Origin of the sequence: Kribbella sp. NPDC056861, assembly GCF_040687575.1 — a bacterium.
In the GTDB taxonomy this organism is placed as follows: domain Bacteria; phylum Actinomycetota; class Actinomycetes; order Propionibacteriales; family Kribbellaceae; genus Kribbella.
In genome coordinates, this window is sequence record NZ_JBFBNQ010000011.1 from 115,344 (window position 1) to 159,937 (window position 44,594).

At 66.9% G+C, this 44,594-nt stretch carries 38 protein-coding genes (1 of these 38 only partly in view); 17 read left to right on the forward strand and 21 right to left on the reverse strand.

The window, feature by feature from the left end; all coding sequences use genetic code 11:
• The 3 genes in view from AB0P21_RS40095 to AB0P21_RS40105 are tightly spaced (each overlapping or abutting the next) and all read right to left on the reverse strand, a layout consistent with a single transcriptional unit that may run on beyond the window.
• On the reverse strand, positions 1–139 hold the start of the coding sequence (locus AB0P21_RS40095) for an ABC transporter permease subunit (protein WP_363704588.1). Its footprint begins 674 nt before the window's first position; only the first 139 of its 813 coding nucleotides appear in the window; its start codon is at positions 137–139; the stop codon falls past the left edge of the window.
• Positions 136–1,104 (reverse strand): ABC transporter permease, encoded by a 969-nt coding sequence (locus AB0P21_RS40100; RefSeq protein ID WP_363704590.1) that lies wholly within the window; start codon positions 1,102–1,104, stop codon positions 136–138. Before AB0P21_RS40100 ends, AB0P21_RS40095 begins: the two co-directional genes overlap by 4 nt.
• Positions 1,101–2,483 carry an ABC transporter substrate-binding protein gene (locus AB0P21_RS40105; RefSeq protein WP_363704592.1) on the reverse strand — a complete coding sequence of 461 codons (1,383 nt, stop codon included), beginning with the start codon at positions 2,481–2,483 and terminating at the stop codon, positions 1,101–1,103. The genes AB0P21_RS40100 and AB0P21_RS40105 overlap by 4 nt, the downstream gene beginning before the upstream one ends.
• Before the next feature lie 322 nt (positions 2,484–2,805).
• Here AB0P21_RS40105 and AB0P21_RS40110 point away from each other — a divergent pair, with 322 nt between their 5' ends.
• Genes AB0P21_RS40110 through AB0P21_RS40125 form a run of 4 tightly spaced genes read left to right on the forward strand, consistent with a single transcriptional unit; the run spans position 2,806 to position 6,710 of the window.
• Positions 2,806–3,564 carry an alpha/beta fold hydrolase gene (locus AB0P21_RS40110; protein WP_363704594.1) on the forward strand — a complete coding sequence of 253 codons (759 nt, stop codon included), beginning with the start codon at positions 2,806–2,808 and terminating at the stop codon, positions 3,562–3,564.
• The gene (locus AB0P21_RS40115; protein ID WP_363704596.1) at positions 3,561–4,868 is read left to right on the forward strand and encodes a salicylate synthase; all 1,308 of its coding nucleotides are present in this window, start codon (positions 3,561–3,563) and stop codon (positions 4,866–4,868) included. The genes AB0P21_RS40110 and AB0P21_RS40115 overlap by 4 nt, the downstream gene beginning before the upstream one ends.
• Positions 4,865–5,935: a Gfo/Idh/MocA family oxidoreductase gene (locus AB0P21_RS40120; RefSeq protein WP_363704598.1), complete on the forward strand. Its 1,071-nt coding sequence runs from the start codon at positions 4,865–4,867 to the stop codon at positions 5,933–5,935. The genes AB0P21_RS40115 and AB0P21_RS40120 overlap by 4 nt, the downstream gene beginning before the upstream one ends.
• Before the next feature lie 4 nt (positions 5,936–5,939).
• Positions 5,940–6,710 (forward strand): VOC family protein, encoded by a 771-nt coding sequence (locus AB0P21_RS40125; protein ID WP_363704600.1) that lies wholly within the window; start codon positions 5,940–5,942, stop codon positions 6,708–6,710.
• Here AB0P21_RS40125 and AB0P21_RS40130 read toward each other — a convergent pair.
• The gene (locus AB0P21_RS40130) at positions 6,650–7,453 is read right to left on the reverse strand and encodes a TIGR03084 family metal-binding protein (RefSeq protein ID WP_363704602.1); all 804 of its coding nucleotides are present in this window, start codon (positions 7,451–7,453) and stop codon (positions 6,650–6,652) included. The two genes, AB0P21_RS40125 and AB0P21_RS40130, sit on opposite strands and share 61 nt — an antisense overlap.
• Before the next feature lie 280 nt (positions 7,454–7,733).
• Here AB0P21_RS40130 and AB0P21_RS40135 point away from each other — a divergent pair, with 280 nt between their 5' ends.
• Positions 7,734–8,675, forward strand: a complete 942-nt coding sequence (locus AB0P21_RS40135) for a zinc metalloprotease (protein WP_363704604.1) — start codon at positions 7,734–7,736, stop codon at positions 8,673–8,675.
• A gap of 65 nt (positions 8,676–8,740) precedes the next feature.
• Here AB0P21_RS40135 and AB0P21_RS40140 read toward each other — a convergent pair whose 3' ends face one another.
• From AB0P21_RS40140 to AB0P21_RS40150, 3 genes are all read right to left on the reverse strand, one after another.
• Complete coding sequence (locus AB0P21_RS40140) at positions 8,741–11,827, reverse strand: KR domain-containing protein (RefSeq protein ID WP_363704606.1); 3,087 nt, start codon at positions 11,825–11,827, stop codon at positions 8,741–8,743.
• Positions 11,828–11,982: 155 nt separating this feature from the next.
• Entirely contained in the window at positions 11,983–15,639 is a 3,657-nt protein-coding gene (locus AB0P21_RS40145; protein ID WP_363704608.1) for a beta-ketoacyl synthase N-terminal-like domain-containing protein, read from the reverse strand.
• The gene (locus AB0P21_RS40150; RefSeq protein WP_363704610.1) at positions 15,636–17,189 is read right to left on the reverse strand and encodes a PfaD family polyunsaturated fatty acid/polyketide biosynthesis protein; all 1,554 of its coding nucleotides are present in this window, start codon (positions 17,187–17,189) and stop codon (positions 15,636–15,638) included. The genes AB0P21_RS40145 and AB0P21_RS40150 overlap by 4 nt, the downstream gene beginning before the upstream one ends.
• A 140-nt stretch (positions 17,190–17,329) precedes the next feature.
• Between AB0P21_RS40150 and AB0P21_RS40155 the strand changes: the two genes are divergently transcribed.
• The 4 genes from AB0P21_RS40155 to AB0P21_RS40170 are packed head-to-tail and all read left to right on the forward strand — an operon-like array spanning position 17,330 to position 21,112.
• A complete protein-coding gene (locus tag AB0P21_RS40155) occupies positions 17,330–18,424 on the forward strand; it encodes an extracellular solute-binding protein (protein WP_363704612.1) in 1,095 nt (364 codons plus the stop codon).
• Positions 18,424–19,242 (forward strand): ABC transporter permease, encoded by an 819-nt coding sequence (locus AB0P21_RS40160; RefSeq protein ID WP_363704614.1) that lies wholly within the window; start codon positions 18,424–18,426, stop codon positions 19,240–19,242. The genes AB0P21_RS40155 and AB0P21_RS40160 overlap by 1 nt, the downstream gene beginning before the upstream one ends.
• Complete coding sequence (locus AB0P21_RS40165; RefSeq protein WP_363704616.1) at positions 19,239–20,036, forward strand: ABC transporter permease; 798 nt, start codon at positions 19,239–19,241, stop codon at positions 20,034–20,036. Before AB0P21_RS40160 ends, AB0P21_RS40165 begins: the two co-directional genes overlap by 4 nt.
• Complete coding sequence (locus tag AB0P21_RS40170) at positions 20,033–21,112, forward strand: ABC transporter ATP-binding protein (protein ID WP_363704618.1); 1,080 nt, start codon at positions 20,033–20,035, stop codon at positions 21,110–21,112. Before AB0P21_RS40165 ends, AB0P21_RS40170 begins: the two co-directional genes overlap by 4 nt.
• Here AB0P21_RS40170 and AB0P21_RS40175 read toward each other — a convergent pair.
• A complete protein-coding gene (locus tag AB0P21_RS40175; protein ID WP_363704620.1) occupies positions 21,087–22,187 on the reverse strand; it encodes an NAD(P)/FAD-dependent oxidoreductase in 1,101 nt (366 codons plus the stop codon). The two genes, AB0P21_RS40170 and AB0P21_RS40175, sit on opposite strands and share 26 nt — an antisense overlap.
• Positions 22,188–22,285: 98 nt before the next feature.
• Here AB0P21_RS40175 and AB0P21_RS40180 point away from each other — a divergent pair, with 98 nt between their 5' ends.
• The gene (locus AB0P21_RS40180) at positions 22,286–22,633 is read left to right on the forward strand and encodes a hypothetical protein (protein ID WP_363704621.1); all 348 of its coding nucleotides are present in this window, start codon (positions 22,286–22,288) and stop codon (positions 22,631–22,633) included.
• Positions 22,634–22,955: 322 nt separating this feature from the next.
• On the opposite strand, the gene AB0P21_RS40185 is transcribed toward AB0P21_RS40180, so the two are convergent.
• From AB0P21_RS40185 to AB0P21_RS40200, 4 genes are all read right to left on the reverse strand, one after another.
• Positions 22,956–23,714, reverse strand: coding sequence for a GntR family transcriptional regulator (locus AB0P21_RS40185; RefSeq protein WP_363704623.1), 759 nt, complete (start codon positions 23,712–23,714; stop codon positions 22,956–22,958).
• 122 nt (positions 23,715–23,836) lie between these two features.
• Complete coding sequence (locus tag AB0P21_RS40190) at positions 23,837–24,352, reverse strand: hypothetical protein (protein ID WP_363704625.1); 516 nt, start codon at positions 24,350–24,352, stop codon at positions 23,837–23,839.
• Positions 24,353–24,588: 236 nt separating this feature from the next.
• Positions 24,589–25,476 (reverse strand): hypothetical protein, encoded by an 888-nt coding sequence (locus AB0P21_RS40195; protein ID WP_363704627.1) that lies wholly within the window; start codon positions 25,474–25,476, stop codon positions 24,589–24,591.
• A gap of 209 nt (positions 25,477–25,685) precedes the next feature.
• Complete coding sequence (locus tag AB0P21_RS40200; protein WP_363704628.1) at positions 25,686–27,764, reverse strand: helix-turn-helix transcriptional regulator; 2,079 nt, start codon at positions 27,762–27,764, stop codon at positions 25,686–25,688.
• Positions 27,765–28,212: 448 nt separating this feature from the next.
• Between AB0P21_RS40200 and AB0P21_RS40205 the strand changes: the two genes are divergently transcribed.
• From AB0P21_RS40205 to AB0P21_RS40225, 5 genes are all read left to right on the forward strand, one after another.
• Entirely contained in the window at positions 28,213–29,022 is an 810-nt protein-coding gene (locus AB0P21_RS40205) for an MBL fold metallo-hydrolase (RefSeq protein WP_363704630.1), read from the forward strand.
• Positions 29,019–29,222 (forward strand): hypothetical protein, encoded by a 204-nt coding sequence (locus AB0P21_RS40210; protein WP_363704632.1) that lies wholly within the window; start codon positions 29,019–29,021, stop codon positions 29,220–29,222. The genes AB0P21_RS40205 and AB0P21_RS40210 overlap by 4 nt, the downstream gene beginning before the upstream one ends.
• A 453-nt stretch (positions 29,223–29,675) precedes the next feature.
• Positions 29,676–30,653 (forward strand): hypothetical protein, encoded by a 978-nt coding sequence (locus AB0P21_RS40215; protein ID WP_363704634.1) that lies wholly within the window; start codon positions 29,676–29,678, stop codon positions 30,651–30,653.
• Between the two features lie 115 nt (positions 30,654–30,768).
• Positions 30,769–32,094, forward strand: a complete 1,326-nt coding sequence (locus tag AB0P21_RS40220) for an ABC transporter ATP-binding protein (protein WP_363704636.1) — start codon at positions 30,769–30,771, stop codon at positions 32,092–32,094.
• A gap of 100 nt (positions 32,095–32,194) precedes the next feature.
• Positions 32,195–33,259 (forward strand): lytic polysaccharide monooxygenase, encoded by a 1,065-nt coding sequence (locus AB0P21_RS40225; RefSeq protein ID WP_363704638.1) that lies wholly within the window; start codon positions 32,195–32,197, stop codon positions 33,257–33,259.
• Positions 33,260–33,314: 55 nt separating this feature from the next.
• Here the strand turns inward: AB0P21_RS40225 and AB0P21_RS40230 are convergent, their stop codons facing one another.
• The 7 genes from AB0P21_RS40230 to AB0P21_RS40260 all read right to left on the reverse strand — a co-directional run bounded on the left by AB0P21_RS40230 (position 33,315) and on the right by AB0P21_RS40260 (position 39,733).
• On the reverse strand, positions 33,315–33,596 hold the full coding sequence (locus AB0P21_RS40230) for a hypothetical protein (protein ID WP_363704640.1): 282 nt from the start codon (positions 33,594–33,596) through the stop codon (positions 33,315–33,317).
• 98 nt (positions 33,597–33,694) lie between these two features.
• A complete protein-coding gene (locus AB0P21_RS40235; protein WP_363704642.1) occupies positions 33,695–33,952 on the reverse strand; it encodes a hypothetical protein in 258 nt (85 codons plus the stop codon).
• A 36-nt stretch (positions 33,953–33,988) separates the two neighbouring features.
• The gene (locus AB0P21_RS40240) at positions 33,989–35,296 is read right to left on the reverse strand and encodes an enoyl-CoA hydratase/isomerase family protein (protein ID WP_363704644.1); all 1,308 of its coding nucleotides are present in this window, start codon (positions 35,294–35,296) and stop codon (positions 33,989–33,991) included.
• A 105-nt stretch (positions 35,297–35,401) separates the two neighbouring features.
• Positions 35,402–36,673 carry a 6-phospho-beta-glucosidase gene (locus tag AB0P21_RS40245; RefSeq protein WP_363704646.1) on the reverse strand — a complete coding sequence of 424 codons (1,272 nt, stop codon included), beginning with the start codon at positions 36,671–36,673 and terminating at the stop codon, positions 35,402–35,404.
• Positions 36,670–37,497 carry a carbohydrate ABC transporter permease gene (locus AB0P21_RS40250; protein WP_363704648.1) on the reverse strand — a complete coding sequence of 276 codons (828 nt, stop codon included), beginning with the start codon at positions 37,495–37,497 and terminating at the stop codon, positions 36,670–36,672. Before AB0P21_RS40250 ends, AB0P21_RS40245 begins: the two co-directional genes overlap by 4 nt.
• Positions 37,494–38,408: a sugar ABC transporter permease gene (locus AB0P21_RS40255; protein WP_363704649.1), complete on the reverse strand. Its 915-nt coding sequence runs from the start codon at positions 38,406–38,408 to the stop codon at positions 37,494–37,496. Before AB0P21_RS40255 ends, AB0P21_RS40250 begins: the two co-directional genes overlap by 4 nt.
• Entirely contained in the window at positions 38,408–39,733 is a 1,326-nt protein-coding gene (locus tag AB0P21_RS40260; protein ID WP_363704651.1) for an ABC transporter substrate-binding protein, read from the reverse strand. Before AB0P21_RS40260 ends, AB0P21_RS40255 begins: the two co-directional genes overlap by 1 nt.
• 181 nt (positions 39,734–39,914) lie before the next feature.
• Here AB0P21_RS40260 and AB0P21_RS40265 point away from each other — a divergent pair, with 181 nt between their 5' ends.
• On the forward strand, positions 39,915–40,790 hold the full coding sequence (locus tag AB0P21_RS40265; protein WP_363704653.1) for a glycoside hydrolase family 16 protein: 876 nt from the start codon (positions 39,915–39,917) through the stop codon (positions 40,788–40,790).
• A gap of 15 nt (positions 40,791–40,805) precedes the next feature.
• On the forward strand, positions 40,806–41,552 hold the full coding sequence (locus AB0P21_RS40270) for a GntR family transcriptional regulator (protein WP_363704655.1): 747 nt from the start codon (positions 40,806–40,808) through the stop codon (positions 41,550–41,552).
• Positions 41,553–41,577: 25 nt separating this feature from the next.
• Here the strand turns inward: AB0P21_RS40270 and AB0P21_RS40275 are convergent, their stop codons facing one another.
• A complete protein-coding gene (locus AB0P21_RS40275) occupies positions 41,578–42,483 on the reverse strand; it encodes a hypothetical protein (RefSeq protein WP_363704656.1) in 906 nt (301 codons plus the stop codon).
• 104 nt (positions 42,484–42,587) lie between these two features.
• Complete coding sequence (locus AB0P21_RS40280; protein WP_363704658.1) at positions 42,588–44,246, reverse strand: VWA domain-containing protein; 1,659 nt, start codon at positions 44,244–44,246, stop codon at positions 42,588–42,590.
• Positions 44,247–44,594: the final 348 nt, after the last annotated feature.

Genomic DNA, 44,594 nt, shown 5'->3' on the forward strand with positions numbered 1-44,594 from the left:
CGCCGGCGTACGGCGTACCGATCGGCGCCGTCGGCGAGTGGGGTGCGAGCCAGGGCCCGGCGAGGACCAACCCGGCAAGCACAGTCGCAAGGATCCAGCCGGCCAAGTGCCGGCGATCTGCTCGTCGGATCGACGTCATACCCGTACCTCCGCGGCACCGGATCGCCACAAGCACTTCACCATCAGGTCAGTCACCAGCAGCGCCACCAGGGTCACGACACCGATCATCAGCACGATCGCCTGCACCACGGGGAGATCTCCGGTCTGCGTCGAGGTGACCAGCAGCTCGCCGACACCGGGATACCCGAAGACTCGCTCCACCAGTACCGTGCCGCCGGCCAGCCCGACAGCGGCGATCGTCCACACCTGGACAGCGACCGGTAGCACCGCGGGCAGCACCGTGGTTCTCGCGACGGCCATCCGGGTCCAGCCGCTCAACAGCAGGAACTCGACCCAGGGCGCACGTAGTGCTGTGATCGTTGCTGCTCTGATCATCCTGACGGCGTAGGCGAGGGACCCCAGCAGCAGGCTGATCGCCGGTAGAACCAAGGTCGCCGGCGACGACAGTGGGCTCTCCCCGGCCGGCACGGACGAGACGGCAGGCAACCAACGCAACCCGACAGCCACGATCAGCACCAGGACGGCGGCGGTCACGAACTCGGGAACGGACACCACACCCAGAGCGACCGTGGAGATCACCCGGTCGGTCGGCCTTCCCTTCCGTGAGCCTGCCAGCAGGCCCAGACCGAGCGACAGCGGAACCAGCGCGGTCAGCACCACCAGCACCAGGAACAACGAGTTGCCGAGTCGCGGGGAGATCAACTCGGCGACCGGGCGACCGATCGCGGACTGCCCGAAATCTCCCTGCACCGCGTCAAGGCACCATCGTCCGTAGCGAAGAAGGACAGGCCGATCCAGACCGAGTGCCGTCCGCAGCTCGGCGATCCGTTCCGGCGTCGCGGTACCGCCGAGTCGGACCGCCACCGGGTCACCCGGCAGCAGGTCCACTCCCACGAAGGTGATCAAGCTGAGCAGGCCCAGTACCCCGAAGCCGGACAGCACCCGCGCTGCGACGTACCGCGGTAGTGAATCCGGTCGGCTCATGCGAGGCCGGCCTGGCTGAGACAGGGGTATTTCGGCTGCCCGTTGCGGATCTGCACCCCAGCGACGTTTCGCCGGGTCAGGGCCAGAGTGTCCGCCAGTCCCCAGACCACCGTGTTCCCACGATCGGTCATGATCTGCTGAACGGTTCGCCACTGCCGCTCGCGCTCGGAGGTGCTGGTCGCGGCCATCGCCGTACCGACCGCGGCACCGAGCGCAGGGTCCGGCAGCCCGAGCGTCGGGTAGGCGGCAAGCCTCGTGTAGATGATCGACAGGGACATCGCGCCGATGGAGAACACCAGTGCATCGGTCCGGGTCAGCGCTTTGACGTCGAAGAACTCTGGTACCCCGACCGTGTCGACGCGCACCGGCAGGCCGATCTCCTTGAGTTGCTCGGCCACCAGCTGGGTCGACGCGTTGTAGCCCGACTCGTACTCTGCGGTGCGGAACACCACCGCAGTACCGTCGAGTCCAGCGGCCCGGATCAGTCGCCGGGCTTCGTCGACGTCACGTCGCAGCGGCTCCACACCATCGTGGTACTGGGCTCCGGCGCCGAACAGGTCGTTACCCGGTTTGCCGTAACCCAGCAGTACTGCGGCTACCAGCGCCTCCCGGTCGATGCCCAACCGAACCGCCTTACGGGCGCGCGGATCGCGAAAGGGGCCGGAGGCGGCGTTCAGCACGAAGCCGTACCCGAGTTGCCCGGCCGCGCCACCACTCCGGATCTCCAGATCTCCACCGCCGGCACCGACCTTCGCCGCGCTGAACGGGATGTCGACCGTGTAGTCGTACTGACCCGCGCGAACCGCGTTCACCTTGGCCTGGGGATCGGTCAGACTGCCGAGAACGATCTCGTCCGCGGTCCCGGCTTCTCCCCAGTACGTGCTGGATCGCTCCAGCCGGGTCTCCCGGCCGGCGGCGAAAGCCCTGACCCGATAGGGGCCGGTGCCGATCGGCGTAGCACCCGCGGGCTTGACGATCCGGGCCGGGTAGGCGGCCAGCAACAGCGCCGGGTCGCCAACCGGCCGACGGGTCGGCACTACCAGGGTGGAGCGACCTGTCACCGCTGCCCGGGCGAAGTCGAAGTAGCCGGCCAGCTCGCTCGGGTAAGGACGCTGGGCGGCAGTCATGTAGCGCAGCGCGGTCAGCACGTCCGAGGGCGTCAGTTCGGTCCCGTCATGCCAGATCACACCGTTGCGCAGGGCAATGGTTACCGATCGAAGGTCCCGAGACGGAGCGGCCGAGAGCGCCAGGGCAGGCCGGACACCGCGGTCGTCGATCTCGAAAAGTCCGTCGAAGACCAGTTGGTGACGCACCTGATCAACCGGCGAACCGCCGGCGTACGGGTCGATCGACTCGGTCGCACCGCCACCGGTCAGCACTGCACGCAGAGTGCCTCCTGACCGCGGACCGCCTCCGGTGGCACTGACCCCGGACAGCTGTTCCGACGGCGATGAACCGCATGCGGTCAGCAGGCCGGCTCCACCGGCAAACCAGCCGGCCGAGCGCAGGAGCTCGCGTCGAGTGAACGACATTGGTTAGGACCTCCGGGCGGGAAGTGGATAACTATTATCGATAATGGTTATCATTTGAGTTATACTCTCCGCAAGCTGAGCGGGCGTTCTTGTTAGGGTTACCTAACTCAATGCCGTCAACCTAGCCCATGGTCAAGACCATTGGTCAAATCCCTGGAGGAGTTCCCTAGTGACGCCGCCCACTGTCTGGATCCGCCGCCCCGAGCCTCTGGAGTCGGCCCGAGTCCGCCTCGTCTGCCTTCCGCACGCCGGCGGTGCCGCGGAGTTCTTCCACGGCTGGACCGGATTACTTGCCCCCGGCATCGAGGTCGCCGCCGCGCAGTACCCCGGCCATGGTGATCGCCGCGCGGAGCCCTGTCTGGAACAGCTGGCCGACCTGGTCACGGCGATCGCCACCGCCGTCAGACCGCTGGCCGACCGGCCGATCGCGTTGTTCGGTCACAGCCTGGGCGCGTTGGTCGCCTACGAGGTGGCCCGGCTGCTGGAGCCGTCGGTCCAGCTCGCCCATCTGTTCGTGTCCGGCCGGCATGCTCCTGGCGAGCACGTCGCCGACGATCTGCACGAGCAGGACGACGACGCGCTGATCCGCGACGTCCTCCGGCTCGGCGGCACGAAACCCGAGCTCTTCAGCTCGCCGGAACTCCGGTCGTTCTTCCTGCCCGCGATCAGATCCGGCTACCGCGTGGGTGGGACTTACACCTGGTCCCCCGGACCGGAGCCGAGTTGCCCGATCACCGCACTGCGAGGTGCCGATGACCCCGAGGTCAGCTACCAGCAGTTGGAACGCTGGGCCGCGCACAGCACCGGCGACTTCGCCGTCCGTGAGTTCGCCGGCGAGCACTTCTATCTCACCGAGGCCAAGTCCGAACTGATAACACTGATCTCCGCATCGCTGCAACTGGCTCCGGTCCGAGGAGCACAGCGATGACGATGAAGGAACGCCTGCTGCCCTGCTCGTCCGACCCGATCCAGACCGCTGCCGCCCTGTGCGCCCGCTCCGATCGGCCACACCTGCTCTACGAGGCAGCCGGAGCGGTGTCATGGGCGGAGGGCGAGCGGGTCGTTGTCGACGTCCGTGCCGATCACATCAGTTGCTCACACTCTGAGGCTGGGCCGGTCAGACATCCGGTGATCACCCACCCGCTGGCCGCGGCGGGACGTGCTTTGGGTGATCTCATCCGGCCTGGCGATCGGGTGTACGGCTGGGTGACCTTCGAGTTGGGCGCCGAGAACGCCACCGGCTCGCTGGCGAGGCTGGTGCTGCCCGAGCGCGAGATCCGCTTCGATGACGAAAGCGTTCTGCTCCGCGCCGAGGACGAGGCTGCTCTTGACCTGCTGGAGAAGGAACTCGCCGAGTCGATCGCGGAGAACCGCACGGTCTCCGGTGAGCGTGCACTGATCGAGATCGACAGCGATCACCAGGCGGCCGACTACTTGGCCGCTGTGACCACGGCGGTGGCGGCCATCCAGCAAGGACGACTCGACAAGGTGATCCTGTCCAGGACGGTGCCGGTCCCCGGGAACCTCGACCTGGCGGCCACCTACCTGGCCGGACGCCGCGGCAACACACCCGCTCGCTCGTTCCTGCTACGCCTGGGAGGTTGGGAGGCGGCCGGGTTCAGCCCGGAGATCATCGCCCGCATCGACACCGAAGGTGTCGTCGTCACTCAACCACTGGCCGGGACACGTGCGTTGTCCGGCGACGCAGCGGACGACCGACTGCTACGGGACGGGCTTCGTCGCGATCCCAAGGAAGTGTTCGAACACGCGATCTCCGTCCGTCTGGCGGCCGATGAGCTGGCCGGCATGTGCGCCCCTGACACCGTCCGCGTCAGCGAGTTCATGTCCGTGAAGGAGCGCGGCAGTGTTCAGCATCTGGCCTCCGAGGTGTCCGGCGACCTGCTGCCCGGTACTACGTCCTGGGATGCTCTCGCCGCCCTGTTTCCCGCGGTGACCGCCTCGGGCATTCCGAAAGCCGCCGCCAGACAGCTGATCGCGGCAGCGGAGACCGAACGTGGGTTGTACAGCGGAGCAGTACTGACCGCGGACGCCGACGGCACCCTGGACGCCGCACTGGTACTGCGCACAGCCTTTCGCCGCAACGGCAGGACCTGGCTGCGAGCCGGCGCCGGCATCGTGTCGCACTCGACTCCTGACCGGGAGCTGGAGGAGACCCGGGAGAAGCTGGCCAGCGTCGCCAGGTTCCTGGTCGCGGCGCAGGCGGATTCGTGAGTCCACTACGGGTGATCGTCGCCGGTACGGCGTTCGGCCGGATCTACCTCGAGGCCGTCCGGTCGGCACCGGAGGAGTTCGAACTGGCCGGCATCCTGGCAGCGGGCAGCGTTGCTTCGCGCGAGATCGCAGCGGGCCTGAATGTCCCCCTGTACTCCGCGGCAGACCAGGTTCCGCAGGTCGACATCGCCTGCGTGGTGGTGCGATCCGGCGCTCTCGGCGGGGCGGGAACATCGATCGCGCAGAGTCTCCTGCGCCGCGGAGTGAGTGTCCTGCAAGAGCATCCGGTCCACCCGGACGAGCTCGGGCCCACCCTCCGAGTCGCTGCCGCCAACGATGTTGCCTACGCGGTGAACACCCTCTACCCGGATCTTGCCTCGGTGCAGCGGTTTCTGGCCGTGACGCAGGTACTGCGCCGCCACCCGATCCGGTTCGTCGACGCGGCCTGCGCCGGACAGGTCGCCTACCCGCTGGTCGAGATCCTGTGCCGTCTCGCCGGCGCCGTCCGTCCTTTCCACTTCGAGCTTCTCGACGGCCGCGGACCGTTCAGCGTCATCGCCGCGACCATCGGCGGCGTGCGGGTCACGCTGCGCCTGCAGAACCAGCTGCACCCGGCCGATCCGGACAATCACGCGCTCCTGCTGCATCGCCTCAGCGTCGGTACGGACGCCGGCGTCCTGGCGCTGGCCGACACCCACGGGCCGGTGCTGTGGAATCCACGGTTGCATGCCGTCCGTGACTCGACCGGACGGCTGGTGCTGGCAGGGGTGGGAACCGAACGGCTCGCCGTACCGACGACGATTCAGCTCGGTCCCTCACCCGGTGACTATCACGCGGTGTTCGCCGAGCTCTGGCCAGCCGCGGTCCTGACCGCGCTGCGCCGGCTACGCACGGAGATCGAGGATCCCGGCGGCCGGGTTCGAACCCGCCAGTGGGTGCTGGGTGTGGCCACCGCTTGGTCCGCCCTGACCGCTGCGGTCGGCAGTCCTGAGCTGATCGACCGGTCGGCGCCGCCGCAGATTCCGATCGAAGAGCTCCTGGCCGCCGCGTACCTTGAAGGGATGTGATCGGATGGCGACCGTCAGCCACGTGCTGGTCAAGGTCGATGACCTCCGTCAGGCCGTGAACGACTATCGCGCGCTCGGCTTCGAGGTTCGCTACGCCACCGACGAACGACGGGCGCTGCATGCTCACATCTGGTTTCCCAGTGGGCCGATCATCGAGCTGCTCGCCTCGCCCCGAGGCGCAAGGCTGTTCAGATTGCCGATCGAGTTGCGGATGGGACGTGGGGCCGGGCGCCGGATGGTCGGCTGGGCCACTCAGCCCGAGGGATTCTGCAGCCTGGCCGTTGAGGTGTCCGACGAGGCGCTGCCGGCCGTCGTGTCCGCCCTCGGCCGCGCTGGAGTGCGCTGCGGCCGCCTCGTACGGTGGCGCCGGACCAGGCCCGACGGCGAGGTGACGACCTTTCGATTCTGTTACCCGCGCGAACCCGATCTTCCGTTCCTCGTGACCCCGTACCGGCCGGCTCAGCACCCGCCTGAGGTCATCCATCCGAACGGCGCGACCGCGGTGTTGAAGGTGGTGCTCGGTGTCCGGCAGTCCGACCTCGACGCCGTACGGCAGATCGTAGGCGCGGCCCCCGGTGTCGAATTCCGTGCCGCGTCGCGGACCGGAGTACTGGCCGTCGAGCTCGCCGGGCTGAAAGGCCGGCTCGATCGCTCCAGACTGCACGGCGCCCAGTTCGTTGCCAACGGCATTGATGATGGCGACCGGGGTGACTCTCAGACGGACAAGTCGTCGAACTGCCCGGCCCGACGGCCGGTGCCCGGCTGCCCGGCATAGGCCTGGGCGATCATCAGCCAGACCTCAGCGTCCGTACCGACCGCGTGGAGATCCAGGTCGGCCAGGTGCCGTCGCTGGGTCACCCGCAGACAGAAATCGTGCGCCGAGCCGATGACCCGCTGGGCCGCATCCTCCGGCCCCCAGGTCCACAGCTGACCGTCCGGCGCGGTCAGTTCGGTCCGGAACTCCTCGACCGGGGCTGTCAGGCCGTTCACGGTAAAGGCGTAGTCGCGGGCCCGGACGCCCAACTGAGCGACATGGCGTAGTCGGGCAGTCGGCTCTCGACGCCGGCCGACCGCATCCAGCACGTCCTGCCCATGAGCCCAGGTCTCCATGATCCGCGCGGTCGCCAACCAAGTCAGGCTCAGCGGCGGCCCGAACCAGGCGACCAGCTCACTGGCCGGAGCCGCGGCCAGTACGTCGACCAGTTCACTGCGAACGCACCGCCAGTAGGACAGCAGCTCGCCGGGCGCCAACTTCGCTGTCTCCGCCGCACACCTGTCGACATAAGCGGCCAGGCCGCCGCGGGCCCGATCGGCGATCGAGGCGAACTCGGCCGGTGAGTCGATACTCATCCGGGCGATCGAGTCGGTCCAGGCAAGATGCGCGATCTGATCCGCGATGGTCCAGCCGCCGGCGGGCGTGGACAGCCGCCAACTCGTCTGCGGCAAACCCGAGACCAGGTCGTCCAGCTCGTTGCCCTCAGCCACCAAATCGGCCAGAACCTCGGCCAGCCGGATCATCTGCTCCCCTTTCGCTCGACCACGCTCTCGATCGATCGATCGATCGATCGATCGATTATGAGGCTCTGGCAGCACCGCGAAAAATAATCTTCGGTGGGACCACAGGAATAGCCTGAAATCGATTTCGACATCGTGGCCGAAATGTATCTTCGGTGCAGAAAATTACTCTCTTGACAAAGATTTGACTCAATTCCACTTCGTTTCCCCGGATTGCTCCCCGAAGATCACTGGACCAGGCCGCCCGCCCCGTAGCGGCCCTTGATCCGGAGGAGTCGCCTCGATGCGATTTTCCAGCCCACGCCCCCGTGCCCTCGCTCTGTTACTTGCCGGTGCGGCGCTGACCCTCAGCCCGCTGGCAGGTCAGGCCTCGGCGAAACAGCCCGTGGACAACCTGCGCAACCCCTGCTTCACCCCGCAGGGCGGAGCTACCGCCCGCGGCGGCTTCGGTCCTGACACCACCCAGCTGACGGCGGCGCAGCAGCGCGTCATCGAGGCCGCCTCCGATCGCCTGTACGCCGTCAAGCAGCGTCAGGGGCTCGCACCGTCGGCCGGCCGCCTCGCAGCCGCCGAGGTTCCGGTCTACGTCCACGTGATGCGCAGCAACTCAGGCGCCGGCGACGTCACCGACAACCAGATCAGCCGGCAGATCGACGTACTGAACAAGACGTTTGCCGGCCAGGAGTCGTCCCAGGCGACCAACACCGGCTTCCGGTTCCGTCTGTCCGGCACCTACCGGTACAACAACGACACCTGGCACACCGACGGCCAGAGCACGACGTACCGGTCACAGACCCGCAAGGGGGGCAAGAACGCTCTGAACATCTGGCTGGTCGACTTCGACTACCTGGGCATCGCGACCTTCCCCTGGGAGTACTCCAACACCCCGAAGATCGACGGTATCCGGGTGCTCTACAATTCTCTGCCGGGCGGCTCGTCGACGAACTTCAACCTCGGCGAAACGGCCACCCACGAGGCCGGTCACTGGTTCGGGCTCTACCACACCTTCCAGGGTGGCTGCACGGACACCAACGACGAGGTCTCGGACACACCGGCCCAGAGCAGCGCCAGCTCAGGTTGCCCGGAAGGCCGCAACTCCTGCTCGCTGCCTGGCAACGACCCGATCCACAACTACATGGACTACTCCTACGACTCCTGCTACAACCAGTTCACTGCGGGCCAGAGCTCCCGGATCAGCAAGATGTGGACCTCTTACCGCGCCTGATCACCGCTCCGAGCTGACGGCCGGTCCTCGTACGGGGGACGAGGACCGGCCGTCACCACCCGCGTTCAGGAAGTGGTCCGCCTGCGCATCTCGAGATCCTCGCTCAGATTGAGGGTGACCACGATCGGGTTCCTGCGCAGCAAGGCCTCGAACTCCTCCGGCAACCGGACCGCTCGCTGATCCACCGGATTCCAGGTCACGCTCATCCCTGGCAGCCGCATCGCCCGGCGGTAGTGAGCCAGGCCGTGCAGGAAACCGCAGGCGGTGGCTCGCGGCGGACTGAGTGGCACACCGATCACCGCCAGCGACATGAAGTGCCGCAGATCGTCGGTCGCGGTCTCCAGATGCAGGTTCCAGGCCGAGTCGGCATGGGGAACCGTCTCGGCCAGAAACTGCTCCGCCGACAGTCCCCGGAAGTCGGTCGATCGCTCGGAGGGTTCCGCGGCAGTATGGAAGATCCCGCGCAGGCCGGGCATGTCGGCCCGGACGGAGGCGAGCAACCGCGCGGTCTCCTGGCGGTTCGTCAGGTCGACCTCCTCGACACGGACCTCAACACCACCGGCGCGGAACTTCTCGACCGTCGGCAGCGGGTCGGCCTCGAACCGCTGGTGCACGAGGACCAGGTGCCGAGCTCCGTGATCGACCAACCAGCCGGCCAGGTCCAGGCCGAGGTCGCCACTCACGAGATAGGTCTTGTGCGGTTCCACCAGGTCCCGGTCCATCGTGCGGGCCGGGATCCGGATCTGCTCACCGGCGAACCTGACCACGACCCTGCCGACGTACTCGCGGTTCTCCATCACCTTGAAGGCCGCCTCGATGTCACTGGCCGGTATCTCCAGCAGCGGCAGCGGCTCGAACACCTCTTGGTCGAACAACTCCACCACGTCGGTCAGGTGCCGGCGAACCAGGTCCGGCCGCAACAACATCATCTGGTCGACGTCGAAGGCGTGGAACGAGATCGACCGCTTGAACGGGCCCAGCCGCAGTTTGCGATCCGCGGCCAGGTCCGACATCCCCAGTTCGACGAACCGGCCGAACGGGCGGACCAGTTCGAGGCTCTTGTCCATGATCTCGCCACCGATGGAGTTGACCACGACATCGACGCCCTCGCTGCCGGTCCACGACAGGATGTCGTCGAAGAAGGTGGTGGACCGCGAATCCGACGCGCCGACCACCTCCTCGTGCCGGAGAAACTCCCGCCGGGTCTCGTCCCCGGCGGTCGCGAAGATCTCCGCCCCGAGCCACTTGGCCACCCGGACCGCGGCCAGCCCGACGCCGGAAGCGGCAGAGTGGATGAGCACTCGCTCGCCGTGCCGGACGTCGGCCAGCTGCACCAGAGCCACGTACGCCGTCAGGACCGGCAACAGCGATGCTGTCTGGGCCATCGACAAGCCGTCGGGCCGGCGCAGTACCCGACCCTGATCCACCGTCACGTACGACGCGAAGAGGTCACGTCCGCAGACGAAGACCTGGTCGCCCGCACGGAAATCGGTCACCGCCGAGCCGACTCGCTGGATGACGCCCGAGCACTCCATCCCCAGCGCGTTGCCGGAGTACGTGTCCTCGATCTCGGCACTGGACAACCGGCCGAAGACCTTGGCCAGATCCTTGACGTCGACGCCGGTGTAGGCGACCTCGATCTCGACCTCTCGCGGTCCGGGCGGGCGACGCTGACTCCGGACGAAACCGAGCGCCTCGATCCCGGAGCCGGTCCTGGCAAGTCGCAGTGGCGTGCCCGGTTCGGCGACCAACTGAGGCTCCGTGTCCGGACCTGCCGGCTCCATCTGTCCGACCAGCCGCTTGCCCTGCACGATCAGTACGTCGTCTGTCGCCGTACTGATCAGTTCGTCGATGATCAAGTCGCTGGGGACGTCCACCGCGATCAACCGCGACACCAACTCCGGCCGGCGGTGGCGGATCGCCCGTCCCAACGCCCACAGAGGAGCGGCGGACAGGTCCGGTCCGGGATCGTCGATCTCCGGGCCAGGCGCGATGTAGTTGAGAATGACGACGTGCATGGGTTCGGTCAGCGTCAGTAGCAGATCGAAGGTGGGCAGTAACGGATCACAGACCGCTTCGCGGACCGGGCTGAGGCTGGGCACGTGCACCAGGCGACGGCAGCCAAGGCGCTGTTCGGCCAGAATCTCGGTCATCCAGTCCCGGTCCATGGCCAACAGCCGAACCTGAACGCCACGCGCCGTCAGTCCGGCGGCGGTGCGGGCGGCGAGGTCCGAGTCGCCGAGAACGATCCATCGTCCCTCGGCAGCGCCCGGGTCCACTGCATCGGCGGAGCGCCAGACCCATTCGCTGGTACGATCGGCGCCGGTCAAACCGACCTCCTGAGATGCGGGGGTGAGCGGCTCGCAGCGCACCCCGATCAGGTCCGCGACGACCTCGCCGTCGTCGGTGTACAGAGTGAAATCACCGTACAGCTCACCGTTGCGCCGGAAGCCGTAGATGCGCAGGACCCGGCCGGGAGATCGGTAGAACCGCATCTCGCCGATCCGGACCGGAGCGCAGCGCTCCACTATCTCGGGGTCGCCGATGGCGATCGCGAAAGCCTGGAAGACCGCATCCAGAAGGGTCGGCGGCAGCCGGTACCCACCGGTCGCGAACTCTTCCACCTCGACCTCGGCCAGGAACTCGCCGTCACCCAGCCAGACCCGGTCGAGGGTTCTGAACGCGGGCCCGAGGCCGGTTCCCTGCGGATCGAGCCGTCGGTAGATCTCGTCCCTGCCGATCGACGGCAGCCCGTCCGTCATCTCCGCCCAGGTCTCGATGCAGGGCGCCGGCTTCGCGGAATCGGCCAGCAGCGATCGACGGACCACCGCCAGCGATGTCCAGGTCTCGTCGTCGGCTCCGACCCGGCCGTGCATCGACAGTTCGCGCAGATCCGGGTCGAAGCTGAGCCGAAGCGTCAGTTCGGCGTCGCCGGACAGCACGACCGGAAGGCCGAAGCGGACGTTCTCCAGAACACAGGGACCGGCATCCTGACCGAACAGCGTCAGGGCCGTCTCGACATAGTCCGCGGTCGAGACGGTGACCCGGCCGTCGATCCGGTGATCGGCCAGATGTGGGAGAATCGCCGGTGACAACCTGGTCTCCCAGGTCGGGACAGGCTCGGGCACCCCCACGATGACAATGGATTCCATCGCGTCGACATCCCACCTTCGGCACTCGAAAGACTCGGCGAGCCGGACTGGCGAGGGTCCGTGGAGAGCGCTCTCGTATTGCCAGAGAGTCCCTAACCGAACCGGTCAAGTCAAGGGAACGCGCCAGAATTTCCCGGATCGACGCGACCTTCGTCTCAGACCCTCTCCACCCGGACCCCCAGCCGGCTCAGATGGAGGACCTGTACCCCGTCAGCCGAACACGTCACATCCGCGATCACCGCCGGGACCGATCCAGCGTTGACTCCGACGACAAAGACCTCGTAGACGAGTTGCCGGGTCTGTGGCGTCACCGCTCCGCGGCACCGAAGGCGTACGGTCTGGTCCGGAACCGGTTCGAACCGTCCCGCACCCGTCGCCAGCGTGTAACCGAGCGCGGCAAGATAGAACGCGAGAGCTTGCAGGCCTCCCTCGTACAGCAGGCCGATCGGCATCGACGATCCCGGTCCGTCGAAGAACCACTCCGCCGGATCGATCGGTACGTCGACCCGAAGATATCCGCGCCGCCATGGCCCGCCGGTGAAGTCGAGACCGCTCACCCGGCCCAACCGGAACAGCGGACCGTTCGCTATTCGCGGCATCCACCGATGCGACTGTTGTGATCCCCACCTGGCTCCGAAGCACTCCCGCGGCCTGCCTGCGGCATAGGCCAGCACCTGCTCGGCCGAATAGCTCGTGGCCGGCACGAAGAACGGCGGAGGATCGATCACCGGTCGCTCGCTCGGAGGATCGTCGACGGCTCGCCAGGAAGCTTCGGCCGGAGGCACGGTGTTCGGTGCTCCCGCGCGGCCGGCCCGCAGGGTCAGCCGAAGTTGACCGTCTACTCGGCAGTCAGCGTGGAACAGCAGGTCGTTGCCGGTCCAGCCGTCGACCTGAGCGTCACAGCTGACCAGCTGGCCGGGTTCAGGTGGGGCTCCGTGGAAGGTCGTCGCCGCATCCAGGAGGCGGAAGCCGTGATCGTCGTCCAGCAGCGACCAGGCGAGCAGCAACAGGTGAGCCAGGGTGGATTCGAGCACCAGGCCGGCAGGCATTCGCCAAGCCGGGTCGAGGAACCACGAGTCAGGCCGGACCGTCATCTCGGTCTGGATGGTCCCGGTCCAGCGAGCACCGTGGACCCGCTCCACTCCTGTCACCCGATCGGCCAACAGCAAGGGCACGCGGGGCTCGCGGGCCGCATCACGGAGTGCCACCATCAGCGCGGCGTACTCGTCGCCCTGAGGCGTCGGCTGGGTCTGGTCCACCACGGCGGCGACCTGCCGCCAAGTGCTCGAAGGCATGTCGTCCGGGTGGGCAGGTAGTCGAACCAGATCCTGAGCAGGCGCCGTCCGTTCTGCGTCGTACTGGACCGGCACCCCGGCCGCGAGCAGTTCCAGCGCTGCCTCGGGATCCTCGACGCTGACCGCCAGATGCTCGCGACTGCCGAGGATCTCCCCGATCCACCTGCGGCACTGATCACCGGGTCCGTGCACCAGGTAGATGCGAACACCGTCGTCCCAGGCACGTCGAACTGTCCGGTCGAAGTCGATCATGCTCATCGTCTGGTCGGTCAGCGCGGTGGCCACGTCAGCGGAGGTCGGCCGGTAGACCCTGCCGTCCACGCCCGAGTGAAGTCGAAGCTCCGCCGGTTCAGTGATCCGTCGGGAATAGAGGGCCTGGAACCGATTGCGAACGGCAGCGAGTTGAGGCATGTGCACGGGCCTGCTCCAGAACGGCTGCGGGTCGAGGCCCAGTTTCGCCAGCACCGCTCTGCAGTCACCGGCCGGTCCCCCGATCACACAGCTGGCCGGAGTGTTGACAGCAAGGATGCGGACAGTCCCACCCCGCAGTTCGGACCGTACTCCGGCAACCGGGATCGGCAACAGGTGACTCTCCCAGTCGAGTACCTCGGGGCAGCCTTCCTCGAACAGCCCCGACTGCTCCAGCAGATCCGCGAACAGGCTGTCCCCGTCCCAGACACCCATCGCGACCAGCGCCGACAGCTCACCCGAGGAGTAACCGAGGACGGCAGCAGCGCGCAACCCCCAGCCGGTGCTACTGGTTCGGGTATGGTCCTGAGCGAGTCTGGTGGCCGCCCAGATGCGGTCCGCTACGGGCCCACCCGTAGTGAGTGTCAGTTGTTGGTGGTCCGCGTAGACAAAGCCGACCTCGCCCTCCAGTGGGCGCTCTCGATAGGCCACTCCCCTCGGCCTGGCTCGTTGTCCAGCCAGCCATTCAGCGGCCGCGGCTATCCTCTCGGTGCACTGCCCCCTGTCCTCGGCTCGTACGACAAGTCGCGCTGGACCGTCGTCACTCGTCCTGCCGGCCAGCGCACTGGCCACTGTCCGGTGCGCATCGTCGCCGGAGAAGATCCAGGTTCGCGGCGCCTCTCCCCATCGGCGGACCACCCGAGCACGCAGACCGATGGTGCGATGCCCGGCGGACATCACCGAGATGCTCACCATCCCCCGGCCGCCGCGGGGCCCAGCGCCGGCCGGCCTTCCCAGCCGCGGGGTTGCGCCGTGCCGCAGCGCCAACGCCGTACAAGCAACCGCGAGCATCCCCTTGGCCGCATGAGGTACGCCGAAGACAGGTCCCGGATCGAAAACCGCCGGCCCGTGATCACCGATCCGCGGTCCGCGCCCGGCCGGCTCCAGCTCAGCGATCACCTCCTCAGCAGGGACATCGGCGGCCCGTCTGAGAACCAGGACGACGGCGGCGTCACCCATCGGCCCGTCCAGGCCGAGCAGCCCCGCAGCCAGCCGATGCACCGGATCGTGGGCGAGGTCCACCGCTCCGACCACAACCGCGTCCGCCTGGCCCGATCGCAGCGCACGACTGCCCAGGTCGATCGCCTCCAGGCCGGATGCTTCCTCGGCTCCGACCCCGAAGGACTCGCCGTTCGCGCCGAGGCACCTTGCCAGCCACCCGGCCGGTGGCATCACTGCCTGATTCGCTCCGGTGCCCAGGATCACCATCGTCGCGGCCAGCGGCAGGTCGAGTCCTTCGATCGCCTCCAGACCCGCCGCGACTGCCGCCACCTCGGAGCCGTCCGCGTCGGCCAGGACCTCCGCCACTTGTCGATCGAGCGCATAGTCCACCGCCGGCCGCAGGTTCGCCTCGCCGCGGATCAGCGCACCTGTGAAAGCCGCGGTGTCGACCAGATCGCCGACGCGTACCCCCAGCCCCGCGATCACGATCCTGTCCGCGGCTGTGACTCGTTCGACGGGTGGCGCGAGGCCGAGCACTGCATGTCCCGCGGCCCGAGCGTCGGCCAGCCTCATCAAGGCGAAGAACACGCCACCTCGGGCCGGCACCAGGCCGTCCGGCAGAACCGCCCGTAAACCGTCCGAGTCGACCTGACCGATGCCTCCGATCACCATCAGGTCGCAACGACCATCGGCCAACCGATCAGCAGCGAGCCTGAGAGCCAGCGTCGACGAGTTCTCCTCGGCGTCGACGGCGAAGCCCCCGCACCCCAGCCCGAGTGCCGAGGCAGCCAACTGGGCCGGCAGCCCGAACGGGAACCGTGCCGCCGGCAACAGGCCGGACTCCGATGTGAACACTCGGCCGCCACCTCGGACCCAGTCCGCGAACCGCGCTCCTTCCTCCGTCGGCAGCGACGGGTTGCCGAGCACGAGCCCGCCTCGTGGGCACGGCCCCTCGATCCCGGCGTCCCGCAACGCCTGCCGTACGCCGAACAGCACCCGGAGCACACAGTCGTCAACCGCGAGGCCCCCCGGCACGGGTGGGCACAGAGCCGGATCGAAGTCCGCGACCGCTCCCATGCCGACGATCGCGACAGGTACTGCTGTCATGCATGGACCAGTCGCCGCGGTACGTAGTGAAACGCCCCGGGCGGCATCGGAACGCCGAGTACCCGGAGCTGCTGCGCTCTGGTCACCATCCCGGCTCCTTCCAGCAGATTGCGCCCGACCTCGGCCACCGTCCGCTCACCCGGGTCCGCCAGAAAGCTTCCCGCGGTCCACTGGTTGAAAGCCCCGAGCGCCGGGCCGCTCCAGAGCTGGAAATCGTCCTGCCGAGTCCGTGCACCGGTGATCGCCCACCAGCTGGAGCGTCCGAGGTACCAGCGGAAAACCAACGCCATCAGGTGTTTCGGCTCGGCCTGCGCTCTGGCCAGCTGGCTGGCGTCACGCTTCGACCAGTAGTGGCGGACCTCCTCCCAGACTGCACCGATGGTTGCCCCCAGCACCGACTGCTCGAGTTGCACGAGCAACTGCTCGGGCACGTCCTCCAGGCCGTCGTAACGCTCGTACACCTGGTACAGCAGGGCCGCTCGTGATCCGAACGACGTACCGGCACGCAACACCTGGACCAGTCCGCCCCGCTCGAACCGGTCCGCGGCCGGAGCCGGTCCGAAGTCGGCTACGTCGGCGCGCGCCAGCATCTCCTTCGCCTGCGGCGAGATCCCGGATTCCACGCAGGCCTGGTTGACCGATCCGGTGACGACGTACGCCGCGCCACAGGCGAAAGCCGCTGCCACCGACTGTGGGGTGCCCAGCCCACCCCCGACTCCGATCCTGACCGTCGCGCTGCGCCCCGGCCCCGCGAACAACCGATCCCTGGCATCCATCACCCGCGGGAGCACACTCACCAGTGGCAGGCTGGACGTCTGTCCGGCACCGCCGGCCTCGACCGTGATGTCCGTGACCAGCGGCACCACAGCCACGAGCGCGGCCTCGGCGGAGGTGATCTGTCCCTCGACCGCCAACCGGATGAGCAGGTCCGCGGGCGGCGGAACGAGAAACGCCCGAGCCGCGGCCGACCCGCTGACCTTGACCATCAGCCTGGTCCGCCGGACAACCTCACCATCCGGTCCGGATCGCAGCCCGGTTGCCGCCAGCCGGACCAGATCGGCAGTCGGCTCGGTGTACCCCGACAAGGACACCGCCGGGACCTGATGCCTGATCAGCATGTCGACCATTCGCGCCTCGGCGGACGGGTCGCCGGGCTGCCGCACCAGGTTGACTCCCCAGTTGGCCCGGTCACCGACCCGGGCGCGGATGTCCAGGATCGCCCTGTTCACCCGCTGAGCGGACAACCCGGCAGCGCCGTAGAAACCCAGCAGACCCGTTCTGGCCGCCGCGACCACCAGGTCGGTGGTCGAGATGCCGTTGGCCATTTCACCCGCCACATAAGGAAACCTGGTTCCGTGAGCCTGGTTGAACGCCAGGTCACCGAGCGCCTCCGGACGCACCGGTGGAAGAACGGCCCTGACCGGAAGTCCCTCAGCCTCTCCGAACACGGTCTGCAGGGTGTCACCAGGTCCGGCGACCACTCGGACGGTCTCCCGGAACCTGGCGGCTGCCTGGACGAGATCGGGCGGGGCGGCGACGGCCAGTCTCATGAGTACGGAGTCTGGAACCGCCAGGAACCGAAGTCCAGTTCGGCTACGGGGGAACCACAGGCATCCTGGTATTGACCACTGGTCAAGTCAGGGGTTTACATGAACAGTCAGAGGCAACGATCTGCGAGGACGGGGCAACCATGTGGACCACCCGGCGAGACTTCTTGCGGAACAGTGCGGGTCTGGCGATGCTGACCGCACTGCCCACCGCCTGCGGGAAGGCAGAACAACCTCTTGGTCAAGCGACCTCGGCGACTGGTCAACCGGTCGTCAAGGGCACGCTGACGATGATGAACTACCCGGACTGGATCGGTAAGGGCGAGGTGGCCGCGTTCCGTCGGGCCTACCCCGGGACCGACGTCAAGCAGGTCTCCGGACTGACCGCCGGGGCCGCCCAGGCGGTCACCCAGGTCCGGCAGAACCTGAAGGCCTACGATCTGAGCCTGGCCGGTGGCGCGACGGCGGGCCAACTGCAGGCCGCCGGCCTGGTCGCGCCCTTCGACCCGTCCAGGGTCGAGCGTTACGAGACCCTTCCGGAGTACTTCCGCACGGCCTATCCGCTCGGTGTCCCGATCGATCTGGGCAAGGTGGGGATCGGCTACCGGAAGGACCTGATCGACGAGCGGCCGGCCTCCTGGGCGGACCTGTGGAAGCTGGCCGCCGACCATCGTGGCAAGGTCACCGTCCTCAAGTACGCCGAGGACGTGCTGTCGATGGCGATGATCATGACCGGCAGTTCGGCCAACGCGGACGACCAGCCCGCGATCGACCGGGCCGTCGACGCGCTGCGCGAGCTGAAGCAGAATCTGCGCGCGTTCCTGCCGACCGACTTCTCCAAGGACCTGCTCACCGGCGACGCGATCGCCGCGGTCAGCTACGACTACGACATCGCCGCGGCGCAACGCAAGAATCCCGAGATCGTCTGGGTCGCGCCGAGCGAAGGCATGCCGGGCTATCTGGACGGCTGGATCCCGTTGGCCGGGTCGACGAACCTCGACACGGTCTACGCGTTCATGAACCACCACCTCGACCCGGCCGTCTACGCGGACTTCGTCAACACCACCGGTACGGCGTACCTCCTGCCGGCCGCGGAGCCGGCCATCGACCAGGCGATCAAGGGCAACCCGAGTCTGCGGTACGACGAGAAGTCGGCGGCCTCGGTCCAGTTCCAGACCTACCGCGGACCGGACGGCGCCAGACGCCGAACGCAGGCGTTCGAGCGCGTCGTCGGCTGATGACCGGCCATCGGCAGCTCCTGATCGCTCCCGCGCTGCTCTTCACCGGCCTGTTCTTCGTCCTGCCACTGCTCCTGATGGTAGTGATCTCGTTCGGCTCCGTGGACTTCGTCACCTACCAGACCCGGCCGGGCTGGCACCCGGGCAACTACCTTCGCGCCCTGGACCCGCTCTACCTCCGCCCGATCCTGCGGTCGCTGGCGATCTCCGCGGCGACGGTCGCGGCCTGCCTGATGGTGGCTTTCCCGGTAGCGCTGACGATGAGCAGACAGCGCGGCCGCCGCCAACGTCTGTTGCTAGCAGCAATCATCGTTCCGCTGTGGAGCGGCTACGTCATCCGCACCTACGCGATCACGGCACTGATCGCCGACCACGGACCACTGGCCGGGCTGGTCGGAGCGGAGCCGGCGGGTCTCTCGCTGCTCTACACCCCGGCCGCGGTGGTGATCGGCATGATCTACGCCTACCTGCCGCTGATGGTGATCCCAGTCTTCGTGGCCTTGGAGCGAATCGAGAAGTCCCAGTTGCTCGCGGCCGCCGACCTCGGCGCGAGTCCCTGGTCGCTGCTGTACAGGGTCGAACTGCCACTTGCGCGGCCGGGGATCGTCGCGGGTTGCCTGCTGGTAGGGATCCCGGCCGTCGGAGAGTACGTCGTACCGGCGGTGCTCGGTGGCGGCAAGACGCTGATGTACGGCAACATCGTCGCCGACCAGTTCCAGGTGACCGGCAACTACCCGCTGGGATCCGCGCTCGCCCTGATGATGACCGGGCTGGTAACCCTGCTGTTGCTGGTCACCAGGCGCTGGAGTGCTCGATGAGGCCACGGCTCGCCACGATCGTCACCGGCCTGGTTCTGCTCGCCCTCTACGCCCCGATCGTGCTGGTCGCGGCGAACTCCCTGAACGCCGACGACCGGCTCGCGAGCTGGGCCGGAGCGACCTCCCGATGGTGGGTCGAGATGGCCGGCGACCCCCGCGTTCGCACCGACCTGGGGACCAGTCTTCTGGTCGGCGTCGGCACCACCTGCCTGTCGGTCACGCTGGCGCTGCTCGAGGCACTGTGGTGGCGAGGAGCGAGCCGTCGCGGTCGGAGATTGCTTGAGGCAAGTACCTTCGCGCGGATCATCCTGCCTGAGGTGGTGCTGGCGCTGGCCCTCTTCCTCGCCGCACAGCAGCTCGGGCTGCCACTCGGGGTGGGCGCGATCATGGTCGGCCAGGCGGTGTTCTGCTCGGCGTACGCGACGATCGTTCTGCAGGCCCGCCTGCAGACCATCGGTACGTCACTGGAGGAAGCGGCCGCCGACCTCGGCGCTCCCCCGCACCGGGTGTTCGGCCGGGTCACCTTGCCGTTGCTGGCCTCCGCAATCCTCGCCGCTTCGTTGCTGGTGCTGAGCTTCTCCTTCGACGACGTGGTCGTCGCGCAGTTCCTCGGTGGCACCCAAGCCGAGACCCTGCCCGTTCTGCTGCTCGGCAAGATCCGGTTGACCGTGTCGCCGCAGGTCAACGCGATCGGCACCGCGCTGATGCTGACCACGGCACTGCCCGTCGTCGCAGGCCTTCTGCTCGGTCGCCTCCCGGTACCGGGCTCGCGCCCGGTCGGGGCGCGACGATGACGCCCGCTGTCAGGTTGCGGGCGCTGAGCAAGACGTTCGGTGCGCTGACGGCCGTGGACGGGGTCGATCTGGACGTCGCCCGTGGTGAGTTCCTCACGCTGCTGGGGCCGAGCGGCTGCGGCAAGACCAGCATCCTCCGCATGATCGCGGGGCTGCTCCCGCCGACGTCCGGACAGGTCTGGATCGGTGACGCCGACATGACCCGCCTGCCCGCTCATCGGCGCCCGGTCTGCACGGTCTTCCAGGACTACGCCCTGTTTCCCCATCTCGATGTCGCAGGCAACGTCTCCTTCGGGTTGCGCGAACGCGGGATCCGGGGTCAGGCCGCCCGGGACCGGATCGACGCCGTCCTGGACCAGGTCGGTCTGCTGGGCCGCCGGAGGGCCCGTCCGGACCAGCTCAGCGGTGGCCAGAGACAACGAGTCGCCCTGGCCCGATCACTGGTACTCCGGCCCGACGTACTGCTCCTCGACGAACCCCTGGGCGCCCTCGATCTCGCCCTGCGCAAACAGTTGCAGATCCTGCTCCGGCAGCTCCAACGCGACTCCGGCATCACCTTCGTTCACGTGACCCACGATCAGACCGAGGCGTTCGCGATCTCCGACCGGGTGGCCGTACTGAACACGGGCCGGGTCGACCAGATCGACACGCCGGTCTCGGTCTACCGCCACCCGGCCACCCGTTTCGTCGCGTCGTTCGTCGGCGAGGTCAACCGGTTGCCCGCTGTGATCGTCCAGGCGGACAGCGACTGCTACGAGGTCCGCCTCGCCGAGGGACAACTGATCTCTGTCCCCGGCGCTCCGGGGCTCGCGCCGGGGACAGAGGTGGAGGTGCTGATCCGGCCCGAGGATCTTCACCCTGCCCGGCTCGCTCCTCAGTCGTTGGTTGCGACGATCACCGCCTTGACCTTCGGCGGTGCCGGCACCACCCTCACGCTCGAGTCCGGGACCGGCGACCCCTTGACCGCCACGCTGCCCGCTCGGGAGGCCGAACTGTTCGTTCCCGGGAGCCGCGTCCGGCTCGGCTGGCAACCGTCCGAAACCTGGTTGATCAGACGCCCGCGAACCGATGGTTGAGTTCCTCGATCCGGTCGAGTCGCCGGTAGAGCGCCGAGCGCAGCGGATACAGCCGGCCCGGCCAGCGGGTAGCGATCGCGTTGTAGCGATGGGACCAGGACTGGTTGTAGTCGATCAGCGGCCGGACTCGCCGCTCCCAGCGCGTCAGCGCGCTCGGGATATCCAGCGAATCCGCGACCTCCTCGGACAGTTCCAGCGCGGCGCGAAGAGCGGACAGCGCGCCCTGACCGAGATTGGACGCCATCGCGAACGCGGAGTCGCCGACCAGAACGGCATTGCCCGCCGACCACCGCGAACAACGGATCTCGACCAGATCCCGCCAGTCAGGCCGATCCGGAGCGCGCTCGATCACGTCGCGAGCTTCCGGGAAGGTGGCGAGCCAGTGCTCGCGCTCGAGTGGGTCGGTCCGCGATTCGGAGTCGTCCCGGCGACAGGAGAGCCAGACGGCGATATCGTCTCCGCCGAGCGGCAGCACACCGACCCGGCGGCTGTCCCGCAACCATTCGGGCTGGTCGGTCAGCCATTCCGTCGCCCGGCGGGGAATGACGTAGCGAGCTCCGGAGACGTTCAGGTCCACCAGCCGGACCCCGAGGCCCGCGGTAGCCAGCGATCGCCGCACGCGCGAGCCGACACCGTCGGCACCGACGATCAGATCCGCGGGTACGGCGACGGGTACGTCGCCGACCAGCAGCGCATCGCCCAGGACGCCCGCCACCGGTGTCCTGGTGTGGATCTCGGCACCGGCGGCCCGCGCGGTGTTCACCAGTGCCCGATGCAACGATCGACGATGACAGCAGTACATCTCCCGCGTCACGTGCTGAGCCTGGACGTTGCGACCCTGCTCGTCCTGCATGTACCAGTAACCGACCTTGGCCGCGTCAGCGATGGTTTCGGTCAACGCGCCCAGCCGCTCGAGAACCTCGATCCCGTCCGGCCCCAGCGTGATCCCCGCACCGATCTCCCGCAACTGCGGCGCTCGCTCGTACACCACCACCCGCCACCCTCGACGGCCGAGAGCGGTGGCCACCGCGAGACCGGCGATCCCCGCCCCCGCGACCCGCGCGATCCGTGTCATCGAACCTCCCCGACCGCACCCGGAATACCTGAACCGCAGTATCCAGCGAACGTGAGCCGGCGGCAAGAGTCGTCCGCCGGGGATTGACCGAGGCCTTCATGACCTATTTTCTGATCATTGTCCTGACGCTGGCCGGGGCGTGGGCGGATGCTCGCGGATTCACCTACGCCGGACAGGTCTGGGTCGACGACCGGATGGCCTGGCCGCCTCTCGGCGCTGCCCTCGTCGCCTACGCGGCCGGCCTGATCTGTTACGTCGCAGCGCTGCGTTTCCTGGCCCGGGTCGCCGATGTCGGCGTTGGTCTTCAGGCCGCCGGCTGGTACGTCGCCACCATGGTCGGTCTCGCGCTGATCACCGGCGATGCCGGCACCTGGTCCTGGACCGATCGTCTGCTGGCTCTCGCCAGCATCACCACGCTGACGGCTCTGATCGCCCGCCAGAGCTGAGGACCGTGAAGATGTGGGTGCCGGCGATCACGCAGTGACGGCCGGCACCCACGGTCCGCGTGTACCTGACCGTACCGCGGAGACTCTGTCGCGCCGCCGCCCCCGGCAGCGGACAGAGATCGGGGAACACTGGCAATGAATACTTACCAGTCAACCGAACGATGGAATGAAGCGACCCGATGATTCCGGTCCGTACCTGTTCGGTTCTGCAATCGTAAGAGTACTGGGAGTGATTAGCAAGAGATTATCTGTTATTCGGGGACAACTCATGAGTAATCCGTGAAGATTGCTCGTCAACTATTTCTACTTCATTGTAGGAATCTCAGCCGACCGGAATGATCCGAGCCGGCTCGACGTCCAGCACACCAGCCAGGTTGAGCCGGGACGACACCCGGTACCGGTCGCTGCGGTAAGCCGCCCGGGTGTACTCGAACAGTCGGCCGTACTGGTCGACAGTGGTCCGTTCCAGCGTGAGGATCGGATCGCCTGTGTTCAGACCGAGCAGTGCCGCCTCGCTACTGTCGGCCGCCGCCGCTTCGTGCACCTGCTCGGCACGGGTAGGGATCACGCCATACCGCTCCCGCAACAGCGCGTAGAAGGATCCGGCCTCGATCACCTTGCCGTCGATCGCCGGAACCAGGTCGTTGAGCACGTGGATCAGCTCCAGACACATCGGCTCACCGTTCACCGTTCTCTGCCGGGCGATCCGCAGCAGCGGTGTTCCGGTCGAGATCCCGAGCCGGACCGCGACCTGCGATCCGGCCGGGATCACCACCTGACTGAGGATCCGGCTGACCCAGCGGCCAGGCGCCTGGGGATATCCGGCTCCGTCGCGGACCTCCGGACCGGCCGCCACGATCCGCTGGGCGATCTTCGGCGCGCCGACGAACATCCCCCGGCCGTGCTCGCGGACCAGCCAGCCGTCCCGTACCAGATCGTCGGCCACTGCACGCAGGGTCGGTCGCGAGATCCCGAGATCGGCCGACAGCTGGCGCTCCGAAGGGATTGCCTGGCCGACCGCTCGGGACTCGATCAACCCGAGCAGGTGCTCACGAGCGAGTTCGCGTTTGCGCACCGTCATCTCCGCCAGAGCCTAGTGGTTAAGAAGTGGTCAATATCTTACTCTATGCAATCGTCCCACGCACTACCGACCCGGGAACTTTCTGCTGTGCAAAGCTGAGGACTGGTCAAGAAGTGCTCCACTCAGCCTGATGCACTGACGAAACGGTGCTCGAGCGTGTACTTCACATTCGCCAGGTATCGCGAGGCGACCGCCACGTCACCCGCCTGCCGGCGGAGCGACTCGCACTCCTGATGACCGGCTCCGAAGGCGACCTTGGAACGCCGAAGGATTCGGGTGCCGCCGTCGACGGCCTGCAGATTGGTGTTGACAGCAGCCTGGACACCACGCCAGCCGAACTGACCGGTCTGCACCGACCAGCTCTTGCCCTGCCGCGCTGTCCTGACCTGCCAGTCGACAGAGAACATCTGGCCCTCGAAGTCGTAGACCTCGGTCCAGCCTTCTCCGCGCTCCAGTGGGCGATGTGTCAGTCCGCGCGCGGCGACGACCTGGGGATGAGCCCGGCTGATCCATGACGGGGTCGAGATCACCAGATGGGCGTCGTACACCGAACAGTTGACAAAAATCCCGGACTCGACGATCACCACTGCCCGTTCGCCGGCCTGGGCAGGAGCGGTCTTCGTAGAACCAGCCTTCATGAGTGGTAACTCCATGGTGATGTTTTCCGTTGGCGGGCGACCGTTCCGATCAAGGCGGCCGGCCACCACGTCGGCGAAGGGGACCGCGGTTCCTGCCTCTGGCCGATGACACCGGGGACAGACCCCGCGCCGACGCGATGCCCCCGTCGCACCCCAAGTCAACTACGCGTCACCCGGGCACGGCCACTTCGTTCCACTCGTTCTGTGGTCCCTCCGTAACCGCCGGCCCCGGGCGATCACCACGAGGCGGCCGAGAGCAGCACGTTGACCAGCGCCGGGTAGGACAGACCGGCTGTCGTCCACGCCCGTGGGTACAACGCCGACACCTCGAGATCCGGCATCACCTCGACGGAGTCGACGATCGGCCGCCCTTGGCCGAGCACGATGAATCCGATCGAGGCCGGCCCGCTGCATCGCAGCAACTGAAAGGCTTCGATCGCGGTGACCCGCAGATCGAGAGCAAGTCCCGCATCAGCCAGGGCCGGTGCCGCAACGGCGTGCAGACTGCGGTCCGGCAACTGCAGGACCGCAACGGCGAAGCGCATCCCCGGACCGGTGTTCGTGACCAGCAACTCCTCGCCGGAGGTGTCGATCAGGTGCCGGAGGGACGCCTGATCTGCGACTGTCGTCACCGCGCCGCCGGCTGCTCTGACCACTGCCGGGTAGCGCAGGCCGGCTTCGTCGAGGTCGGACTGCTCGAACTCGTCGGCCGAGGTCACTGTCAGGCCCGAAGTCACCGCGAGCCCTTCGGCCAGCAGGACCTTCTTCGCCAGTTGCTGATCCAGCGCGGCCAGATTCGCCGGCCCGCTGCCGCCGACCGATCTCACGCCCAGCAGTCGCAGGAGCGACCGAACCTCCGCGACCAACCTGTCGTGGCCGGACGCGGCGAGAACCGCCAGATCACAGTCCTGCAGTACCCGGCAGGCTGCTTCGATGCCCTTCTCGATCCCGACTGTCCACTCCCGGTCCGCACCGATCGAGCATTCGATCGCCTCGTGCCCGAGTCCGCGGACCGTCTCCACCAGGTCGCGCCCAGCCGATCGCGGGCCGGCGACACAGATCACCGCCACCCGTCGGTTCGACAGCCGGTGCTGGCCTGCGGCAACTACTCGGCCGATGTCCATGGTGCCGGGAACTCCTTGCTTTTCAGGAGGTCCCAGGAAACCTCGCCAGGTCCGGAACTCCTACGTGGACCCTCCACAGTTCCTGGTCACACCCTGTGGTTGCCCGCAGTTCTCGCCGCTCGGGCCGGCCCCACGGCCAGTGGCGCGAGATTGTGTGTCCTGCCCGGACTCCGCTTGGTCCGTCGGGTCTCGGCCGGCCTGCCTGGTGATCAGGCCGGCCGAGAGATCAGGTGCCGGCCATTGACGGCCGGCGTCCCGCCCAGCAGTTCGGCCAGGTCCCCCCGGCCGGACAGGGCGAGCTTGCGGTACACGCTGGAGAGGTGGAACTCGACCGTTCGCCGGGCCAGGAACAGCTCGGCCGCGATCTGGGGATTGCTCATTCCGCCGGCCACCAACTGGGCGATCTTCCACTCCTGCGCGGTCAGGCCCTTGGCCCGGCCGGTCGACGACCCCGGGCCCGTCATCGCCCGGGCCCGCTCGGCGAGCCGCTCGGCGCCGACCTGTTCGGCGATCGCGAGAGCCCGCAGAAAATGGTGGTGAGCAGCCTGGTCACGTTCGGTCGAACGCATCGCCTTACCGAGCTCGTAGTGGGCAATCGCCTGGTCCAGCTGGTACCCCGAGACCTCGAGCAGCTCGATCGCCTGGCTGAGTGGCTCGATCCGGTCACGGTTCGGCCGGGTCGAGGCGAGCACCTGATAGGCGATACCGACCGCTCCAGGCGTCCGCCAACGGCGCGCCAGCTCCAGGTTCTCCTCCGCCAGATCGATCGCCTGGTCCCGGCGGTCAAGGCGCATCAGACCCCACACGGCCGCGTACCGCCAACGGATCAGATCCGGGTTCTCGGTCCGCGCATTGGCCAGATGACGCCCACACTCCAGCTGGGCTTCCACTGCGGCCGGCACGTCCCCGCACGCGGCGAGCAGCAACCCCCGCACGTGCAGGGTGAAGGTCGACTCTGACTCGTCGGCCGGAGCGCCGAACAGCCCGTACTCGCGTAGTACCGTCTCGGCACGGGCCGTGTCGCCGGCCTGGATCAAGGACTCGGCAAGCAGCCCGGCGGCGCAGGTCCGCAACGAAGGCATCGGGTCCGTGTGCTGCCGGTCCAGCCTCTCCAACAGGGCACCGGATGATGCCGTGGTCGTCTTGATGTCGCCGGCCCGGCGCCTTGCCTCGGCCCGCAACAAGCTCAGTGACAACGACTTCCATTCGTCCTCGTGGCCGCCAAGCTCACGCTGTAATCTGCGGCAGGTCGCCTCGGCGTCATCCGGATGCTCGGTGAACACCGAGGTCATCAAGGCGTGCCAGCAAGCATCGAACTCGCTGCGCGGATCAGCCTGCCCGAGCACCGTCCGGGCATTGGTCCGCGCCACGACGGCGTCGTTGCCCTGCAGGGTCGCCAGCGAGCAGCGGATAGCGGCCAGATGCAGCCCCAGCTGTGGCCACTCCGATAGCCGGCTTTCCAGCCAGGATGCTGCCGATTCCATCCAGGTCACGCCGTTGGCGTGGGTCGCCAGCACCATTCCCCTGGCCAACTGCAGTTGTGCCGCGGCCGTTGGCGTCCGCTCGCCGACCCGCTCCGTGGCATGGTCCAGCGCCCAGAGCACGTCGTCGCGCTTGGGCGACGCGGCCAGGATCCGGCGCAGCACCGGAACAGTCGACAACACCTCGGACGGCTGCATCCACTCCAGCTCGTGGAGCAGGTCGCCGATCGCCTCGGTCGGGTCGGCGATCGCCCGCACCTCGGCCGTGTCGCGCAGTACCGCCGCCCGCTCGCCCGGAGACAAACGCTCGGTCAGCGTCTGGCTCAGATAACGTTCCGCCGCGCTGCCGTCACCACGACGCCTTGCCCCTGCCGCGGCGGCCCGGTAGACCGAGGCCGCCCACGGCAGACCGGTAGGACCAGCCTGGAGTAATTGGGCGGCAATTCGCTCGGCATCCGCCCCCGAATCACGCAGGATACGGCCGGAATCAAGGTGGGCGCGCACCCGTGCGCTGAAAGGAATATCATCCAGCACCGCCGCCGCGGTGTCCGGTCCGGCCAGTGCCAACGGGTTGCGGTCGGCAACCAGTCCGTAGCCGACCAGGATATCCACGCCGGCGAGCACCTCGGCCAACTCGAGTTCGGTGAGCTCCGCAACCGCCCAGATTGAGGCGTCCGATCCCAGCACGGCAACGGCACGGGCAATAGCTGTCGCGACGCCACCGACCCGATCGCGGGCCTCGGACCAGTTGCCGGCCGCCGGCACGTCGCCGGCCGGCACAGATCTTTCGGCAGCTTCGATCGCCATTACTCGACTCCCGCTCTCAGGTACGGCGGCGCGGGGTGGTCGTTGAGCAGGACCCCGGCCTGCGCTGATTCAACTCTGACATATGTAGGGACCTTAAGCAATTCAACCACAATCAGTCCGCCGATTCTTTACTTTCCGCTGACATGATTCACCGGAATGCCTTTTCCATGACCCGTGGGGGAATCCGAAGAATCTTCAGTAATTATGCCGGTTCCAGCCGGTGCCGCAGGACGGCGAGCATCCGCAGGCGCGCGCCCGAGGGTGACACACCAGAACTTCGATGCACCACTTGACATCTGTCGCCGAAGCGGCAAACTTACCTCTTGTTGACCAGTGGTTCTCTGACTGTACGACGGCGATCCGTCCGATCACAAGGGGACAGGAGGGTAAGATGACCGCTACGAGCAGACCAGTCACTCATTGGTCAGGTGCTGGATTTCACCACCTCTTGACCAACGGATCCCTGGTGTACACGGCCGGCCGCGGCGTGGTGATCGCCAATGCCGGTCAGGGATTGCTGGTGAACACCGGCCGAGCCTGGGCACCGGGGCTCGTCGTGAACACGCGAGTACTCACCGACGCCACGGTGGAATGCCTGCCGGAAGCGCCCCCACACGTCCCCGTCATCGCTTCCCAGCGGACAGACAACGAACTGAGGCAGGGCTTCTGTCCGGCCGCGGTGGCGGCCGCCGTTCAGGAGACCTTCGACGACGTGCACCGGCTGACGGTGGGCGACCTGGAGGTGGAACTGATCGAGGCTGGTCCCGCGCACGCTCTTGGTGACACCGTGGTGTGGCTGCCCGCCGATCGGGTTCTGATTACCGGAGACCTGCTACGCAATGGCGTACACCTGTCGACCGTGACCGGGTCCCCTTCAGCTTGGCGGGACAGCTGCGATCGGCTGCTCCGGCTCGAGCCGAACCTTGTCGTACCAGGTCAGGGCCCGCCTGGAGGCGCGCAGCTGCTCGGCACGATCCGGGACTATCTGGCTCGGCTGTGTGACGTGGCCGCCACCTGTCACGCGGCCGGAATGCCGCTCGTCGACGCGTCCGCGAGCATCATCGGCAGTCACTGGCCGGACTGGGCCGTGCCGGAGAACCTGGTGAAGACCGTCGCCGCGAGATATCGCGAACTGGGGGCCGAGGACGCCACCACTCTGCACGCGATGATCGCCTTCGACCGGCTGTCCGACGGGTATCGGTCGCCTCGTCGCGATCGCGGACTCGATCACCTCGACCTCATCAAGGACCGGCCATGACCAGGAAGCGGCAGCGCTGCTCCCGTCGATCCGCCGACCCGGTGACATCGCCCAGGTCGGCCACGAGTTGCCGGACCAGGAACCTGGCTCGGGTCGGCTCGACCCGAGGCGCGGAGCTGCGGATCGGACGGGTCGTCGCCACTCCCGGTGGCGGCCTGGCGACGAAATGCCGGTCGCTGCCGTACTGGTGGTTCTTCTGACCGCGGAAAATCTCCAACAATCAGGACAGATCTGCTGGAATCGATTGTCAGATTCAGGCCGATAATGGTTCTGTAAATTCTCAGCCAGCCAACTGCTGATTCCTGCTCGAACACCATCGATCGTGATACCTATTGTCGTGCCCCCTTCGGCCGGCGTCGGGAGCCTCCCCTGTGGGCCCCCGGCGCCGGCCGGAGCAGTGCCGATCCCACACCACTGATCGACACGATCGAGAAGTACCGCGGTGCCGCCCCAACCGCGGTACTTCTTCGGCAACAGCCCATCTTCGGGTTTCCGGGCCGCCGATCCCACCCTCCGGTGGGGCATCTGCGGTGCAGCCTCAGGTCTGTTGTGGCCGGACCCCGGACAATGCCGATCCGGCCATCGACTTGTTGCCCGCGGCGTACGCCACCTCCACAGTGATGCCTCCACCTTCCCAATCCTGGGGGTTATCGATGCACCGAACCATCACAGCTGTCACATCCCTGCTGCTTCTGACGATCACGGGCGCCGTCAACAGCTCCGTCACCAGCGCAGCCACTGACACCACGCCGCAGTTCAGCAAGGTGACTCCGGCACCATCGGCGGGGTCTCTCGCCCACTGGACGCCGGACCGCATGCGCACCGCCCGACCACTCCAACCAGCGCTCGCCGACGAACTCAGCACTGCTGCGTCAGCGCCGCCGAGTACGTCGTTCGGACCTCGCAAGGTCGACCCGGTACGGGCATCCCGCCGATCGATCGACGCCGGTCCGCAGGCTCACGACCCGCATTATCCCGTCGGGCACCCGACGGCAAGCACCAACGGACGGCTGTTCTTCCGCCGGGCCGGCGGCTACCGGGTCTGTTCGGCCGCCGTCATCGCCTCGGACTCCAGAAGCACGGTGTGGACCGCGGCAGAGTGCCTGCGCACCGGCGGTCCTGCCGGCAGTTGGGCAACCGATGTGGTCTTCGTGCCCAACTACGACGACACTCTGGCCAATCCTCGCCCGTACGGTACCTGGGTCGCCGCCAAACTCGTCGTTCCCATCGCCTGGAGTCAGCAAGCGGTCCGCACCCACAATCTCGGCGTCGTCGTGCTGGCGCCGCTGAACGGGCAGAAGATCCAGGACGTGGTCGGTGCACAGGGTCTCCAGGTCAACGCAGGCCAGGACGTCTGGCAGAACTCGTTCGGGTACCCCGGTGGCGCGCCGCTCGACGGGGGCAATCTCAAGCGCTGCTGGGGTCAGACCACCCTGGCCGCGACAACCGGGTTGCTGAAGATCCCCTGTGACATGACCCTGGGCGCCGACGGTGGCCCCTGGTTGCACAGTTGGGACCAGTCGTTCGGCTACCTCAACGGGATCAACGTGGCACTCGGCAACGGTTTCGTGGAGAGTCCCTACTTCGCCGATCAGGCCTGGTCGCTCTACACCGCGACGCAAGGCGGCTGATTTCTCAACAATCACGCTCCACCCCTGGACAATGCCAGGGGGTCGCTGTCTACTTCTTTCATTGTTCGGGGTCGGGCGAGAGAAGTAGTCAGTGACAGCAATCACGCTGGATTGTGTGACCAAATCCTTCGACGGGGGGCCACCAGCCGTCGACCAGCTGACGCTGGAGATCAGGGACGGCGAGTTCATGGTCCTGCTCGGGCCGTCCGGCTGCGGCAAATCCACGGTGCTGCGAATGATCGCGGGCCTGGAGGAACCCAGTTCCGGGTCGGTCTGGTTCGGACGCACCGAGGTTCACCGAATGTCACCCAAGGAACGCGGTGTCGCGATGGTGTTCCAGAACGGTGCTCTTTATCCGAACCGCTCCGTACGCGACAACATTCTCTTCCCCCTGCAGATGGCAGGTGAGGATCCGGGCGAGGCAGCGGCGAAGGTCGGCGGCCTCGCCCGGATCCTGGGAATCGAGCGCACCCTCGACAGGTTGCCGCGGACCCTGTCCGGAGGCGAACGCCAGCGGGCCGCGATCGGCCGGGCGGTCGTCCGTCAGCCCATCGTCTCGCTGATGGACGAGCCGCTGTCCAACCTGGACTCGGCGATGCGGACCGAGTTGCGTCAGGAGATCGGTGCGATGGCGCGCGAGCTCAAGGCGACGACGGTGTACGTCACCCATGACCAGGTCGAGGCGCTCACGCTGGCCGACCGGCTCGCGATCATGCGCGAAGGCCGGATCGAAGATGTCGGGACGCCTGGCCAGGTCTACGAGGATCCGGCGACCGCCTTCGTGGCTGCGTTTCTCGGCTCGCCCCGGATCAACCTGGTGATCGCCACAGTTCAGGTGGAGGCCCATCGACGCGTTGTCCTCGACTTCGGTGGGCAGTCTCTTTCCTTGCCCAGGACCGATCGACGTGCTCAGGTACTTGCCCACCACGACGGCGCCCGGGTCGTCGTCGGCCTTCGCTCCGAGGCGGTCACCATCGTCGACGAAGGCGGCGAAGGAAACGAACTGTCCGGCCGGTTGCGCGCCCTGGAATTCCATGGTCACCAATGGATCGCCTTCGTCGAATCAGGTCTGGAACTGGCCGATCCGGACACACTCGGTCTGCTGGCTCGACGGAGAAGGACCAGGCGCACAGGCCTGCGACAGTCGACGAACGGACATCGCCCAGGCTCTCGAGCAGAACACGCGGCGGAGCACCTCAGCGTGAGCACCCGGGCCAGAGCTGCTGTGGTCGCAAGGATCCGGCCACTGTTCGGCCTCGCCGTACCGGTACCACTCGAACCGCTGCTGCCGCCAGGTGGTCATCGTCGCAGTGATCTCGTTCTGGAGGTCGCGGCCGGCCAGGCTCTCGCTCTCGGGCAACAGGTCCGCCTTCGGGTCGACATCACCCGCATCCACGTGTTCGACGAAGAAGGTCGTCGCGTCGACCGTGTCGTGCGCTGAGGCTGTGGGTCCGCCGCAGAGTTGACAGCGCCGAATTGGCTTCGCGGGAACGCCCCAGTTGGCTGAGAGTTCACAACTCTTCCCGCCCAAGGAGCGTCAGATGAAACACCGCGCCAAGGCGATCACGGTCATGCTCGCCGCGACCGCAGGCCTGCTGACCGCCGGTACGCCGGCGTTCGCGCACGGCTTCGCCGATTCACCCACCAGCCGAGCCACCTTCTGTCAGCAGGGTCACGCCGGCGACTGCGGTCAGATCCGGTACGAACCGCAGAGTGTCGAAGCGGCCAAGGGGTTCCCGGCCGCCGGACCGGCTGACGGACAGATCTGTTCCGGTGGCCATCCGCAGTTCGCCGCACTGGACGATCCGCGCAACGGGCTCTGGCCGGCCACCAAGGTCGAGCCCGGCAGCTTCGGGGTCGGCTGGCACATGACCGCTCAGCACCGTTCGACGAAGATCGAGTACTTCATCACCAAGGACGGTTGGGACCCGAACCGGCCGCTGCAACGCTCCGCGTTGGAGTTGCTGCCTTTCCACACCGCCGATCTCGGTGGCAACCAGCCGCCGGCGAAGTGGACGGATACCGTCAACCTGCCCCGGCGCAACGGCCGGCACCTGATTCTGTCGATCTGGACCATCGCCGACACCGCCAACGCCTTCTACCAGTGCGCTGATGTGATCTTCGGCGACAAGCGCCCTTCGACAGGTGAGCCGCTGACCGTGCCGAAGAACGATCAGGAGGGAACTCAGTACGGCACCTTGACCCAGTCCTCCGGCGCGACCGTGGGCACTCCCCTCCGTGGCGGTCAGGGCAAGTGCCTCGACGTCGCGGGCTCCAACTCGGCCGATGGTGCCGTGGTCCAACTGTTCGACTGCAACCAGACCGCGGCGCAACAGTGGCAGGCGCCCGGCGACGGCTCGGTCCATGCCTTGGGAAAGTGTCTGGACGCGCGGTACAGCGGGCGCAAGAACGGCACCAGGGTTCAACTCTGGACCTGCAACGGAACGGGTGCGCAGAAATGGCACTTCACCCAGAGCGGTGATCTGGTCAACGACCCGGCCGACAAGTGCCTGGACGTGATCGACAAGAAGACCGCGAACTGGACCCCGACCCAGCTATGGGACTGTGCCGGTTCGGCCAATCAGAAGTGGCAGCAACAACACTGAGCGGTTGAGGAGATCAGGGATGCGGATCCCACAGTTGACCCGCATCCCTGCGGTCTCACCGGGTCCAGAGCCACACCGTGCTGTAGTTCGAGTTCGCGCTGCAGAAACACTCGCTGACCTGATGGGTGTTCTTCAGGTCCTCTCCACGCCGCTGGCAGTTGCCCCAGTTCACTCCACCGTTCGGGCCGGTGAAGACCTGCTTGATCTTGAAAGTGGGCTTGGGATTGCTCACGCCGGGATCACTCGGGCCGGCCTGCGCCACAGCGGTCGAGCCGATCAGGCCTGTACTCAGCACAACTCCCGCGGCAGCAACCGCGAGCATTCTCTTGAAGGACATGATCTTTACCTCACTCTGGTTGGGGAAACAGTGCAAAAATAGTCAGTCGATGATCTTGGCCAACCAGAGCCTGTGGACCCACCACAGGGTCAGCAGCGCTACGCGGGGCGCACCCACAGATAGACCCTGCTGGCATTCCAGTTCTCACCACAGACGAACTCGGTAATTTGTCGCCTGTCCTGCAGCCACCGTCCGTCCTGGCGGCACAGATACCTGTTCACCTCAGGGCGCAGGTCTGCGTACTCCCGAATGAGCCGCAGTGCTGGTTTGGGTGCGGCCGCATCCGCCGGCCCGCTCAGTCCGGTGGCCAGGCCGGAGCCCAGCACCGCCGTCACCAACAGCTTCTTGACCAACATCGTGACGCTCACAATCTGCCGGGGACGACTGGACGGTCAGGCCGTTCGGTTGACCCGGACCGGGTGGTGAGAGTGGTTGTCGAGGTTGCTCAGCAGGCCGGGGTCGAAGACACACTCGGCCTGGTCGCGAGCGTAGGTGGCCAGGAAACGCCGCAGATCGTCGGCAGGCTCCGATGCGGATCGGAGTTCCCGCCGAGTGGCCCGCGTCGCCGTCCGCCCCGAAGAGGTGTGGTCGAAGACTGCCGCGGCGATCGCCGAGTCCATCTGGTCCGGTGCCACCACCCGGTTCATCAGCAGGCGACCTGCAGAGCTCTCGACCGGGTACGCGCGTCCGGTGGTCAGTGCCTCTCGAGCCGGCGAGTCGCCCAGCAGCCGTGCCAACCGCAGGCCTGCCGTTCCGGACAGCACGCCGATCCGGGCAGCGGGCAGACTGAAGTACGCCGCCTGCTCCGCGATCACGTAGTCCGTTGCCAATAGCAACTGTACGCCGCTGCCGATGGCGAAGGCGTCGACCACCGAGATCCACGGCTTCTCCCGGCGCTGCTCCAGTTCCCGGTGCGGCGAACCGGTCGGATGCCCCCGCAGCAACTTGTTCAGCAGGCCGAGTTCTCGCTCCAGGAAGAACGCCGTGAACGAGATCCTGCCCTCGTACAGATCGGTTAGGTTCAGACCGGAGCTGAACACGCGGTTTCCGGCGTACTTCGGATGGGTGGCCTCGCCACCCCGCAGTACGCCGATCTCGATCCGGTCGTCGAGCAGCACCAGATCGACCGCGAGCTCGAGCGCCCGCAGGCTCCGGTCGTCCTCGGCGTTCAGGAAGCGGTGGTTGCCCAGCACAACCTCGCCGACGATTCCCCGTCGCCGGACCTGGACCGTCCCGAGATCCACACTGTCGTAGTCCCGCAGCCGTTGCAGCGCACCTGCCGCGGCAGGGTGCGGCAACGTCATCGCGTGCAGCAGGTGATGCCCGCAGGTAGGGTCAGCGAGAATCCAGCTGACGAACAGGCCGTGGTCGTACTCGAGGCCGATCTTGTTCCGCTGGGGCCGCCGCTGCTCGTTCTCCAGATAGCCGCGGTCGGGCAGCAGACCGGGAAACTGTTCAGCCGCTCGCAGCACCAGTTCGATCACCCGGTAGCTGCGCTGGAAACCCTCGGTGAGCTGTTCGTACACCGACGCCGCATGCTCGGACAGGACGCTGTCGCGGGTCAGTCTGCTCAGCTCGACCAGGTTCCGGAGCGTACTGTCCTCCCGGCTCGCGCCGTCGCGACCGCCACCGTGCTGGACGGCGATATCCGTGTACAAACGCTGCAGGGAGCGCAGCGTGACGGAAGTCAGGTCGGTCATGGACAGCAGCCCTCACAGACGGATGAGGTGGATTCTGGACGGAATCCTCACCCACCCAAAGATATACCAATTTACCTATGTTTTGACCATTGTTACCGTGCGAGGTCAGAGCAGGGAGCGGCCCGCCATCCACGGAAGGTAGGACCGGTTGGCGGCCAGCAAAAGCCCCGCCAGGGCCGTCGCGCGATCGTTCTGGCCGACCAGCGGATGGGCCAGCAGAGCGTTCCGGACCCGATCGACACCACCCTTCAACGCAGCGTCCAGAGCCACCGACTCGTAGGCGGACACGTGAGCCACCAAACCGGCGTACAGATCGGGCAGCGGGTCGACCGGCAACGGGACGGCGCCGGCCGCGGTGATGGTGGCCGGGACCTCGATCACCGCCTCGGGCGGCAGGAACGGCATCGAGGTCCCGTTGCGGACGTTGACCACCTGCACATCGCCCTGATCGCGCAGGAGGGATGCGATCAGGGCGATGGCAGCCTCGGAGTAGAACGCGCCCCCACGTTGTCCGAGGAGTTCGGGCTTGGTGTCCACCGCCGGGTCGGCGTACAGCTCCAGCAGCCGTGCCTCGATGCCGGCCACCTCGTCGGCGCGCGACGGACCGGTCATCTGCTCGGCGACCACTTCGTCATGGGCGTAGAAGTAGCGCAGGTAGTACGACGGAATCGCACCGAGCAGGCGGATCAGGTCCACCGGCAGACCGACCTCGTCGGCGATCGTCAGGCCGTGACCGCGCAGCAGTTCCGGCAGTACGTCGATCCCGTCCAGCCGGACAGCGCGCTCCCAGCTGAGATGGTTCAGCCCGACGTGATCGAGACTGATCCGGGCCGGAACGACGTTCAGCAACCCGGCGATCTGCCGCTGGAAACCGATCGCGACGTTGCACAGACCGATCGCGCGATGTCCGGCGTCGAGCAGTGCCCGCGTCACGATACCGACCGGATTGGTGAAGTCGATCAACCAGGCGTCCGGAGCCACCTCCCGGATCTGGTCCGCCAGCTCCAGCACCACCGGTACCGTCCGCAGCGCCTTGGCCAGCCCACCGACCCCGGTGGTCTCCTGCCCGACGCAACCACACTTCAGCGGCAGTGTCTCGTCCACGGCCCGTGCGGCCTGGCCTCCGACACGTAACTGCATCAGGACCACCGAGGCTCCGTCGGCGCCCTCGGCAGCCGATTCGGTGGTGCTGACCACCGCCGGATGATCGGCCCGCTTGAGCATCCGTTGCGACATCGCGCCGACCTTCTCCAGCCGGTCCCGGTCCGGATCGACCAAGGCGATCTCGGTCACCCCGAGCTGGTCCCGCAGCCGGGCGATCCCGTCCACGAGCTCCGGCGTGTACGTCGAGCCGCCGCCGATGACTGTCAGTTTCACCCTTTGACTCCTGTCAGTGTGACGCCCTCGATGAAAGCCTTCTGGGCGAAGAAGAAGACGACGATCAGCGGTGCCATCACGATCAGCGTGGCGGCCATCGTCAGGTTCCACTGGACCGCGTGGATGGACTTGAACGACGCCAGACCGATCGACAGGGTCCAGTGCGACGGCTGTTCGCTGACGTAGATCAACGGTCCGTAGTAGTCGTTCCAGGCATAGAAGAAGGTGAACAGCCCCACCGCGGCCAGAGCCGGCCGGAGCATCGGCAGGATCACCCACCACAGGGTCCGGAACTCACCGCAGCCGTCGATCCGGGCCGCGTCGGCGTAGTCGTCCGGGATGGTCAGCAGGAACTGGCGGAGCAGGAAGATCGAGAACGCGTCGCCGAACAGCATCGGCAGTACCAGCGGCCAGATGGTGCCGGTCAGCCCGAGACTCGCCCAGACGAGGTACATCGGTACGACCAGCACCTGGGGCGGCAGCAGCATCATCGCGACCACCAGCAAGAAGGCGACGTTGCTGCCCCGGAACCGGTAGCGTGCCAGCGCGTAGGCGGCGGGCACACTCGCCAGCAGCGTGAAGACACTCGCCAGTACGGCGTAGATCATGGTGTTCAGGAACCACTGCGCCATCGGTGCCTTCTGGAAGACTGCGGCGAGGTTGCCCCACTCCCAGTGCCGTGGCCACAGCTCCGGCGTCAACGTCTGCTCCTCCGGCATCACCGCGGTCAGCACGATGAACACCAGCGGCAGGACGAACGCCGCCGCGAAGGCGATCGCCAGGCTGTGTCTGGCCACCCAGACCAGACCGGTCTGCCGCCTCATGCCGCCCTCACGAATCCCGACCTGCGCCGCAGCAGGATCACGGTGAAGGCCAGCGAGATCACGAACATCAAGACAGCGAGCGCCGACGCGTAGCCCATGTTGTAGCGCTGGAACCCCTGAACGAACAACCAGTACGGCAACGTCAGGGTCGAGCCCTCCGGTGGTCCCGGAGTCTGGCCCGAAGGGGTGATGTCAGCACTGCCACTCGCGACCGACCCGGCCACGATCGCCTGGGTGAAGTACTGGATCGCGCCGATCATCCCGGTGACCACCGCGAAGAGCAGGACCGGCGCGATGGTCGGGAGCGTCACGTGCCGAAACCGCTGGGCACTCGAAGCCCCGTCGAGGGCGGCGGCCTCCAACAGCTCCCCCGGTACGTCGAGGATCGCTGCGAGCATGATGACGATCAGGTTCCCGCTGCCCCACAGTGCGAGCATCACCAGGCCGGGCTTGGCCCACGAGGGGTCGGTGAACCAGAACGGTCCATCGATACCGAAGAAGCCGAGCGCTTGGTTGACCGGCCCGGTGGCCGGGTTGAAGAGGAAGACGAAGGCGATCGTCGCGGCCACCGGCGGTGCGAGTGACGGCAGGTAGAACAGCGTGCGGAAGAATCCTGCGCCGGACTTCAACCGGGCCAGCACCTGAGCCGCCCCCAGGGCGAACAGCACCTGGGCCGGCACCATCACGGCGATGAACCAGCCGGTGTTGCGGATCGCCTGCCATACATAGGGATCCTCGGTGAACAGATAGCGGTAGTTCCGCAGTCCGACCAGCTCGGGCGCGTTCAGCATCGTGTAATTGGTGAACGACAGGTAGATCGTCATCACCAGTGGATAGCCGAAGAAGAGGACGACCCCGATCATCCAGGGAGCCAGGAAGACCAGGGCCGCCGTCCGGTGGTGTCTGCCCATCACGACCCCAGGCGCAACGCGGCGTCACTCTGCCTGGCGAGATCCCGCAAGCCTGCATGGAGGTCCGGCACCTTGCCCTTCTGCCACTTGTCGACGAACTGGCCGACCGAGGTCAAGTAGGCCCCGCCGTCCGGTGTCGCGGGCAACGACTGGCTCAGAGGGTGCTCGAAAGCCGTCAGGAACGGCTTGAAGTTCTCCTCCTTGGCCAGCTTCAGATCCGGCGAGCGCAACGCCGCGAGCGTGGTCGGTACGTTGTGCATGGCATCGGCGAAACTGACCAGCGCGCCGGTGTCGGTCGAGAGGAACTTGACCAGTTGCCAGGCGGCCTCCGGGTTCTTCGCACCCTTCGGTACGCCGATGATATTGCCGCCGATCAGGCCCGAGCCGTACAGAGCCGGTTTCGCGGCCGGCATCGGGGCGGTGCCGTAGTCGACCTTGGCACCGTCGTTCTTGATGAACGAGGTCCGCCACTCACCGTCCACCATCATCGCGATCTTGCCGGTGTTGAACGCGTTCTGCGCCGAGAACTCGTCGGCCAGACCGATCTTGAACAGCTGTAGCTTGTCCGCCCCGAACCAGTCGACCTGGGCCTTCTGCCAGCGCAGCATCTGCTCGAAGGCGGGGTCATCGGCCCAGTTCGCCGTACCGTCCGGTTTGAGGAAGGTCGCCCCGAAACTGGGGGTGAAGTGTTCGGTGACGGCTTCGTAGGTGCCGAGGAACGGCATGAAACCCGCGACCTCGATCCGGCCGTCGGCCGACCGTTTCGTCAGCTTCCTGGTCATCTCGTCCAGCTCGGCCATCGTCTTGGGCGGACCCGCGTAGCCGGCCTCGGCGAGAAGTTTCTTGTTGTAGTACAGGGCGTAGGTGTCGGCCAGCAGCGGCATCGTACAGCGTTTGCCCTTGTACTCGGTGTACGCCCGGACGGCGGCCGGGATCTGCTCGAGATCGACCTTGTCGCGCTGGATCCAGCTGTTCAGGTCCTGGAAGGCGCCGGTCGAGCACCACGCACCGACACTGGCCGCGTTGAACGAGAGCGCGACTTCCGGCGGCTTGCCACCTCGGATCGCCTGGGTGACCTTGTCCGCGTCCTGCGCCGGAACCGGTTTGACCGTGATGTTCGGATGCGCGGCGTGGAAGCGATCGAGGGCGCCCTGAACCGCCTTGACCTCGTTGGCGTCCTTCAGCGGGTGCCAGAAGGTGATCGTCACCGGCTTGTCGTCAGCTGGAGCCACGGGTGCGGTCTGTTGTTGGGTTGCCGGCGTACAGGCCGCCGCAACACCGAGAACCACAGCCATCGCGACGAGCGCTGGACCGAACCTTTTCATCTCAACACCTCGCAATTTGGACCACTTTATGACCAGTCGATCGGTCCGAGTGTGTAAGCGAGCCGTCGGTCGTGTCAAGAGCTCAGTTGACCAAGTGGTCATCTCTGGTACTTGACCACTTTCTCACCACTGTGAGACGGTTTCATCACTCCCCTTCATCCCCCAGACCAAAGGTGAAGCAATGAAGAAGATTCGCCCGGCGGCCGTCTTGCTGGCCGCCACCGCGCTCCTCGGCGCCGTCCTCGTGCACGCCGGAGCGGCAAGCAACGCGAGCACCACCACGACTTCGGCCGCGGCACCCGCCTGGAAGCTGACGTTCTCCCAGGAGTTCAACAACGCGGCTGGGGCGCGTCCGGACTCCACCAAGTGGAACTACGACCTCGGCGGTGAGCCCACCTGGGGCAACGAGGAGTGGCAGTACTACACCAATCGGCCGCAGAACGTCCAGATGGACGGTAAGGGCAATCTGGTCATCTCCGCCCGGAAGGAGAAGCTCGCCGGAATGGCGAACTGCCAGTTCGGCACCTGCGACATCACCTCGGGCCGGATCACCACCCGGAACAAGTTCAACCAGAAGTACGGCAAGTGGGAGGCCCGGATCAAGGTCCCGGCCGGGCAGGGGCTGTGGCCGGCGTTCTGGATGATGGGCAACAACGACGACGTGGTCGACTGGCCGGGCAACGGCGAGATCGACGTGATGGAGATCGTCGGCAACGAGCCGAGTACGACGTACGGCACGGCGCACGGTCCCGGGTACTCCGGTGAGAACGGCCCGGGCGGCTCGAAGACGCTGGCCAGCGGCAAGTTCGCGGACACTTACCACACCTTCACGATGGAGTGGTGGCCGTCGAGCATCACCTGGTACCTGGACGGCGTCAAGTTCAAGTCGATCAGCAAGGGCGGTCTGCCGGTCGGCAAGCAGTGGGTCTTCGACCACAACTTCTACATCCTGCTCAACCTGGCTGTGGGCGGCACCTGGCCCGGTCCGCCGAACTCGGCCACGAAGTTCCCGGCGAACCTGCTGATCGACTACGTTCGTGTCTACACCTGGGCCTAGGACGATAGGACGCTCGTGACAGTCAGCCTTCGCAAGCGAGATCGCGCACGCGAACACCTGCTCGGTCTGATCGAGTCACGAGCGGTCGGCCAGGCGATTCCGTCCGAGCGGCAGTTGTCCGCCGAACTCGGGATCTCCCGGCCGACTCTCCGGGCCGTCGTCGACGACCTGATCCGCGACGGCTGGCTGGTCCGCGAGCACGGTCGTGGCATGTTCGTCGGCAGTCCCAAGATCGCCCAGCAGATCACCGGCGCGACCGGCGCCCAAGGCGCGACGTACCCGAAAGCACCCGGCACCTGGACCAGCCGGGTGCTTTCGCACGCCGTCATCCCGGCCGGCACTCTGATCGGCAGCCGCCTGCGGGTCACCCCCAACACCGCGGTACTGCGGATTGCCCGGCAGCGCCTGGTCAACGGCGAACCGATGTGCCTGGAGACGATTCACGTCCTGAACGAGATCGTGCCCGACTTCGAGGTCAAGGCAGTCGAGCAGGGCTCCTTCTACGCTTTGCTGCGGGAACGGTACGGCGTGATCCCGACCGACGCCGAGCAGACCCATCTCGCGGCCGCCGCGGATGCCACCGAATCGGCCCTGCTCGGCCTGCCTCTCGAAGCCCCGATCCTGATCCTGGAGCGCACCACCCGCGACCAGGACGGCCGCAGTTTCGAGTACACCAGAGCCGCCTACCGCGGCGACCGCTACCAGGTCACCACCCACCTGACCCTGACCGACCCGAAGTCAGGCATTCCGGATGCCAGGTGAAAATTCGGTCCGGATGTCGGCACGGTCATCGCCGTTTGTCACGTCTCGCGGCCTTGGCTGAGCGCCGTTTGGCTTTGGCTCGGTCGCCGGCCCGCGCGAACCGACGAAGGTCGCTCAGCCTCGAGCGCTCGTCCGCAAGCCACTTGGCCAGTACCGCAGGCAACTCTTTCCGGCTTCTGAACCAGTTGGCCGCAGCAGCGGTCGCAGCGTCCTCCGAGTTGCCGAAACCTGGCAGCTTATCCGGCTCACGGAGTAGACCGGCGGCGATGATCTCATAGGTCCGGCTCCCGCCGAAGTACCGTTTGAGCCCGATCACTTCAGCGACACCGGGGCAGAACGCAGCGCCGATCATCAGTGCGCCGCCCGCAACGACCCCGCCGGAGTCCTCACCCTCAGGCGTCTTGGCCGTGAGCAGGTCGAAGATCCGCTGCTCGTGCTCGTCCATCGTGATGGCACTGTCGACGCTCAGGCACTCCGCATACACTGCGTGGGCATCGAGCGCGCTCTCGAGCTCGTGCGCCCTCGCGGCCCCCGCCATGCCGAAGCCCAGCACACGAGCACCAGGTTGGATGTCGCTTGCGACGGCCTTCACCTCCACCGTGCGCTCGAACCCGACCAGGACTAGCGCTTCGGGCCTGCGCTGGCCGCGACGGTGGTCATCGCCGAGCCGAGCGAAAGGGGACGAGACGAAGGGACACACCTGTGCGGCGTAGAGCGCGCACACCTCGTGGATCGGTGCTTCCTGGGACTCGATCGAGCGCCCGGCGAAAGACTGCCAATCTCGCTGCCCGGTGACAAGCCACCGTAGTTCGTCATGGAAGGGCTGCGCACAGACCCCGCACAGATCGTACGTCGCGACGGCGAGTTTCCGATTCTCTCCGATCCGCCCGAAGTCGATGCCATCCTCGTCTTGTGGGACGATGGCTATCACCGGGAATCCACGTGAGTCACGCGGCAGTCCTTGGAGCCGCTCTGGCAAGACGATGTCTGCGGGTCCTGGTCGCACCTCTGTCTCCTGTCTGCTGCGTCGTGTGGTCAGCGGCTCTGCAGGGCGGCCAGGAAGACGCTTTTCAGGTCGGCCGGGCTCTTGGTCAGGTAGGCCTGACCGCCGGTCGCCTCGGCCAGCATCCGCAACTCGGTGGCGTCGGCGTCGGGCCCCATCCCGAAGGCGATGATCCGGACCGGGCGGGCCGCATCCCGCAGACCGCGCAGGGTCTGCAAGGTCTTGGCCAGGGTCGGGCTGCCCGGGTCCTCGTTCCGGCCGTCGGTGAACAGCAGCACGGCGTTCACAGCGCTCGGATCGTAGTTGGTTCGCACCATCTGGACGGCCGCGATCGCGGTGTCGTACAAGCCCGTGCTGCCACCCTTGATCGGCTGCTGTACTGCGAGACTCGCGGTGAGCTTCTGTCGTTGACGCGGACTCAGCTTGCCCATCGGCACGAGTTGGTTGAAGTCGGCGCCGTAGCGGCCGATCTTGGTGGAGAACGTCCACAGACCGACTGAGGCGTTGTCAGGGAACAGTTTCAGTCCGCTCGCCGCGGCTTCCACCGTCAGTTGCAGGCGGGTCTTGGATCCGACCAGCTCGGCCATGGAACCGGACACGTCGACCACCGCCAGGGAGTTCGCCGACAGTGACAGCCGGGTCCACTCAGCCAGCGCCTCGGCGACCGCCGGTCCGGTGAACTTCGGCAGTTGACTGATGACACCGACTCCACTGCCGCCGCTGAGCTCACTGGCGAGGGCGTCCCGCAGACCTGCTTCCTCACGGTCCTGGTCCGCCGAATTGGCGATCAGCTCGGACGCAAGCGCCTTCCCTGCCTCGGTGACCGCCTCCACCTCGTTCTGCGCGGTGACCACCAAAGGGTAGTCGAGCAGCAAGGTACCGGTTCCGGGCGCGGCCGCCTTCAGCTCCGAGTCCGGATGCTCGTCCTGATACCTCACGAAACTGCGCTCGGCAGCCGGTACCACGAGCCGGCTGCCGGCCTGCGCGGCCCGATTGAACAGTCCGGTCACGTCGGTGTAAGGCTTCGCCATCGACCCCAGTCGTTGTGCGGTCGGCACCACCACCTCGGCCACCTGGTAGTCCGTCGCGGCAGTCTTCTGCCGCTCCGCCTGAATCGCCAGCAGGGCCAACGCTCCCGGCGTCTGACTCAACGGGTCGAGCAGCGCCGGCTCGGCCTTCGACAGCATCGCCAGCCAGGAGGACGTGTCCACGAAGTTGTCGGACCGGCCGACCAGAACCAGCGGAGAACTGGCGATCGAGGGCACCGCCACGATCGGGACCTGCTGACCGTCGTCAGCCTGTCCGACCCACAACGAGGAGTCCGGAACCCACAGGTCAGGACGTCCGTCCTTGCCTGACGCAACATTTTTGGCCACTACGGCCGACGCCGCCGCGGTGATGGCGAAGGCCACACAGGCGCTGGGGTCGTCCTTGCCCGCCAACGATTTGGCAGCCGCGTCGAGCAGTGGTTTGATCTCGGGCGTCGTGCTGAGCTGGACCTGGCGTCGCTCGCCGCACTTCCGCCCGCCGAGACCGTCCGCGGCTGACTCCGGCCCGAACGTCCTGACCAGAAGCACCGCCGCCAGGGACAGCACCAGCAGTCCGGCAATCGCCAGATACACCGGACGCCGTTCGGCGCGGGTGCGCGTGGTACGGGTCTTCTTCGGAACCGCAGAGGAATGTCTTCCCATCGCGGCAGATCCCTTCAGCCAGAGTGGATACGCCTCACGACAATCAATCGTGAATGACGCTCACAGTGTTACCTGACCGTCAAGCCGTAATCTATCAGCCCGTTCCCCAATCGTTGCCAGGCATTGTCCAGCCGATTCGTGGCGAGACCGCGCGATCACCACCAGACCTGTGGAGCATCCACAGCAATCCCTTCCCTGCAACGAATACCCGCCCCCAATCGAACCATTCCCTGTCCGGGGCGTGGTCAGCGTGCTGACAGTTCTCGCGCCGACGCGCCCCCGAGAGGTACCCCGATGTCTCGTCCTGTTGATTGGTCCGTATTCGGTTTTGATGGTGATCCGACGCCT

What these genes read in the sequence shown, in the direction of transcription:
- AB0P21_RS40100 (WP_363704590.1), bottom strand. Translation starts at nt 1,104, where the DNA reads ATGAGCCGACCGGATTCACTACCGCGGTACGTCGCAGCGCGGGTGCTG.
- AB0P21_RS40115 (WP_363704596.1), top strand. Translation starts at nt 3,561, where the DNA reads ATGACGATGAAGGAACGCCTGCTGCCCTGCTCGTCCGACCCGATCCAG.
- AB0P21_RS40125 (WP_363704600.1), top strand. Translation starts at nt 5,940, where the DNA reads ATGGCGACCGTCAGCCACGTGCTGGTCAAGGTCGATGACCTCCGTCAG.
- AB0P21_RS40130 (WP_363704602.1), bottom strand. Translation starts at nt 7,453, where the DNA reads ATGATCCGGCTGGCCGAGGTTCTGGCCGATTTGGTGGCTGAGGGCAAC.
- AB0P21_RS40135 (WP_363704604.1), top strand. Translation starts at nt 7,734, where the DNA reads ATGCGATTTTCCAGCCCACGCCCCCGTGCCCTCGCTCTGTTACTTGCC.
- AB0P21_RS40140 (WP_363704606.1), bottom strand. Translation starts at nt 11,827, where the DNA reads ATGGAATCCATTGTCATCGTGGGGGTGCCCGAGCCTGTCCCGACCTGG.
- AB0P21_RS40145 (WP_363704608.1), bottom strand. Translation starts at nt 15,639, where the DNA reads ATGACAGCAGTACCTGTCGCGATCGTCGGCATGGGAGCGGTCGCGGAC.
- AB0P21_RS40150 (WP_363704610.1), bottom strand. Translation starts at nt 17,189, where the DNA reads ATGAGACTGGCCGTCGCCGCCCCGCCCGATCTCGTCCAGGCAGCCGCC.
- AB0P21_RS40155 (WP_363704612.1), top strand. Translation starts at nt 17,330, where the DNA reads ATGTGGACCACCCGGCGAGACTTCTTGCGGAACAGTGCGGGTCTGGCG.
- AB0P21_RS40160 (WP_363704614.1), top strand. Translation starts at nt 18,424, where the DNA reads ATGACCGGCCATCGGCAGCTCCTGATCGCTCCCGCGCTGCTCTTCACC.
- AB0P21_RS40165 (WP_363704616.1), top strand. Translation starts at nt 19,239, where the DNA reads ATGAGGCCACGGCTCGCCACGATCGTCACCGGCCTGGTTCTGCTCGCC.
- AB0P21_RS40170 (WP_363704618.1), top strand. Translation starts at nt 20,033, where the DNA reads ATGACGCCCGCTGTCAGGTTGCGGGCGCTGAGCAAGACGTTCGGTGCG.
- AB0P21_RS40175 (WP_363704620.1), bottom strand. Translation starts at nt 22,187, where the DNA reads ATGACACGGATCGCGCGGGTCGCGGGGGCGGGGATCGCCGGTCTCGCG.
- AB0P21_RS40180 (WP_363704621.1), top strand. Translation starts at nt 22,286, where the DNA reads ATGACCTATTTTCTGATCATTGTCCTGACGCTGGCCGGGGCGTGGGCG.
- AB0P21_RS40185 (WP_363704623.1), bottom strand. Translation starts at nt 23,714, where the DNA reads ATGACGGTGCGCAAACGCGAACTCGCTCGTGAGCACCTGCTCGGGTTG.
- AB0P21_RS40190 (WP_363704625.1), bottom strand. Translation starts at nt 24,352, where the DNA reads ATGAAGGCTGGTTCTACGAAGACCGCTCCTGCCCAGGCCGGCGAACGG.
- AB0P21_RS40195 (WP_363704627.1), bottom strand. Translation starts at nt 25,476, where the DNA reads ATGGACATCGGCCGAGTAGTTGCCGCAGGCCAGCACCGGCTGTCGAAC.
- AB0P21_RS40200 (WP_363704628.1), bottom strand. Translation starts at nt 27,764, where the DNA reads ATGGCGATCGAAGCTGCCGAAAGATCTGTGCCGGCCGGCGACGTGCCG.
- AB0P21_RS40210 (WP_363704632.1), top strand. Translation starts at nt 29,019, where the DNA reads ATGACCAGGAAGCGGCAGCGCTGCTCCCGTCGATCCGCCGACCCGGTG.
- AB0P21_RS40215 (WP_363704634.1), top strand. Translation starts at nt 29,676, where the DNA reads ATGCACCGAACCATCACAGCTGTCACATCCCTGCTGCTTCTGACGATC.
- AB0P21_RS40225 (WP_363704638.1), top strand. Translation starts at nt 32,195, where the DNA reads ATGAAACACCGCGCCAAGGCGATCACGGTCATGCTCGCCGCGACCGCA.
- AB0P21_RS40230 (WP_363704640.1), bottom strand. Translation starts at nt 33,596, where the DNA reads ATGTCCTTCAAGAGAATGCTCGCGGTTGCTGCCGCGGGAGTTGTGCTG.
- AB0P21_RS40235 (WP_363704642.1), bottom strand. Translation starts at nt 33,952, where the DNA reads ATGTTGGTCAAGAAGCTGTTGGTGACGGCGGTGCTGGGCTCCGGCCTG.
- AB0P21_RS40240 (WP_363704644.1), bottom strand. Translation starts at nt 35,296, where the DNA reads ATGACCGACCTGACTTCCGTCACGCTGCGCTCCCTGCAGCGTTTGTAC.
- AB0P21_RS40250 (WP_363704648.1), bottom strand. Translation starts at nt 37,497, where the DNA reads ATGAGGCGGCAGACCGGTCTGGTCTGGGTGGCCAGACACAGCCTGGCG.
- AB0P21_RS40255 (WP_363704649.1), bottom strand. Translation starts at nt 38,408, where the DNA reads ATGGGCAGACACCACCGGACGGCGGCCCTGGTCTTCCTGGCTCCCTGG.
- AB0P21_RS40260 (WP_363704651.1), bottom strand. Translation starts at nt 39,733, where the DNA reads ATGAAAAGGTTCGGTCCAGCGCTCGTCGCGATGGCTGTGGTTCTCGGT.
- AB0P21_RS40265 (WP_363704653.1), top strand. Translation starts at nt 39,915, where the DNA reads ATGAAGAAGATTCGCCCGGCGGCCGTCTTGCTGGCCGCCACCGCGCTC.
- AB0P21_RS40280 (WP_363704658.1), bottom strand. Translation starts at nt 44,246, where the DNA reads ATGGGAAGACATTCCTCTGCGGTTCCGAAGAAGACCCGTACCACGCGC.